A 56,261-nucleotide genomic window follows, 5' to 3' on the forward strand; every position below is an offset into this window, starting at 1 on the left:
CAGGGCAGCGACGATCGCCACCACCGACATGGCAAGCCCCAGGGCGTACGGCTCGTGCACCTCGGGATGGTGGTGCGGCACGTTGCTGGTGGCCACATCGAGCGCCTCGTAGTCTCGCGGCTGGCGATAGCTGACGAAGAGCGCCACCAGCAGGCCCAGTGCCATGCCCCCCACCGGCACGCCCATGGCCAGGGGCACCATGCCGCGAGTGATCTCGAGACCCAGCGCCTCCCCGGCCTGGTTGATGTTGGCCAGCAGGATGTCATTGAGAAAGATCGCCCCGAAGCCCACCGGCAGCAGCATGTAGGGGGCAGTGAGGCCGAAGGTCAGGGCACAGGCCACGGCACGCCGGTCCAGGCGCAGCTGGTTCATCACCTTGAGCAGCGGCGGGATGAGGATCGGGATGAAGGCGATGTGCACCGGGATCAGGTTCTGGGAAGAGATCGAGACCAGCAGCACCGCGCCGAGCAGCAGGTACTTCACGGTGGCCTGGCGACTCGCCGAGGCCTCCTGGCCGAGCAGCCGGATCAAGCGGCGAGCCAGCAGGTCCGGCAGCCCGGAGCGCGAGATGGCCACCGCAAAGGCCCCGAGGGTCGCGTAGGCCAGCGCCACCTTGGCGCCCCCGCCCACGCCGTCATTGAAGGCCGCCAGGGTCGCCTCGATGGAGAGCCCGCCGACCAGCCCGCCGACCAGCGCACCGACCACCAGCGCAAAGACCACCGAGACCCGTGACAGCGACAGGCCCACCATCACCAGCACCGCAATGATTACTGCATTCATGACAGCTTTCCCGAAAAAGGAGTTGGGTTGAGACGAAACGGCGCAGGATTCTACCAGAAGCAGCCCCGACCTGCCGGCACGGCTTGCCCCCGGTTGTCACGCAACCGTCATCCGGCCATCACGGCGCTGTCACGGGGATCGGCGATAACATCGGGGACGGGCAAGGGACACTGCCGGGAATGTCGCCAGGGACGCGAGGGGGCAGGACGCCCCCCAGGGAGAACGGCATCGGGAGGATGCCCAGGGAGTAGGGACATGCCGCCACGACGCCCGCGTCGTGGCGTTTTTCATGGGCGGAGGTCCGGCGACGCCCAACCGGGAACCCCCTCGCGTATCCGGCGGGAGAAGTCGGGGGCGTCATGGGCCTGCCGGGCGCGCTCGGTGATGTCCCCCAGGCGGCGCAGCTCGTGCAGGGAGTAGCCGTCCACCAGGCCGCCATGGTCATGGATGTAGCCCGGCAGCAGGCCACTGAGCAGCAGGCGATGGTCCAGCGGCAGTCCCTCGATGATCTGGCGCATCATGGCGAACACCAGCGTGGTGCAGTTGGCGGTGATGGTGTGGTAGAAGCGCGGTTCGCGCTCCAGGTCGTTGGCCGCCGCCACCAGGGCCAGCAGCAGATCGCGACGGGCCTCGGGCGGAAGGGTGACATGGTAGAGGGTGACCCGCTCGCCCCGCACGTTGCTGCGCAGGCGCACGGCGTCGCGTTCGTCGGCCGCGATGATCGCCAGCTCGTACTGCTTGAAGAAGCCGCCGATCTCCGAGAAGCGCTCGTGGCGCACGCGGCGCACCTCCACCGAGAAGGCCACGAACTCCTCCTCGGCCGCCCCCTCAGCGGAAAAGCCGAAGGAGACCAGCACGTGGGCGATACCCGGCCGGCCCCAGCTCGAGACGAACAGGTCGACCGAGTTCAGCCGACGCAGATCAAAGACGCGCCGCTCCCAGCCTCCACGGGCATCGTTCGGCGTCTGCCAGTCAAAGTGGCGCACCCGGTGCAGGATCAACCGCTGCCCCTCGACGTCCCCCGTCGCCAGGTGGGCGACATCCTCGGCCCAGGCCAGGTCCTTCGCCGGCATCAGGCGCCGCCACCAGGCCAGCAGCGCGGTCATCTGCACCACCATGGCGGCAACCGGCCCCAGCCGCGCGCCCTGCCAGGCCAGCCACAGCCAGATACCGCCCGCCAGTAGCCAGAGCGCCATCACCAGCCACCGCCAGGCCCACGGAAGCACCAGGCGATGGCCCAGGGCCAGCGCTCCCCAGAGGGTGGCGAGCAGCAACGCCAGGCACAGGATGCCGTCCAGCAGGGCCATGATCATCGTCGTCCTTGCGAGCGTGGTAGCGCGAGGCTACCACGGCCGGCAGGGCCGGATGTCAACGTGGGTGGCCGGCGGCTCAGGCGTCGGTCAGCCAGCCGGCGAAGCCCTGCAGGTCATCGCCCAGATCGCCACGGGTGACCCGGTGATAGAGCCGCTGCAGCCGGGCGGTCAGCGACGCCTCGGCGATGGGCTTGTCCGGCGGCGGCGCCCCGGCCCGGGCGCCGATATGCCGGCCATCGAGCTCGCGTAACGGTAGCAGCTCGGCCGCGGTCCCGGTGACGAAGGCCTCGTCGGCGGTATAGAGCTCGTCGCGGGTGATGCGTCGCTCGCGCACCTCGATGCCCAGCACCTCCCGGGCCAGGCGGATCACGCTGTCGCGCGTGATGCCCTGCAGGCAGGAGGTCACCTCCGGGGTATGCAGCACGCCGTCGCGGAGCAGGAAGACATTGGCCGCCGAGGCCTCGGCGACATACCCCTCCGGGTCGAGCATGATCGTCTCGTCGAAGCCCGCCTTCACGGCGGTGTTGAGCGCCAGGATCGAGTTGACGTAGTGGCCGTTGGTCTTGGCCCGGCACAGGCTGATGTTGACATGGTGGCGTGCCCAGGAGGAGGTCAGCGCGCGCAGGCCGATGGCAGCGGCCTCGGGCGAGATGTAGTCGCCCAGGTCCCAGGCGGCGATCATCACATGCGTGGTGAGCCCCTTCGCCCTGAGCCCCAGCCCCTCGGCGCCGAGGAAGACCGTCGGCTTGAGATAGGCATTGGTCAGGCCATTGCGTGCCAGGCACTGACGCTGGGCCTCGATCAGCGACTCGTCATCGAAGGATAACGGTATATCTAGGGCGTGGGCGCTATCCAGCAGTCGCCGGGTGTGCTCCGCCACCCGGAACAGGTGCGTGCCCCGCGGGCCGTCATAGGCGCGCACGCCCTCGAAGCAGCCCATGCCGTAGTGCAGGCTATGGGTCAGCATATGGGTGCGGGCATCGCGCCACGGCAGCCACTCGCCGTCATGCCAGATCCAGCCGTCGCGATCATAGAGCGGTGTCATGGGCGTGGGCTCCTGACGTGAAAGAGTCGGTCATCGAAAACGGGCTCAGAGCCGGCCGGCCGCGGCCCAGGCCGCGCGCCAGCCGTCGATCAGCTCGCGCTGGTGGGGCTGCACGGCCTGGTAGGGCCAGGCGGCGATCTCCTCGTCCTGGGGGTCGGGCACCGTGATGTCGCTGTCGGCCAGGGCCTGGACGACCGCGTGGCCGCACAGCGGGACATAGCCCTCCGAATAGCCGCCCTCGTGGACCATCACCAGCCGCCCTTCGCAGAGGCGATCGGCCAGCTCGCGGACCTGGCGAGTCATGCGCGCGAAGGCCGTGCTGTTGAGCAGCATCTTGCCCAGCGGATCCTTGGCGCAGGCGTCATAGCCGCAGGCCACCACGATCAGCTCGGGCGCGAAGGCCTCGATCGCCGGCAGCACCAGCTCGGTCATGGCGTGGTCGTAGGCCCCGAGACCGCAGCCGGGCGGCAGCGGCAGGTTGAGGCAGGCACCCTCGCCGGCCCCCTCCCCCTGCTCCTCGAAGGTGCCGGTATCCAGCGGATAGTTGCCCGCCTGGTGGATCGAGACCGTGAACACCTCGGGGTCCGAGTAGAACGCTGCCTGCTGGCCGTTGCCGTGGTGCACGTCCCAGTCGAGGATCGCCACCCGCCCCGCCTGGCCCAGGGCACGCGCCCGCATCACCGCCACCGGGATGTTGCCCAGCAGGCAGAAGCCCCGTCCGCGGTCGGCCTCGGCATGGTGGCCGGGGGGTCGACAGAGCGCATAGGCGTGTGTCAGTTCCCCGGTTGCCACGGCCTCGACCGCGGCGATGGCCAGCCCCGCCGACTGGCAGGCGGCAGCCAGGCTGCCGGGCGTGAAGGGGGCGCAGTCGCCGCCATCGCCGCCGCGGCCCCGGTCGCCGGCCTCCAGCGTCGCCAGGTAGCGGGGCGTATGGAAGCGCTCGAGATCCTCGCGGCGAGCCGGCGGCGGCTTGCGCACCGCCAGCGCGTCGATCAACCCGGAGACCTCCATCAGGTTCTTCAGCCGCCGCTTGCTCTCCGGGCTCTCCGAGGCCGGCTGCGGCTGCAGGAACTCGCCGGGAGCCGAGAAGACCCCGATGGCCCCCGGGTCGTGCCAGAAGCAGCGCTCGTGCCAGAAGAAGCCTGCGGCCGGCGTTGCGGCGGCCGGTGCTCCGGTGCGTGCCACCGTCATTCATGGCCCTCCTGACGTTCCCACACTTCGATGGCCGCGGCCAGATCCTCCAGCGAGGCGCCCACCGACTTGAACAGGGTGATGGCGTCGGCCGAGGAGCGTCCCGCCCGCTCGCCGCGCAGCAGCTCGGCGAGCTCGCCGCGGATGGCGTCGAAGGTGAAGCCCCCCTCGTCGATGGCCTGCAGGATGTCGCCCGCCTCACCCCGGGCCCCGGCATAGGTGTCGACGAACACCTCGCTGCGGGACAGGCACTCGGCATCGGTCTCGCGCATGGTCGGCCGGAAGGCCCCGATCAGGTCGAGGTGGGTGCCGGGCGCAAGCCAGGCGCCACGGATCAGCGGCGCGGTGGAGAGCGTCACGCAGCTGACGATGTCCGCCTCGCCGGTCGCCGCCTCGAGGTCGGTGACCGCGGCGCTGTCGAAGCGGTCGGCATAGTCGGCGGCCACTTGCTCGGCCTTGGCGGGGTTGCGCCCCCAGACCCGAACCCGGGTGATGGGCCGCACCGCGGCATGCGCCTCGATCACCATGGGGGCCAGCTTGCCGGTGCCCACCACCAGCAGGGTCGCGGCATCGTCCCGGGCCAGTTCCCGGGCCGCCAGGGCCGAGGCTGCCGCGGTGCGCCGCCGGGTCAGCTCGCCGCCGTCGATGCAGGCCAGGGGGCGCCCGTGGGAGCCCTCGCTGAGCAGGTAGACGCCGGCGATGGCCGGGAGCCCGTGGTCGGCATTCTGCGGGAAGACGTTGACCATCTTCACGCCGATGTAGCCGGCCCGCTCCCAGGCCGGCATCAGCAGCATGGTGGCCTCACCATCGGGGCGGTGCATGGCGTGGTGGTGTCGCGGCGGCGACTCCACCCCCTCACGGAAGGTGGTGGCCAGCCGCTCGACCAGTGCCGGCCAGGCCAGCGAGGCCGACACCTCCTCGGCAGTGATGATGCGCATCTCAGGCCTCCGGCAGCGCCGCGGTGACCATGATCTCCACCTTCCACTCGGGCTTGGCGAGCTTGGCCTCGACGGCGGCGCGCACCGGCGGGCGTCCCGGCACCACCCAGCCATCCCAGGCGGCATTCATCTGGTCGAACTCGGCCATGCTGGTGACCCAGATCTGGGCGGCGACCAGGTGCTCCTTGGAGGTGCCGGCCTTGGCCAGCAGGCTGTCGATGCGGGAGAGCACCTGCTCGGTCTGGCCACGCATGTCGGCGGAGGGGTCGGTCGGCACCTGGCCGGCCAGGTAGACGGTGCCGTTGTGCACGGTGATCTGGCTCATGCGGGCATTGCTGTCGTGATAGGTGACGGTCATGGCGTGGTCTCTCGTCGGGATGGCAGTCAGGCTGCGGTATAGCCGCCCAGGAAGGCGGCCAGGTTATCGCCCAGGTGCGCGGTGGGGTAGCCCCCCTCCTGCACCAGCACGGTGGGCAGGTCGATGGCGGCCAGGCGCCGCCCGATCTCGGTGAAGTCCTCGGTCTCCAGGGCCAGGCCGGCCAGCGGGTCGTCCTTGTGGGCATCGAGCCCCAGGGCTACCACCAGCGCCTGGGGACGGAAGCCGCCCAGGTGCTCGATCAGGCGGTCCAGCGTCGCCAGGAAGGTCGCGCCGTCGCTGCCCAGGGGCAACGGCAGGTTGACGTTGGCGCCCTGCCCGTCGCCGTCGCCGTGTTCGCCGGCACCCCCCCAGAAGAAGGGATAGAAGTCGGCGGGATCGGCATGCAGGGAACCGGTCCAGACATCGCCGCGGTCGTAGAAGATGTCCTGGGTGCCGTTGCCGTGGTGGAGGTCCACGTCGAGGATCGCCACGCGATCGTGATGCTCGCGCAGCACCGTGGCGGCCAGCGCCGAGTTGTTGAGAAAGCAGAAGCCCCCGGCCCGCTCGGGGCCGGCATGGTGGCCAGGCGGCCGGCACAGGGCATAGGCCGAGGGCTCGCCGGTCAGCACGGCGTCGGCGGCGGCCTCGGCGCTGGCGGCACTGGCCAGGATGCCGGCAAAGCTGTCGGCGGTCATCGGGCAGGCCATGTCATGCATGTGCCAGCCCACCAGCCCCACCGGATGCCGAGGATAGTGGTGCCCGCCCCCACAGGGGTGGACATTGGGCGCCACGATCTCGGCCGCATCCGGCAGCGCCCGCCAGCGGGCATGGATGGTCTCGAGGAAGTCGAGATAGCGCGGGGCATGGATCCTGGCCAGGCGGTCTCTCAGCCGCGCGCTGTCGACCTCGGTGGGTGGTGTCATGGAGAGGCCCATGGAGGCCAGCCCCCGGGTCAGCAGCTCGGCCCGCACCGGCCCTTCCGGAGAGTCCACCGGCCGGCCGCGCAGCAGGAAGGTCGGCGGCGCGTGGCGTTCCTGGTCGGGGTGATAGAAGAGCTTCATGAGGGAATTCCTTAGCCCAGCAGCGAGGGGATCCAGGTGGAGAGCGACGGGAAGATGACCAGCAGCAGGATCACCGCGATGAAGGCCACGTAGAACGGCAGCGAGGCGATGATCGCCCGTTCGAAGGGCACGTTGGCGATCCTCGCCGCCGTCATCAGTGTCATCCCTACCGGTGGCGTGACGTTGGAGATGTTGAGCACCACGATCATCAGGATGGCGAAGTGCAGCGGGTCCACCCCCAGCTGGATCATCGCCGGCACCAGTACCGGCGCCACCACCACCAGCGCCGGCAGCACGTCCATGACCGTGCCGACCAGGATCAGCAGGCCGCAGACCAGCAGCAGCTGCAGGAAGGTCGAGTCGCTGAAGGTGGTGATCAGGCCCGCCGCGTCCCGGGCGATGCCGGAGCGGGTGACGAACCAGCCAAGCACCGCCGAGGTCGCCAGCAGGAAGAACACCACCCCCGAGAAGCGCACCGTCACCACCAGCGCGTGCCAGATCTTGCGCCAGGTGAGGTTGCGGTAGAAGACGACCCCGATGGTGATGGCATAGACGGCGGCGAAGCCCGAGGCCTCGGTGATGGTGGTCAGCCCCGAGAGGATGCCGCCGAGGATGATCAGCGGCACGATCATCGCCGGCAGCGCCACCAGGAAGGCCACGGCCGCCACCTTGAGCGGCGTGGGCGGCTGCTTGGGGTAGCCCCGCTTCCAGGCCAGGAAGAAGCTCACCGCGAGCAGCGCCACGGCCATCAGCAGGCCGGGGATGATCCCGCCAGCGAAGAGGTCGATCACCGAGATGTCACGCAGCAGGGTGGCATAGACCACCATCACCACACTGGGCGGGATGATGGGTCCGATGATCGACGAGCAGGCGGTGATGGCCGCAGCATACTCGGCGTCATAGCCCTGCTTCTTCATCTCCGGGATCATGATCTTGCCGATCGCCACGGTATCGGTGATCGCCGCCCCGGTCAGGCCGGCGAAGAACACCGACACCGAGACGTTGACGTGGGAGAGTGCCCCGCGCACCCGGCCGAAGAGGGCATTGTTGAAGGCGATCAGCTTCTGGGTCAGGCCGCCCTGGTTCATCAGCTCGGCGGTGAAGATGAAGTAGGGAACGGCGATCAGCAGGAAGCCCGAGACGCCCGAGAACATGCGGTCGGCGATGATGCCGAGCATGCGCTCGCCGCCCATGGCGAAGCCGCCGGCCAGCCCCGACATGGCCATCACCACGGCCACCGGAGCGCCGATCAGCAGAAGCACGACGAAGGCGATGATCGCGGGCGTCATGAGCGCTCCTCCCCATCAGTGGCGTCAATGAGGCCCTCGATCACGGCCTCGTCATCGATGAAGTGTTCCAGCAGGTCGAAGCCCTGCACCAGGTGCAGCAGGATGATGACTCCGCTGATCGGCACCACGATGGCAGTGAACTTGCCGGAGATCTGGATCTGGTCGGAGACCATGTAGACCTGGGAGGCCCCCTGGAAGAAGATCCAGCCGTACCAGACCAGCATCAGGGCGAACAGCGCGATGACGGCGAGGCAGAGCCCCGCCGCCACCTTGAGCAGCACGCGTGGCAGGCTGCGTACCAGCAGCGTCATGGCCACGTGCTCGCCGTAGCGCAGCGAGATGGTCATGGAGAGAAAGCCGATCCAGGGCAGGAAGAGCCGCGCCAGGGAGTAGGTCCAGCTCAGCGTGCTGCCCGTGGCCAGCTTGTAGAGAAAGGCCGTGAAGGAGATGCCGAGCATGATCAGCACGCAGGCCACACACGTCACGATCGCCACCTGATTGACCACGTCACTCAGGCGGCGCAGGGGCTGAAGTCGATCCATCGGGTCACCTCGAGGGCCGCGTCGACCGGCCGGCGAGTCGGGCCGGTCGACGGGGCGGTTCAGGGTCGAGCATCAGCGGCCATAGACGGCCACATCGGATTCGCTCACCTCCTCGCCGACCCGAGCCACCTCGGCGAGGAAGGCATCGACCTTGTCGGCCTCGATGCCGAAGTCGTTGACGATCCAGTCCCGCCATGCCGGCGTGGCGACCTCCGACATGCGCGCCCGCTCCTCGGGGGGCATGATGTAGCACTCCTCAAAGCGCTCGCAGGACTCTTGCCAGCTGGCCGTGGCCAGCGCCCCGGACATGCCGTGGCCGATGGCGACGGCCTCGCGGGCGGAGGTGACGATGGCTTCCTGCTGGGCCTCGGTCAGGCTCTGGAACCACTCCTCGCTGACCAGCCAGGCGGCGCTGTTGTAGACGTGGCCGGTCAGGGTGGTGTAGTCCGTCACCTCGTCGAAGTTGTAGGTGGTATTGAGTACCGGGGCGTTGAACTGGCCGTCGGCCAGGCCAGTCTCCAGGGCGGTGATGACCTCGCCCCAGGGCAGCGGCGTCGCCGAGGCGCCCAGCGACTTCATGATGGCGACGTGTCCCGGGTTCTCCTCGGTGCGGATATTGAGCCCCTCGAGGTCCTCCACGGTCTTGATCAGGCGCTCGTTGTTGGTGAAGGCCACGAAACCGCCGCCGTCATCGAAGGTGCCGAGATAGCGCATGTTGGCTTCCTCGATGGTCCCCGACATGAAGTCAGCGAACCACTCGCTGTCGAAGAAGGTCCAGGCCTGGCGCCAGTTGTCGAAGAGGAAGGGCGCGGTCATCAGCTGATAGTCATCATAGAAGGACGACATGGCCCCGGTGGTGATGATCGTGGATTGCAGGGTTCGGCCACCCTGGACCTCGGAGGCGGTCTCCACCTCGGAACCCAGCTGACTGTTGCCGAAGATCGACACGGTGATCTCGCCATCGGTCCGGGTCTCGACCAGGTTCTTGAAGTGCACCAGCGCCGGGTAGACCTCGTTGTTGCTCATGTTCTCCGGAAGGATGGTGGAGATGGCCATCTCCGTGGATTGGGCCTGCACCTGGGTGCTGGCGATGGCCAGGGGGAGCGCGGCCAGTGCCAGGGCGCCGGGGAGTGTCTTCGCTTTCATGGTCAACCTCGCGTCGTCTTGTCATTGTCTTGTCTTTGTCCCGAGTCTGTCTCGCCCTCCCTGCAGAGGGCACAACGAGACAGCTGACCTTCAGACTAGGTCGACTCTGGCCCGCCTGCTTGCCCGCAACTGCGATGCTCTTGCCCGAGACTCGGGAATGCCCGGCCCTCACGGCGCGCCCGGGAGGGCGAGATGGCGAAGCGCCGGCGGTAGGCGCGGGAGAAGCTACCCTGGTCGCGAAAGCCTACCAGGGAGGCAATATGGCCGAGACTCAGGCCGCTGTGCGTGACCAGGGCACGGGCGTGATCCAGGCGCCGACGCTGGACATAGGCGAGCGGGGTAACGCCGGTCAGCTCCCGGAAACAGGCATGGAAGTGCCCGGCGCTCAGGGCGCAGAGCGCGGCCAGCTGCTCGACCCGGATCTCGTCCGCCAGGTGACGGTCGATCCAGGCATCCAGGCGCGCCAGATCGAGGCGTTCGCTGAACCCCGGCGTGGCGGGCACGGCGACGTCCGCCGTCAGGGGCTCGGCCTCGAGGTGCAGGTAGAGGGCCCGCAGCAGCAGGGCGGCGATCTCGCTGTGCAGGGCCGGACAGCTCTCGAGCTGCTGCATCAGGCTGGCCGCCAGGCGGTTGAGGCGTGGCGGCACGGCGAAGAAGCGCGGCCGCTCGAAGAGGCGCCCGATCGCCTCGCCATCGCGCAGTGCCGGCAGGCTCGTGGCAGGAATGTCGAGCACGAAGGTGCGGTTGCGACCATCGCCCCGGTAATCATGGTGGCGCCCGCAGGGAATCAGGCAGCCCCGGCTACCGGTGATGCGATCCCCCCGCCCCTCGATGGAGAGCTCGGTGGCCCCGCGGGTGGCGAGGATAAGCTGGTGGTGGTCATGGGCATGGGCCACGTGACCGGCATCCAGGTTCTTGGCGCAGAGCTCCAGGTGAGGCATGGCAACACCCCTGATCGGCTGTAGGCCTTTACCTTCTCCCGCGGTTCGGGGAATCTCAAGGCCGCCGCCGGGCGGGGTTTCAACGCCGAGAGAGGAGGTCGGCCGAGCCAACACCGGCCTGTTGCCGGTCGGCCGGGTCCAGCTCGCGAGCGAAGCTGCCCAGGGCCACTTCGTAGGAGCGCTGGATATGGTCATCCATCAGCGTCCTCGCCCCCTTGACGTCCCTGGCCAGGGCGAGCTCCACCAGCTCGCCATGCTGAGCATCAAGAACGCGCCGGACTTCCGGTTCCCCGGGCGCCAGGCGCCGGTAGCGGTCGAACTGGTCGTGCAGCTGCTCGATGAAGCGCAGCAGCCACGCGGAACCACAGGGAGCCACCAGTGTGCGATGGAACCGCATGTGCAACCGCTCCCACTCCTCTTCCATCTCCGGCGCCTCGTCGGCACGTTTCAAGCGATGTGCCGCCGCCAGCAGCTCTGATTCCCACTCGGCGTCGCCTCGCTGTATGGCTCGCTCCAGCGCCATGCCCTCCAGCTCACGCCGCATGTCGGCGATATCATCGAGCTCGTCGCGCGCCAGACGCGGCACCCGGAAGCCGCGCTGGTTCTCCTGGATCAGCAGACCGTAAGCCGCGAGGCGATTGAGGGCTTCGCGCAGCGGGCTCAGGCCCACCCCGTAGCGCTCCTTGAGGGCACTGATCGCCAGCTTCTCGCCGGCAGTGAAGCGTCCATTCACCAGGTCCTGCCGCAGGGTGTCGTAGATCCAGCTGGACGCCGTCACCCCCTCCTTGCGTTCGAAGATACCCATTCTGCCTCCCCGTGGCCTCCACACATTGAAGGTTGACGCTGCTTTCTGTTGCAAACTATATTCTAGACCAAATAATCGATTTTTTATCCAAAAGAAAACGCCAATGATAAAATCAATTCCAAGCATTGGGATCGACCCTTGGGAGCCGCACACATGACCGACCCGTCTCCCGCTTCGCTGAGCCAGGTCTTCTGGGCCTTCACCCGCATCGGCCTGCTCGGCTTCGGTGGCGGGCCGGCCATGATTCCCCTGGTCCGCGAAGAGGTCGTCACCCGTCATCACTGGCTGGATGACGATGCCTTCGCCGATGTGCTCGCGATCGCCAACACCCTACCCGGCCCCATCGCCACCAAGATGCCGGGCTACATCGGCTATCGCGTCGGGGGCATCGCCGGCTGCGTCATCGCGGTTGCGGCCGTCATCGTCCCCATGATGCTCGCCATGATCCTGCTGCTGGGCCTGTTCAGCCGCTATCGCGACGTCGCCTGGATCCGCGGGATGGGCTATGCCGTCGTGCCTGTGGTCATGGTCATGATGGGCCAGCTGACGCTGGACTTCTGGAACAAGTCGCGTCTCTCCCTGGGCCCCTGGACGAGCCTTGTCATGGGAGCGGGGGCAGGCGTGCTCATCTATCTGCTCGGCCTCCATCCCGGCTGGATCATCGGTGCCCTGCTGGTGACGGCGATGGTCGCCCCGGAGCCCCGCCAGAAGGAGGCCCGTGAATGATCCACTGGGAGCTGTTCCTCGCTTTCTTCATCCCCAACATCATCGGGTACGGCGGAGGCCCGGCGATCATTCCGCTGATCGAGGCGGAGGTCGTCGGACGCTACGGCTGGATGACGGCCCAGGAATTTGCCGAGACCCTGGCCCTGGGCAACGCCCTGCCAAGTCCCATCGCCACCAAGATGGCCGGCCAGATCGGCTTTGACGTCGCCGGAGCCAGTGGCGCCCTCGTGGCGGTGCTGGCCACGGTGGTGCCTTCCCTGCTGTTGATGCTGGGCGCCCTGGGACTTCTCTATCGATTCCGTGACTCGCCGCGCGTCAAGCGCATGAGTCAGTGGGTGCGTCCGGTCATCGCCATGATGATGGCCTGGCTGACCTGGAGCTTCTTCAGCGAAGGGCTGGAGACGGCAGGACTCGTCCACACCCTGCTGATCGGTTCACTGGCGGCCCTGGCACTGCTGCGGCTGCGAATCCACCCGGCCTTCATCGTGATGGCTGCCCTATCTTATGGAGGTTTATTTCTAGGCTGAACAGTCATTAACTTTAACAATAAATGGATAACGCCCTCACACCCAGCAAGATTCAACCAGAATCTTACTAAAAATAGTCACAAAACATGAGGTTAACAGCCATGAAACTCAAAAAAATCACTCCAATTATTGCAACTCTTGCATTTGCTATTACCAGCAATGCCCAGGCTGAATATCCAGAAAAGGATATCAGGGTCATCATTCCTTACAGCCCCGGAGGAGCCACAGACGTAATTTTTCGGTTGACAGGGCAAGAAGCGGAAAAACACTTAGAGACATCAATCGTCCCCGTAAACATGGCTGGAGCAGGCGCTACTTTAGGTTCACGTCATGTGAAAGACGCTAAGCCAGATGGTTATACCATACTAGGCAGCCACGACACGATTGCCACTTCTTATCTTTCAGGGGCAGTTGATTACTCATACGACGCCTTCGAACCAATCGCACTCTTAACCCAGACCATTAACATGGCTGGCACGTACGCGGACCATCCAGTCGACAGCGCTAGTGAAATTGCAGATTACGTAGCAGAAAACCCAGGAGAAGTGACTTTTGGAATGACGCCCAGCTCAACAGACCATTTCTTCTGGGCTCAATTCTTAAATACTGCTGGTATAAGCATGGACGACGTGCGCCTTGTTGGGTATCCGGGAACAAGTGACCAAGTATCAGCACTTATTGCCAAAGAAATTGATTTCGCAATGCTCGACATGCCAACAGCTAGATCATTCTTTGAATCTTCTGAACTAAAATCCCTTGGTGTAGCACATGACGAAAGAATGGAAAACCTGCCTGAAGTACCCACACTAATAGAGCAGGGCATCGACATGAGGCACTATACTAACCGTGGACTTTTTGCACCGAAAGGGACTGATGAGTCAGCACTCAGTACTCTGGAAGAAGCATTCAAGAAAGCACTTGACAACCAAGAGTTAAAAAATAGAATCAATAATGAACTTGGCTCTATTGTTAACTTTACACCTCGGAATGAATACATAGAGTATCTCGAGGAAAGTGAGGCCAACCTATCAACTGCGGCTGATAGCATTGGATTCAATGAATAATTAGATCCAAGCCAGCTAGTCGCATTTTTCATTAAATGCGACTAGCTATAATGCAGATATTAAATCTCGCGAGAAACTGGCTATGGCGACCAAAGATAGATATTTATCGACAATAATACTAATATTTGTGGCAATCTTGCTATTAGAGTCAGCCAACATATCGGGAAAAACCAGTTGGCAACCTTATGGATCAGCCCTTTTTCCAAGATTACTGCTAATCACAATTGGGGCACTATCGCTCCTGCTATTAATAAAATCATTTATAAAACCGTCAAACGACTTCTATAAACTATCAATTTACTCAATCAAGATAAACCTGAAAGAAAAGAAGAAAATTATCGCCATATTCGTGCTCTGCGGATTGTATGTATATGCGTTACCGCATGCAGGCTATTTATCCTCAACAATCAGCTTCATGCTAATCTCCCAGGCCGTGCTTATGGGGGTAAATACTAAAGCAAAATTAATTACGATCTTGGCCACATCCTTCTCCCTAACACCTGGCATATACTTCATATTTCAGCATGGCTTGAATATTTGGCTGCCATGATCTAAAGGAGATAACCATGATCGATTTTTTTTTACAATCATTAATAGAAATAACCGATCTACATACCCTAGCTCTCATCATAATTGGGGTTCTTTTTGGAATCATTGGCGGAAGCATTCCAGGATTCACCATAACAATGGCCATCCTTGTTGCTTTTCCATTCACATTTGCAATGCAACCTATAGATGCTGTGGCACTAATGACAGCAATTCTAGTCGGTGGATATTCCGGTGGAATAGTCTCAGGCATCATGCTAGGAATACCAGGCACACCTTCTTCAATAACCACTGTCTATGATGGCTACCCCATGGCAAAAAAAGGAGAACCGGGCCGAGCACTCGGCATCGGAATGGTTGCCTCTTTTTTTGGATCAATAATTGGCAGCATTATACTGGTATTTTTTGGGCCTTTAATTGCAAAATACAGCATGAACTTTAGGCCATGGGAAATTACTGGACTAATAGTCTTTGCCTTGACATTAGTTTCAGGTCTGTCAAACAGAGCGATCCTTAAAGGTCTTTTGGCGGCAGCAATCGGCCTTTTCATTACTACTGTCGGTTACGATCGAAACAGTAATATACGATTTGATTTTGGGTTTACGTCCCTATCTACTGGTTTCGAGATGCTACCAGTAATGATCGGCGTATTTGCCTTCACACAATTAATGACCAATATAGAAGAAGAAGATTCAAAAAAATCAAAAAGCCAACATGTAAAACAATATTCAAACTTTTCAATCCCTTTGCGCACAATACTCGGCGATATTAGTAAGCAAAAAATTAATACAGTGCGCTCATCAATACTTGGGAGCCTCATTGGTGCTCTGCCAGGAACAGGCGGCACTGTTGCCAACTTTATAAGTTACGACCAGGCAAAAAAAGCCTCTAAAAAACCCGAACTCTTCGGAACTGGAATCCCCGACGGAATCGTTGCGTCAGAGTCATCGAATAGCGCTTCACCAGGAGGCGCTTTCATCCCAACACTTGCACTTGGGATTCCGGGTGATCTCACTATGGCAATAATGATGGGTATTTTCATTCTGCATGGTCTTCAACCAGGCCCTATGATGTTTGAACAAAACCCGATATTGGTCGGATCCATCTATGCAACGCTTATTATAGGTTCAATTATAATGGTGATAAGCCAGCTCATCATGTGTCGCTGGTTTGCAAAAATTTCTTCTATCCCACAGCCTATTCTAGTTCCGAGCGTACTTACGCTATGTGCAGTTGGTGCATATGCACTCAATAACAATATTTTTGATATCTGGGTGCTAGTAATATTTGGTCTCGTGGGTTACTTACTCTCTAAAGCTGATGTGCCACTCCCTCCCTTAATCCTCGGGGTTGTATTAGGCGAGAATTTAGAAAACCAGCTATTCCGCGCACTAGAGCTTGATAGCAGCTGGCTAACATTTTTCACTCGGCCATTATCTGCTCTTTTCTTCTTGCTCGCAGCTGCTTCTATTATTTTTTCGATAATGCAAAGCAGAAAAATTTTGAGGGTCGAAAGAAGATGAAAAATCATCTTACCCCATCGCAACAAACTTCATGCTAGCTTGAATAGTATAAACTAATCAAGCATGGCATATAAAAACTAAGAGACACTATTAGCAGAAAAGCAGATTCTCAACCATAAAATAAGCTGTTATTTTTCAGCTAAAAACCACCGATAAGGATGCTAACAATGAAAAAATCACCAACCTCAATTAAAAACATTACCCTAGCATTACAGGAAGGGAGGGAGAGCTGTGTTGATATTATTGAGCAACACATTGAAAAAATAAATTATCAGGATGATGGGAAAATTTACACGAAGGTATTTTCTGAGAAATCACGAGCTCAAGCTGAAAACATTGACCGACTTAAGCATTCTGGTATTCCGAGTGGCGAATTAGGTGGAGTTCCAATTGCTGTAAAATCACTGTTTGACATAGATGGTGAAGTAACACATGCCGGGTCAAAGCTTCTTGCTAATGCGCTACCAGCTGTAAAAGACTCAACTGCCATAGTACGCCTACGCAAAGCCGGGGCATTATTTACTGGTCATACCAATATGACCGAATTCGCCTACTCAGGCTTAGGAGTGAACCCTCATTATGGGACACCACCTAACCCTTTTTCTTCAGATCGTATTCCTGGAGGTTCTTCCTCTGGCTCGGCAGTTGCGGTAGCGAAAGGTATGGCCGCTGCTGCGCTCGGGACCGACACAGGAGGATCCGTCCGCATACCAGCAGCTTTCTGTGGTTTAGTCGGATTTAAACCATCACAACAACGCATTCCACTAGATGGGGTATTGCCATTATCCTACTCACTCGACTCAATTGGGCCAATAGCACATAATGTAGAGGATTGCGCTTTACTTGACAACATTCTCTCCAACCAATTCGACAAAAGCTTTTCTCCTGCATCTGTACGGGGTCTACGACTAGCAGTTCCTGACCAGTACCTGCTAAATGGACTTGACTCAATAGTAACGCGTGCTTTCGAGAGAGCTGTTTCCAAACTTCTTGATGCAGGCGCAGTAGTCGAACATGTACCCATGCAAGAGCTCAACGAAATTAAAAATTTACTTCATGGTGGAGGGTTGACGGCTGCTGAAAGCTATCATATCCATAGGAACTGGATAACTTCGCAAGAAAAAAATTACGACAGTAGAGTGCTTAGCCGAATCGTTAAAGGCTCAGAAATCACTGCTGATGAGTATCTTGAGCTTCAGAAAGAGCGTCACCATCAAATTTCGCGCATGAATGAAATGCTTATGAATCATGATGCACTTATTTGTCCGACCGTTCCAATAGTCCCTCCCAGATTCAACGAAATAGAAAATGATCAAGACTACTACAAAACCAACTCTCTCGTACTGCGGAATGCACTTGTCGGCAACTTGCTTGATCTTTGTGGAATTAGCATTCCGTGTCACTTAGAAAGTGAATTTCCTGTAGGATTTATGATGCTTTCGAAAAACGGTGAAGACCGAAAGTTATTGCGCCAAGCAGCAGGTGTCGAGGCAACCTTCTCTGAGATGAGAGCAACAAGTTAAAAATTTAACATTAAATAAATGCGATAATTTTATAATAAAGGAAAAGCTGAATGACTTTCGACGCACGTTACTACCCAAGTCCGTCACGCCGAATGACCACCTTCGGGCGCCGCGGCATGGTCGCTACCTCACAGGCCCTCGGTGCCGAGGCGGGCATGCAGATCCTGCGCCAGGGGGGCAATGCCGTGGATGCGGCCATCGCCACCGCCGCGGCGCTCACCGTGGTCGAGCCAACCTCCAACGGGCTGGGCAGCGACGCCTTCGCCATCGTCTGGATGAATGGCGAGCTGCATGGCCTGAACGCCAGTGGCCCCGCACGGTTCCCCGTCTCACCCCTGGTCAATCAGTTGTGGGAAGAGGCCTTCGATACCTACCGCCGCTACGATGACGAGGCCTTCCAGCCCTGGTTCGAGACCTTCGCGCCACGAGGCCATGCGCCGCGCCCCGGCGAGATGTGGTCCTCCCCCGATCATGCGCACAGCCTGCGCCTGATCGCGGAAACCCGCGCCAGGGCCTTCTATGACGGCGAGCTGGCCGACCGTATCGATGCCTTCTTCCGCGAACACGGTGGACTGCTGCGTCGCGAGGATCTCGCCGCCTTCACACCGGAGTGGGTGGAGCCGATCAGCACCCGCTATCGCGATCACGAGATCTGGGAGATCCCGCCCAACGGCTGCGGCCTGATCGCCCTTCAGGCGCTCGGCATGCTGGAGCAGCTCGGTGAAGAAGCACGCGACCCGGTCGAGACCCTCCACCGGCGCATCGAAGCCACCAAGCTGGCCTATGTGGATGGCCTGCACCACATCACCGACCGCGATGCGATGCGGCCGAGCGTCGAGCAGATGCTGGCCGACCCGTATCTCAAGGGGCGTGCCGCCATGATCGGCGAGCAGGCGCTGGATCCGGTGCATGGCAACCCCATCACCGGCGGCACCGTCTATCTCGCCACGGCGGATGCCGAAGGCAACATGGTCTCCTTCATCCAGAGCAACTTCAAAGGCTTCGGCTCCGGCATCGTGATCCCCGGCACGGGCATCAGCCTCCAGAACCGCGGCTGGTCGTTCAAGCTGGATGAGGGTCACGCCAACGCCCTGGCTCCCGGCAAGCGCACCTATCACACCATCATTCCCGGCTTCATCACCTGCAACGGCCAGGCGGTGGGTCCGTTCGGTGTCATGGGGGGCTTCATGCAACCCCAGGGCCATGTCCAGGTGATCACCGGCATGCTCGAGGACGCCCTGAACCCGCAGGCCGCGCTGGACATGCCACGCTGGAAGTGGACGAAGGGACGCACCGTCGAAGTCGAGCCCCACTTCCCCGACCACCTGGCCCAGGCGCTCGCGCGCCGAGGTCATCACATCGTCAAGATGGCGGATTCCGTGAGCTTCGGTCGTGGGCAGATCATTCTGCGCGACGCCGAAACCGGGGTGCTCTGCGGCGGCACTGAGCCCCGCACTGACTCAGCGGTACTGCCCTGGTAAGTTCCCGGGCGATCAGCCGGCCGAAAGGCGCGTCCCGGCCGGCAAAGTAATCACAATGACAAGGAGAGTACTACCGGCATTCAGCGGCCTGTTTGTCACTCCACGTAACGGCGTTCCTTCAAGAGGATTCGAGGAAATGTGATGCGTGAAGATCACGACGAGCGTGAACAGGAGCATGACATCGTGGGTATCAGGGCTTCGACTTCACAAGATGACCAACAGTGTTCAACAGTTCTCCGATATCCCCCTGACGACGTAGTCCTTGGCCACGCCAATGTGGTAATCGATGGCTTCGCGACATAGGGGAGCGTCACCGCTGGCCAGTGCATCGAGCAGCAGGTGATGGCTCTCGGCGATGGAGTCCGGCGCCTCGTGGGTCTTGGTGATCAGGGTGATGCACAGCCGCAACTCGTGGGCTAGGTCATCGAAGGTCCTGAGCAGACGACGGTTTCCCGCCGAAGCGATCAGCAGGCGATGGAAGGCCAGGTCCTCCTCGATCCGACGGCTCTCGTCGCCGCTTCCCGACGCCTCGCACAGGACCTCGACCTGACGGCGCAGCGCCGCCAGGGCCTCGGACGGACAGGACCCGGCGAGTTGCTCCATGGCATGGCGTTCCAGGCAGAGTCGGAGGTCGAAGATATCAGCGAGTTCCCGGGCATCCAGGGCACGCACGAAAAAACCTCGCCTGGGCTGGGAGACCAGCAGGCCGCGACTCTCCAGCAGCCGTGCTGCCTCACGGACCGGCGCGCGGCTGACACCGAGGTCGCGGGCCAACTGTACCTCTGACAACCGCTCGCCGGGGGCGAACCGCTGGCCGATGATGGCCTGGGTCAGGTAGTCGGCCACCTGATCCACAAGGTTTCGCTGCTGGATGAACGCGGCGGTCGTGCCAATGGATGATGCAGGCATGCGGCTGGGACTCGTGTCGCAGGATTTCCTTACCAGTATGGCCAAGGAACATTGCTTGTCGACCGTCGATTGACGACTGTCGACAGCTTGAGCAGTGCCTGCTAGCTTCATCCAAGTGACTGCCCATTGCCAACAACAATCGCCACAACGGGGACAGCATCATGAAGACACCACTGGCCATCGCCATTACCGCCACGGCCATCAGCGCCTCCTCCGCCTTCGCCCAGGAACCCAAGCAAGGCGGCATCATCGACACCATCATCCAGCCAGAGCCACCGGGCCTGGTGCTGGGCATGATCCAGAATGCCCCGACCCGCACGGTCGCCGGCAACATCTACGAGGGCCTGCTGCGCTACAGCACCGACCTGGAACCGATGCCGCAGCTCGCCGAATCCTGGGAAGTCAGCGACGACGGTCGCACCTGGACCTTTCACCTGCGCGAGGATGTCAGCTGGCACGACGGCGAGCCCTTCACTGCCGAGGACGTGGTGTTCTCCGCCGATGTCTTCCACCGCGAGCTCAACCCCAGCGCCCGTGCCGTGCTGCAGCATGTGGAATCCATCGAGGCCACAGACGACCACACCGTGGTCTTCACCCTCGAGAAGCCCTTCGGCCCCTTCCTGATCTCCTTCGAGGCCGGCACCTTCACCATGGTGCCCAAGCACATCTACGAGGGCACCGAGTTCCGCGACAACGAGGCGAACAACCACCCCATCGGCACCGGCCCCTTCAAGTTCGAGAACTGGGACCGTGGCACGGTGATCCAGCTGGTGAAGAACGAGGACTACTACGAGGAAGACCTGCCCTACCTCGACGGCATCAACTGGCACATCATCCCCGATGGCGCCTCCCGCGCGGTCGCCTACGAGAACGGCACCGTGGACGTCCTGCCCTACGGCACCGTGGAGAACTTCGACATCCCGCGCCTGACCGAGCTGGACAACACCTGCGTGACGGAGGCAGGGCACGAATACTTCAGCCCCTTCGCCATGCTGTGGATGAACAACCGCGAGGGCCCCACGGCCGACAAGCGCTTCCGCCAGGCGGTGATGTATGCCATGGACCGCGAGTTCGCCCGCAACGTGCTGTGGAATGGTCTCGGCAAGGTTCCGCTTGGGGCGTTCGGCTCCAACGCCAGGTTCCAGAACGAGGAGCTCGCGCCCTACGACCACGACCCGGAACGTGCCCGCGAACTGCTCGACGAGATGGGCTACGACGGCGAGGAGGTCCGCCTGCTCCCCCTCCCCTATGGCGAGACCTGGACACGCTGGGCCGAGGCCGTGCAGCAGAACCTCAAGGAAGTCGGCATCAACGTGCGCACCGAGGCCACCGACGTAGGCGGCTGGAACCAGCGCCTCGGCGACTGGGACTACGACCTCGCCTTCACCTACCTCTACCAGTATGGCGACCCGGCGCTAGGCATCTCGCGTACCTACCTCTCCAGCAATATCCAGAAGGGCTCGCCCTGGAACAACGTCGAGGGCTACGAGAACGAGAAGGTCGACGAGCTGTTCAATCAGGCCGCAACCGCCTATCCGGACGAGGAGCGCGAGGCGCTCTACCACGAGGTCCAGGAGATCCTCCAGGAGGACGTGCCGGTGGGCTGGCTGCTGGAGCTCGGCTTCCCGACCATCTATCGCTGCGATGTCAAGAACCTGGTGACGTCGGGCGTGGGCGTCAACGACGGCTTCAAGGACGCCTGGCTCGACAGGTAAACCCGGTGGGGCGGCCCTGCCGGCCGCCCCTGCACCCTTCCACCGCATCCCAGGTCGCCAGGGGGGAATGGCATGCTCTATGCCAGGCTGATCGCGTCACGCCTGATCAAGGCCGTGATCGTGCTGTTCATGATCATCATCTTCAACTTCTTCCTCATCCAGATGGCGCCGGGCGACCCGGCCGCCATCCTGGCCGGTGAGGCCGGTGCCACCGATGCCGAGTTCCTGCGCCAGCTGACCGAGCGCTTCGGACTCGACCAGCCGCTCCACGTGCAGCTGTGGCGCTATGTCTCCGGCGTGGCCATGCTCGACTTCGGCTTCTCCTACCGCCAGCAGGTGCCGGTGCTCGACCTGATACTGGCCCGCCTGCCGGCCACCCTGCTGCTCACCGGCACGGCCTTCGTGCTGTCGCTGGTGCTGGGCATCGTCGCCGGTTCGCTGGCCGCCGCCCGCGTCAAGAAACCCTCGGGCTCGATCATCATGGCCCTGGCGCTGGTCTTCTATGCCACCCCACTGTTCTGGGTCGCCCTGATGGCCGTGGTGCTGTTCTCGGTCTATCTCGACTGGCTCCCGGCCTACGGCATGTACACCGTGGGGGCGGGACTTGAGGGGTTCGCCTTCGCCCTGGACGTCGGCAAGCACCTGATCCTGCCGGCCACCACGCTCGCGCTGTTCTTCATGGCCATTTACACCCGCATGACGCGCGCCTCGATGCTCGAGGCCGCCCAGCAGGACTTCGTCAAGACGGCACGCGCCAAGGGGCTGAAGAACAGCGTGATCCAGCGACGCCACATCCTGCGCAATGCCTTGCTGCCGATCATCACCCTGGCCGGCCTGCAGGCGGGCCAGATGGTCGGCGGGGCCATCCTCACCGAGACGGTCTTCGCCTGGCCCGGCATCGGCCGGCTGATGTTCGAGGCACTGCAGCAACGCGACTACAACCTGCTGCTGGGCATCTTCTTCTTCTCGGCGGCCCTGGTGATCGTCTTCAACATCATCACCGACCTCGTCTACCGCCTGGCCGACCCGCGCATCAAGGAGGCGTCATGAGCTTCTTCGCCCGCTTCGCCCAGAACCGCGGCGCCCTGGTGGGCCTGATCATCCTGATGGCGATCATCCTGATGGCCATCCTGGCCCCGCTGCTCTTTCCCGAATCGCCCTGGCGCATGGTGCAGCGCCCCTTCCTGCCGCCGCTCGAGACAGAAGGCTTCCCGCTGGGTACCGACACCATGGGCCGCAACGTCGCGGCCGGCCTGATGCACGGCGCCTGGGTCTCGCTGCTCATCGGCCTGGTCTCGACCACGGTGGCCCTGGCCATTGGCGTGCCACTGGGCGCCATCGCCGGCTACTACGGGGGCCTCGTCGACGACGCCCTGATGCGCTTCACCGAGTTCTTCCAGACCATCCCCAACTTCGCCCTGGCCATCGTGCTGGTGGCGATCATGCAGCCCAGTATCACGTCCATCGTGCTGGCCATCGCCATCGTCAGCTGGCCGCCGGTGGCGCGCCTGGTGCGCGCCGAGTTCCTGTCGTTACGACACCGCGAGTACGTGGAGGCGGCTCGCCTGGTCGGTCAGACCAACGCCACCATCATCCTGCGCCAGATACTGCCCAATACCCTTTCGCCGATCATCGTGCTGGCCTCGCTGATGGTCGCCACGGCCATCCTGCTGGAGTCCGCCCTTTCCTTCCTCGGCCTGGGCGACCCCAACGTGATGTCCTGGGGGTACATGATCGGGGCGGCACGCACGGTCATACGTCAGGCCTGGTGGCTGAGCTTCTTTCCCGGTGTGGCGATCCTGCTCACCGTGCTGGCACTCAACCTGGTGGGCGAAGGCCTCGACGACGCCCTCAACCCCAAGCTCGCCCGCGAGCGCTCATGAACGGCGTCCAAGGAGAACTCCATGCGTGACACCCTGTTGAGCATTCGCCACCTGAGCATTTCCCTGCCGCAGGGGGCCGATCGCGACTTCGCCGTGGAGGACGTCAGCTATGACTTGGCACGTGGCGAGATCATGTGCGTGGTCGGCGAGTCCGGCTCCGGCAAGTCGATGGCGGCCAATGCCCTCATGGGCCTGCTGCCCAAGGGGGTTCGGGCCACCGCCGGCGAGGTGGTGTTCGATGGCCAGGATCTGCTGCAGCTCACCGAGAAGCAGCATCGCGCCCTGCGCGGGCTGCGCATCGGCATGATCTTCCAGGAGCCGATGACCGCCCTGAACCCGCTGATGCGGGTCGGCGCCCAGATCGGCGAGGTGTTCGAGGCCCACAATAGGCTGACTCCGAGCGAGCGACAGATCCGTGCCCTGGAGCTGCTGACGGAAGTGGGCATCCCCCAGCCCGAGAAGGCCATCCGCGCCTATCCCTTCGAGCTCTCCGGCGGCCAGCGCCAGCGGGTGATGATCGCCATGGCCCTGGCGCTCGAGCCGGAGCTGCTGATCGCCGATGAGCCCACCACGGCGCTGGACGTCACCACCCAGGCACAGATCCTCGACCTGATCGGCGACCTGCAGCGGCGCCACGGCATGGCCGTGATGTTCATCACCCACGATTTCGGCGTGGTGGCCGAGATCGCCACCCGAGTCTGCGTGATGCGCGAAGGGCGCATCGTGGAACTCGGCGAGGCCCGGGAGGTACTGGAGCACCCCCAGCATGACTATACCCGGGCGCTGATCGAGGCGATTCCCAGCAACGCCATGCCCGCCGCCCGCGAGGCCGATCAGACGGCTCCGCTTCTCGAGGTCCGTCACCTTCAGAAGGTCTTCCGCTCCCGCGGAGGCCTCTTCAAGCCCTCGCGGGAGGTCCATGCCCTGGACGACGTCAGCTTCACCATGGCACGCGGCGAGACAGTGGGTATCGTCGGCGAGTCGGGCTCCGGCAAGTCGACCCTTGGACGCTGCGTGGTGCGCCTGGAGCGGCCCGACAGCGGTGAGCTGCTGCTCGACGGCGTCGACCTTACCAGCCTCAAGGGCGAGAGCCTGCGCCGCGAACGGCGGCGGGTGCAGATGATCTTTCAGGACCCCTATGCCTCGCTCAACCCGCGCACCCGCGTCGGCATGGCCATCGCCCAGGGGCCCATCGCCAACGGCGTGGACAGGCAACAGGCACTCAAGGAGGCCGGTGACCTGCTCGACCTGGTCGGACTGGGCGCGGCCTCGGCCGAGCGCTTTCCCCATGAATTCTCCGGGGGCCAGCGCCAGCGCATCGGCATTGCCCGGGCGCTGGCCCTCAACCCCGAACTGATCGTCGCCGACGAGGCCGTCTCGGCGCTTGACGTCTCCATTCAGGCGCAGATCCTCGAGCTGCTCGAGGATCTGAAGCAGAAACTCTCGCTATCGCTGCTCTTCATCACCCACGACCTGCGCGTCGCCGCCCAGATCTGTGACCACATCATCGTCATGCAGCACGGACGCATCGTCGAGCATGGCACCGCGGAAGCGGTCTTCCTCTCGCCGCAGGAGGCCTATACCCGCGAACTGCTCGAGGCCATCCCCGGCAGGGCACACGTCCTGGCCACTGCCTGACCCACCCGGAGCCTGAACCTGTCATGGACGCACTCTTGAAGGAGATCACCCGTATCGTCGGCGCCGCCAACGTTCTCACCGGCGAGGATGTCAGTGCCCGACGCGTCGACTGGCTGACCGGCGCCCCCTGCCGCGCGAGGGCCATCGTGCGACCGGGATCGACCAGGGAAGTCGCCGAGGTGATGCGTGCCTGCCACGCCGCCCGCCAGCCGGTGGTCACCCACGGCGGCCTCACCGGACTCGTGCATGGCACCGAGGCGGGCCCCGACGAGTTGGCCGTCTCGCTCGAGCGCATGACCGCCATCGAAGCCGTCGACCCGGTCAGCGCCACGCTCACCGTGCAGGCGGGTGCGCCACTGCAGAGCGTCCAGCAGGCCGCCGAGGCGGAGGGCCTCCAGTTCGCCCTGGACCTGGGCGCCCGAGGCAGCTGCACCATCGGCGGCAACATCGCCACCAATGCCGGCGGCATCCGGGTCATCCGCTACGGCATGATGCGCCAGCAGGTGCTGGGACTCGAGGCGGTGCTGGCCGATGGCACCGTCGTCAGCTCGATGAACCGCATGCTCAAGAACAATGCAGGCTTCGACCTCAAGCAGCTGTTCATCGGCAGCGAGGGCGTGCTGGGCATCGTCACCCGGGCAGTATTGCATCTGCAGCCACCTACTCCGGACGTGCAGACGGCGCTGGTCGCCTGTCCTTCCTTCGAGCACCTGACTGGCCTGCTGGGCCATCTGGGCCGCTATCTCGGCGGTAGTCTGGCGGCCTTCGAGGCGATGTGGCAGAGCCACTATCGGCTGCTCACCCAGGAGAGCGGCCGACACACGCCACCGCTGCCCCCCGACGCCCCCTTCTACGTGCTCCTCGAATCGCTGGGCAGCGAGCCCCAGAGCCATGGCGCCCAGTTCGCCCTCGCCCTGGAGCGCGCCCTGGAAGACGAGCTGATCAGTGATGCGGTCATCGCCCAGTCCGACACTCAGCGCCAGTCCCTCTGGGCGATACGCGAGGACATCGAAGGGCTGATCCAGGCCCTCTCGCCGCTGTTCACCTTCGATGTCAGCCTTCCGATCCCCGAGATGGATCGCTATGTCACCAGGCTGGAAGAGGCCCTGGCGCGCGACTGGCCTCGGGGACGCATGGTCACCTTCGGCCACCTGGGTGACGGCAACCTGCATATTTCCATTACCGTCGGCAGTTCCGAACCGGCGGCCCGTCTCGCCGTCGAACGCCTCGTCTACACGCCGCTGGCCGAGCTTGGCGGCTCGGTCTCGGCCGAGCACGGCATTGGCCTGGAAAAGCGCCACTACCTTGCCCTCTCGCGGACCCCGGAGGAGATCACGCTGATGCATACCCTCAAGCGAGCCCTCGACCCACACGGGTTGCTCAATCGCCACAAGGTGCTCGTGCTGGACGATGGCTGACCGTTCGATGGCACGCTTACTCCCTGATCGGCTGACCCGCTCGCTTACCGCCCGACCGGTGCTCGGCTCGTTGGCACTGATCCTCGCCATCGGGCTCTTCTGGGGCGGCAACTGGCCGGCAGTGCGCTTTATCCTTCGCGACCTGCCACCCTTCACCCTGCGCGCCATCGGCTTTACCGCTGGCGCACTGGTATTGCTGGGCTGGGCCCGCTGGCGGGGCCTTCCGCTTCGCGTGGGGGACGGGGAGTGGCCTTGGCTCGCGGTCACCGGACTGTTCACCATCCTTGGCTTCAACCTGGCGACCGCCTTTGGCCAGCTGCGCATGCCGACCTCCCAGGCGGCGATCATCGCCTTCACCATGCCATGCTGGGCATTGCTGATGGCCTGGGGGCTGCTCGATCAACGCATCACTCGGCGTCAGTGGTCAGGACTCGCATGCGGGCAGGCCGGCCTGCTGGTTCTCCTGGGCCCGGCCGCCCTGGCCGGCGGCAGCCAGGGCCTGCTGGGCCCCTTGATCATGCTGGTGGCAGCGATTTCCTGGGCCCTGGGCACCGTACTGATCAAGCGACGCGGCACGTGGCAAAGCCATGCGGTCGTGGTCACCGGCTGGCAGTTCGCCATTTGCGCGGTCCCCATGATCGTGATGATGGTCGCCCTGGAGCCGATGCCTCGCCCTGGCGACTGGCACACGACGACCTGGCTGGCACTGGCTTACCACCTGCTGTTCTCGATCACCATCGCGCAGATGCTGTGGTTCATGAACGTCAACCGCTTGTCCGTCGCCCAGGCCACCATCTCGACCCTGATCATCCCGACCGTTGGCGTTTCAAGCTCCATCCTGTTGCTCGGCGAGCCATTGAGCGCCAAGGTATTCATCGCCCTGATGCTGACGCTGGCAGCCGTGGCGATCGTCATGCTGCAAAGGAGGCCCTCCACATGACACTGACAATCAGCATTCCGGGCGATACCGATCACGACGACTGGCGGCGCCTCTACCGCGGCTACGCCGAGTACTATGGCATGCCCATGGACGAGTCGACACTGGCCACCGTCTGGGACTGGATCCAGGACGGCACACGACTGCAGGGGCTTCTGGCACGCGATGCGAACGGCCAGGCGGTGGGCCTGATGCACTTTCGTGCCATGCCCTCTCCGCTGCGCGGGGCCATCGTCGGCTTCCTGGATGACCTCTTTGTCGACCCGGCACATCGCGGCACGGGTGCCGTCGATGAGATGATGGAGGCGCTGCGCCAAGAGGCCCGCCGGCAGGGCTGGCCCTTCGTGCGCTGGATCACCCGCGAGAACAACTATCGTGCACGGGGCGTCTATGACCGCTGCGCCAAGCGTACCGATTGGGTGACCTACCAACTGGATCCTTGAGCAACCCCACTATCCTTGACCAGTCAGGAGGATTCGATGCCGACCTTTCCCAAGCCCCTCCGCGGAGAAGGCCCCAGCAACCCCTTCCCCGGGATCCGCGTGCTGGAGCGGCGCCTGGGCCGTGAGATCCCCCACCGCCTGGGCTCCAACGAGGGGCTCGACATGCCCCACCGCGCCCTGCGCGCGCACTTCGGCGACGCCATGGTCGAGCATGCCTACTGCTACGGGGATTCGGAGGCGCTGGGCGTCCGCCAGCGGCTCGCCGAGCAGCAGGGCATCCCCCTCGAGGCCCTGCTGGTCGACGCCGGGGCCGACAGCCTGATCGCCCTCGCCCTGCGCACCGTGGCCGAGCCCGGCACCGCCGTGGTGGCCACCGCCGGCACCTACCCCACCTTCGGCTACTTCGCCCGGGGCCAGGGCTGCCGGCTGGTCGAGGTGCCCTACGAGGAGGCCCCGGGCCGCCTGGCCCCTGACCTCGAGGCCCTGGCCGACACGGCCCGCCGTGAGGAGGCCCGGCTGGTCTATCTGGCCAATCCCGACAACCCCAGCGGCCACCTGCATGACGACGCGGCCGTTCGCCGCCTGCGCGAGGCGCTGCCCGACGACTGCTGGCTGCTGCTCGACGAGGCCTACCACGACTTTCGCGAGGATGCCGAGTCTCCCTTCGCCCGTGAGGTGCTGCCCGGCGTGATCCGCCTGCGCACCCTCTCCAAGGCCCACGGGATGGCGGGGCTGCGCATCGGCTATGCCATCGCCGAGCCCGAGACCCTGGCGATGATGATGAAGGTACGCATCCACTATGCGGTCTCGACCCTGACCCTGGCCGCCGCCGAGGTAGTGCTGGACCATCCCGACGAGACCCGCGAGCACATCGCCGCGGTGCTCAATCGCCGCGAGCGCCTGGCCGCGCACTTCCGCGCACTCGGCGCCGAGGTGCTGCCCAGCGCCACCAACTTCATCGGCATCCGGCTGCCCAGCGCCAAGCTCGCCGAGCGGGTCAATCGGGAACTGCTCGAGGCAGGGCGGCTGATTGCCCGCCCGGCTCATCCGGACCTCGGCCATGTGCTGCGTATCACCGCCGTGGAGGATGCCCTGGTGCCCGGGCGACTTCAGATCCTGGAGGACGCCCTGCGATAGCGGGGTTGCTCGCAGGGAACGATCGGCTCAGCAGCGACCCTGCATGCGCAAGCCCGGCGGGCAGAAGCCACCGCGGCGATAGTCGTCGTGGCGTCGCTCGGCATGGTGATAGCGATCGCGATCCCGATAGCGGCGATCCCGGTAATGGCGGTCTTCGTAGTGGCGCCACCGGTCGTCACGATCGCGGTAATGGCGATCATCACCGCGATAGTGGCGATGGCTGCCGTAGCCGTCGATCTCGACCAGAGGTTCGGACTTGATGCGTGCGGGCGTGTAGCTGCAGCCGGCCAGCGCCAGGGTCGAGGCCATCAGGGCAATCATCAACGGGCGCACGGGAATCCTCATGGCGGTGTCCTCGCAAGTGGAGTGAGGGAGTGGGCCACCCTTCGATCCCTGTCGGGGGCACCCATGCCGCCGGCATGGTGCGGCTGCCTCTTCGGGCCGGGTGCCATCAAACACCGTTTCCTATCAGGCTATGCCCTGCAAGCGCCGCCGCCAAGCGGGTAGCGAGGAAAGAGCGTGCAAGCCCGAGGGAAACACGGCACGCGCTCAGCAGCGCCCCTTCTTGGCCTGGCCCGGCGGACAGAAGTCGCCCCGGCGGTCGTAGTGGTCATGGCCGCGGTCGTCGTCGATGACGACCAGCGGTTCGGACTGGATGCGCGCGGGCGTATAGCTGCAGCCGGCCAGGAAGAGGCTGGCGCCGAGCAGGCAGATCAGCAGCGTAGCGTGTCGGGTCATGGAGAAACCTCCGTGTCAGGGTGCTGTGGGGTGGCATTCTAGCGAACCCTGGCCGCCCTACCCATGTGGCGCATCGGCGACGCAACTGTCGCCATATTGAGACAGTGGCCGTCGGGGAAAGGACGCGCGATAGTGGCGTGTCATTAGTCTGCAAACAGGTCGTTACGGAATGGATGCGCTGCGCCGCCACACCCTGCTGATCATCGTCCTGGGCAGCCTGGTCATCTCGCTGGCCATGGGCCTGCGCCATGGCTTCGGCCTCTTCCTGGAACCGATGAGCAGTGACCTTGGCTGGGGACGGGAGGTCTTCGCCTTCGCCCTGGCGCTGCAGAACCTGATCTGGGGACTCTCCCAGCCCTTCAGCGGGGCCCTGGCCGATCGCTTCGGGGCCGCGCGGATCGTGGTGGTGGGTGGCCTGCTCTATGCCCTGGGGCTGGCCATGATGGGGCTCTCCGACTCGGCCCTGGGCATGTCGATGAGTGCCGGCCTGCTGATCGGCCTGGGGCTCTCGGGCACTACCTTCTCGGTGATCCTCGGGGCCGTGGGCCGCGCCGTGCCTCCCGAGAAGCGCAGCCTGGCCATGGGCATCGTCAGTGCCGCCGGCTCCTTCGGCCAGTTCGCGATGCTGCCCGGCACCCTGGGGCTGCTGGAGTGGCTCGGCTGGTCCGCCGCCCTGCTGGTGATGGGCGCGCTGGCGGCCTTGATGGTGCCCCTGGGCGGGATGCTGCGCGACCGCCCCTCCCCCCGCCTGGCCAGCGACCTCTCGCTGGGCGCGGCGCTCGACGAGGCGGCCGGCCATCGTGGCTTCTGGCTGCTCTGCATGGGCTTCTTCGTCTGCGGCTTCCAGGTGGTGTTCATCGGCGTCCACCTGCCGGGCTACCTGGTCGACAGCGGCATCGCCGTGCAGGTGGGCAGCACCGTGCTGGCGCTGGTGGGCCTGTTCAACATCCTCGGCACCTACACCGCCGGATGGCTCGGCGGCTTTCTCTCCAAGCCGCGCCTGCTGACCTGGCTCTACCTGATCCGCGGCATGGTGATCACCGCCTTCCTCGTCGTGCCGCTGAGCCCGGCCAGCGCCTACCTGTTCGGTATCGCCATGGGCCTGCTGTGGCTCTCCACGGTGCCGCTGACCAACGGCATCGTTGCCTCGGTATTCGGCGTGCGTCACCTCTCGATGCTCGGCGGCATCGTATTCCTCTTCCACCAGCTGGGCTCCTTCATGGGCGTCTGGCTGGGCGGCTACTTCTACGACCTCAACGGCGACTACGACCTGGTGTGGCGACTCGCCATCCTGCTCTCCGTAGCGGCGGCGGCCCTGCACTGGTTCATCGACGAGGTGCCCGTGAAACGCCAGGCGAGTGCCGGGGCCGAGGCATGAGCCGCACGCGACGAGGGCTGCTCGCCCTGCTGGCCGTTGCGCCCCTGGCCCTGGCCTGGTGGGGCTGGCAGGCGCTGGATGCCAGCCTGCTGCTGCTCGGCAGCCGGTTGTGTTGAGGGCCACCTCGTCAAGCGACAACGGCCAGCGAGACGCTCAGCGCCTCCAGCAAGACGCTCCCACAGAACATGACCAGGGGAAGGATCGATGGTCGGTATCTCGGCGATCGCCATTGCGCTGCTGCTCTTGATGGTGCTGGCCTACCGCGGCCTCAGCCTGCTGATCCTGGCCCCGCTGCTGGCCGCACTGGTGGCTCTGGTCTCGGCCGACACGCCGCTTCTGGCCAGCTACACCCAGGTCTTCATGGGAGCCGCCGGCGACTTCATCGTTCGCTACTTCCCCCTGTTCCTGCTGGGGGCGGTGTTCGGCAAGCTGATGGAAGACTCGGGCAGCGCCGAGGTGCTGGCCGGCGCCATCGTCGAGCGCCTCGGCGATACCCGCGCCATCCTGTCGGTGGTGCTCTCCTGTGCGGTGATGACCTACGGCGGCGTCTCTCTGTTCGTGGTGGCCTTCGCGGTCTACCCCATTGCCGCGGAACTGTTCCGTCAGGCCGGCCTGCCCAAGCGGCTGATCCCCGGCACCATCGCCCTGGGCGCCTTCACCTTCACCATGACGGCGCTGCCGGGCACGCCGGCCATCCAGAATGCCATCCCCATGCCCTATTTCGGCACCTCGCCGTTTGCCGCGCCGGGGCTGGGCATCCTCACCGGCCTGGTCATGCTGGGGCTAGGGCAGGCCTGGCTGAACCACCGGGCACGCCGGGCACGGGCGACCGGCGAAGGCTACGGCAACCACCGGGAGACGGCACCCGCAGCCGTTCACCTCCGGGAACATGCGGCGGGGGAAGGCTTCGACCTGGCCGAGGTGACGGCAAGGCAGGCCCGCGACCTGCCTCCCCTGGTGCTGGCGCTGCTGCCGATCGTGCTGGTCATCGCCCTGAACCTGCTGTTCACGGCGGTGGTGATCCCCACCATGGACACCGGGTATCTTGCCGAGCCGACTTATGGCGCGACCAGCATCGACTCGGTGCGCGGCGTCTGGTCGGTGATCGCCGCCCTGGTGATCGCCATCGGGGTCATCATTGCCACCAACAGGAAACGGCTTGCGGACCTCACTACCACCCTGGACAGCGGTGCCAATGCCTCGCTGCTGCCGATCTTCAATACCGCCAGCCTGGTCGGCTTCGGCTCGGTGATCGCTTCCTTGGCGGCGTTCGAGACGATCAGCCTCTGGGTGACCTCGGTGGGCGGCGACAATCCGCTGATCTCGCTCGCCATTGCGGTCAACCTGCTGGCCGGCATGACCGGCTCGGCCTCCGGTGGCATGAGCATCGCCCTGGCCACGCTCGGCGACACCTACCTGGCAATGGGCCAGGGGGCCGATATCTCGCCCGACCTGCTGCACCGTGTCACGGCGGTGGCCACCGGCGGGCTGGATGCCCTGCCGCATAACGGCGCGGTGATCACGCTGCTCTCCATCTGTGGCCTGACGCACCGCCAGGCCTATCTCGATATCGCGGTGGTGGCCGTGGTGGTGCCCCTCATCTCGCTGGTGCTACTGATTATCCTCGGCAGCCTGGCAGGGTCGTTCTGAGACTGTAGGGGCATCGAGCCGCCGACCGGGTGGACGGGGAAAACGGCTCTGCCTGGGGGACCACCCGGCAATCGGCCCGCCCAGGGTGAGCGCCTCACCGGGTGCGACATCCGGGGTCGGCCGATGAACGTCGTGGCCAGCGTCCAGCAGGGTGGGGTGATGGTTGTCGGCCAAAGGCCTTCACCCGGCACGGCGGCACAGGTAATCTCGAGAGGCACCTTCGGCGCGTTTCCCACGACATCGGCCTCGGTTGACGCCGGTCAAGGTAGTCCATGCGGCCCTGGTGTGGAGTGAAGGGAAGGTTTCGTCCTCGAGGCTGGACAGGGAGACAGGTCCCATGCCGCTTGCGCTGATCATCCTGCTGCCGCTGACCGGCGCCTGCCTGCCCGCCCTGATGCGGGGGCGATCCTCACGCCTGCTCGCCTCGGTCTCCGCCCTTCCCGCCATCTTCACCCTGCTGCTGCTGCTGAGCTGGCTGCCCCACGTCATGGGCGGCGGCGAGGCCGAGGTTCAGCGGCTCAGCTGGCTGCCATCGCTGGGCCTCGACGTGGCCTTCCGCCTCGACGGCCTGGGGCTGCTGTTCGCCCTGCTGATCACCGGGATCGGCTGCCTGATCCTGCTCTACGCGCGCTACTACTTCGAGGGCAAGGACACCTCGGCGCGCTTCTTCACCCTGGTCCTGCTGTTCATGGCGGCCATGCTGGGCATCGTGCTCTCCGAGAACCTGCTGTTCCTGCTCGTTTTCTGGGAACTGACCAGCCTGGTCTCCTTCCTGCTGATCGGCTACCACACCCACGACCATGCGGCCCGACTCGGGGCCCGCATGTCGCTGGTGATCACCGGCGGCGGCGGGCTGGCGCTGCTCGGCGGCGTGGTGCTGCTGGGCCAGGCCGCCGGCAGCTATGAGCTCTCCACGGTGCTGGCGGCCGGCGACCGGATCCGCACCCACGAGCACTACGGTCTGATGCTCAACCTGATCCTGCTGGGCGCCTTCACCAAGTCGGCCCAGTTCCCCTTCCACCTCTGGCTGCCCCACGCCATGACGGCGCCCACGCCGGTCTCCGCTTACCTGCACAGCGCCACCATGGTCAAGGCGGGCCTGTTCCTGGTGGCCCGGCTGCACCCAGCGCTGGGCGATACCTCGCTGTGGTTCCACCTGGTCACCCTGACCGGCATGATGACGCTGATGCTCGGCGCCTTCGTGGCGATGTTCATGCACGACATGAAGGGGCTGCTGGCCTACTCCACGGTCTCCCACCTGGGACTGGTCATGCTGCTGCTGGGGCTGGGCACCCCCATGGCCGTGGCGGCGGCGCTCTTTCACCTGCTCTGCCATGCGCTGTTCAAGGCGCCGCTGTTCATGATGGCGGGCTATGTGGATCGCGCCACCGGCACCCGTGACATGCGCAAGATCAACGGCATGTGGCGCTTCATGCCGGCACTGATGGGGCTCTCGGCCATCTCCGCCGCCGCCATGGCCGGCCTGCCGCTGATGAGCGGCTACCTGAGCAAGAAGATGCTCTTCGGCGAGAGCCTGCAGGTCACGGCGCCCGACTGGGCGGTGGTGGTCATCCCCCTCTGGGTGACCCTGGCCGGACTCTTTTCGGTGGCCTACTCGATCCGCATCTTCCACAACGTCTTCTTCAACGGCCGACCGATCGACCTGCCGATCTGGCCCCCTGCCTCGCCGCGAGCGGCGGCGCTGTCGCCCATCGCGCTGCTGGCCTTCGCCACCCTGCTGGTGGGGCTGGCCCCGGAGGCCTTCTACGCCGGCCTGATCCACCCCGCCTTCGCCGCGGCGCGCCAGGCCATGGTGACGCCCTTCGATTTCACCACCCTCGGGGGCCGGGTGCCGATGCTGATGAGCCTGTTCGCCCTGGCCGGCGGCGCGCTCTTCTACCACTGGCGCGACCCCCTCTTCCGCCTCCATGCCCGGCTGCCCGAGGTCGATGCCAAGGAGATCTTCGACTGGCTGATGCGCAGCGCCATCGCCCTCTCCCAGCGCCGCGTCTTCCAGCTCGAGAACGGCTCGCTGCAGCGCTACCTGACCTTCATCATGGCCACCGTGGTGGTCCTGGTGGGCCTGGAGCTCGGCGACGTGACCCGCTGGCACGGTGGCGCGGCGCTCGCCCCGATCGATCCGCTGACCCTGCTGGCAGCCGTGCTGCTCTGCCTGGCCGCCATCGGCGTGGTGGCCTTCCACCACTACCGCCTGCCGGCCCTGCTGCTGCTGGGCGTCACCGGGCTCTTCGTCACCGTCACCTTCGCCCGCTTCTCGGCCCCCGACCTCGCCCTGACCCAGCTGATGGTGGAGGTGATGGCGGTGGTGATCATGATGCTGGCGCTCTCCTTCCTGCCGCAGACCTCGCCCAGGGGCTCGACCGGCTTCCGGATGGGGCGCGACCTGGCCATCGCCGTGCTGATGGGCGTCGGCGTGGCGGCCTTCAGCTTCGCCATCCTGACCCGCCCCCACCGGACGATCTCCGACTTCTTCCTCGCCAACAGCGTGCCCGGGGGCGGCGGCACCAACGTGGTCAACGTGATCCTGGTCGACTTCCGCGGCTTCGACACCCTGGGCGAGATCACCGTGCTCGGCATCGCCGCGCTGGCGGTATTCGCCTTCACCCGCGACCTGCACCTCAAGGAGCGGGTGGTCGAGACCAATCCCATGCACTGGGTCGCCGAGCCCCACCCGATCATGCTCAGCACCGTGGCCCGGCTGGTGCTGCCCATCGCCCTGCTGGTCTCGGCCTACATCTTCCTGCGCGGCCACAACCTCCCCGGCGGCGGCTTCATCGCCGGGCTGATCACCGCGGTGGCGCTGACGCTGCAGTACATGGCGGGCGGCCTGGTGTGGGCCCAGTCGCGCATGCTCACCGCCTTCCGGCCGCTGATCGGCGCCGGCGTGCTGATCGCAACCGCAACCGGCCTGGGCAGCTGGCTGTTCGGCTTCCCCTTCCTCACCTCGGCCCACGGCCACCTGCACCTGCCGCTGGTCGGCGAGTTCGAGCTGGCCACCGCCATGCTCTTCGACCTCGGCGTCTATGCCACCGTGGTCGGCTCGACGCTGCTGATACTGGCCAACCTCGGCAAGCTGATGACCGTGGCCGGCCCCGGCAAGGAGATCGGCTGATGGAACTGCTCTACGCGATCATGCTCGGCGTGCTGACCAGCTGCGGCGTCTACCTGCTGCTGCGCGCACGCACCTTCACGGTGATCCTCGGGCTGACGCTGCTCTCCCACGCCGTCAACCTCTACCTGTTCGCCTCGGGGCGCCTGGTCGCCGGCGCGCCGGCCATCGTCGGCCTCTCGGAGCGCTCCGCGGATCCGTTGCCCCAGGCGCTGGTGCTCACCGCCATCGTCATCGGCTTCGCCATGACCGCCTTCGTGGTGGTGCTGGCCCTCAAGGCCGCGGTGGAGCTGCGCAACGACCACGTGGATGGCGAGAACCCCGACGAGGATCGCGCATGAACCATGCCCTGATCCTGCCCATCCTGCTGCCGCTCCTCACCGGCGCCGGCCAGCTGCTGTTCTACCAGGCGCCCTTCCCCCTGCAGCGCCTGCTGGGCTTCGCCAGCACCGCCTGGCTGGTGCTGCTGGGAATCTGGTGCCTGCTGGTCGCCGGCGGCGGCGAGCACCTCATCTACCATGCCGGCGACTGGCCCGCCCCCTTCGGCATCGTGCTGGTGCTCGACCGCCTCTCCGCCGTGATGCTGGCACTGACCGCCGTGCTGGGCCTGTGCTGCCTGATCTACGCCAGCGGCGGCACCGACCAGCGTGGCGCCCACTTCCACGCCCTCTTCCAGTTCCAGCTGGCCGGCCTCAACGGCGCCTTCCTGACCGGCGACCTCTTCAACCTCTTCGTGTTCTTCGAGATCCTGCTGATCGCCTCCTACGCCCTGCTGCTGCACGGCGGCGGCCGCGCCCGCAGCCGCGCCGGGCTGCACTACGTGATCATCAACCTGGCGGGCTCGGCGCTGTTCCTGATCGCACTCGGCACCCTCTATGGCCTCACCGGCACCCTCAACATGGCCGACCTGGCGCTGCGCGTGGCCGAGGCGCCGCCGGAGGATGCCCCCCTGCTCGCCGCCGCCAGCCTGATCCTGCTGGTGGTGTTCGGCATCAAGGCGGCGATCCTGCCACTGCTGTTCTGGCTGCCGCGGGCCTACTCGGCCGCCAGCGCCCCGGTGGCCGCGCTCTTCGCCATCATGACCAAGGTCGGGGTCTACGCCATCCTGCGGGTCTTCCTGCTGGTCTTCGCGCTGGGCGAGTCCCCGGTCGCCGCGACCGCCTGGGGCTGGCTGTGGCCGCTGGCGCTGCTGACCCTGGCGCTGGGCGGCGTTGGCGTGCTGGGCTCGGACAGCCTGCGCACCCTGACCGCCTACCTGGTGATCCTCTCGGTGGGCACCCTGCTGGCGACCATCAGCCTGGTGACCCCGGCCGCCCTGGGCGCCGCGCTCTTCTACCTGATCCACAGCACCGGCATGGCCGCCGTGTTCTTCCTGCTCGCCGACCTGCTGGGCCAGCAGCGCGAGGAGGGCTACGACCGCTTCTCGGCGACCGGCCCCATCGGGCATCGCTGGGTGCTGGGCACGCTGTTCTTCATCGCCGGCATCGCCATGGCGGGGCTGCCCCCCTTCAGCGGCTTCGTCAGCAAGGCGTGGATCCTCCAGGCCAGCGCCAGCCAGCCCCAGGGGCTGTGGCTGTGGGGGATACTGCTGGCCTCGGCCCTGCTGGTGGTCATCGCCATCAGCCGCACCGGCAGCAGCTGGTTCTGGCGCCCGGGCGAGATGGCCAGGCCGTATCCGCTGCGCCCCGGGCTGCTCACCCTGGTGGCCACCATGGTCGGCCTCAACGGTGCCCTGGCGGCGTTCGGCGAACCGGTAATGGGCTACCTCGAGCTGACCGCCGCGCAGCTGCTCGACCCGCACGCCTATATCGACGCCGTGCTGCCGGACGCCCGCGCCGCCGGCCAGGAGGTCTCGCCATGACGCCCGCGTTCCGTTCCCGGCAGTTCTGGCTGCCGCGCCCGCTGTTCTCGCTGTTCCTGGCGCTGCTGTGGCTGCTGATGGTCAACGAGGTCAGCGTGGCCCATGCCCTGCTGGGGCTGGCCCTGGGCGTGGCCATTCCCTTCGTGACCCACGGCTTCTGGCCCGAGGAGGCGAAGATCCGGCGTCCCCTGCCGCTGCTGAGCTACCTGCTGGTGCTGCTGGTGGACATCCTGCGCTCCAACCTGGTGGTGGCCCTGCGCATCCTGCGCCCCGCCCGCCACCTGCGGCCGGGCTTCTTCACCTACCCGCTCGCCCTGGAAGACGACTTCGCCATCACCATCCTGGCCAGCACCATCTCGCTGACGCCGGGCACCGTGTCGATCCACTACGACGCCGAGGCCAACACCCTGCTGGTGCACGCCCTGCACCTGGAGGACGAGGCCGAGGCCATCGCCGACATACGCGAACGCTACGAGAAGCCGCTCGAGGAGATCTTCCGATGATCGCTTTCGTGATACCGGTCGCCATGGCGCTCTTCGCCGTCGCCGCCCTGCTCAACCTCTACCGGCTGGCCGTGGGCCCCGATATCGTCGACCGCATCCTGGCGCTGGATACCCTGATGATCAACAGCATCGCGCTGATCGTGCTGGCCGACATGCGGATGGGGCTCGGCGTGCTGTTCGAGCTGGCCCTGCTGATCGCGCTGATGGGCTTCGTCGGCACCGTGGCCATGAGCAAGTACCTGCTGAGGGGGGACGTCATCGAATGACCAGCATCGACATGCCGTGGCCCCTGCAGCTCGTCGTCGCCGCCTTCCTGCTGTTCGGCGCCCTGGTGGCGCTGATCGGCTCCTGGGGGCTGGCCAAGCTGCCCGACTTCTACACCCGCCTGCATGGCCCCACCAAGGCCAGCACCCTGGGGGTCGGCTGTACGCTGATCGGCTCGCTACTCTACTTCAGCCACCAGCAGGACGGCGTCTCGGTGCAGGAGGCGCTGGTGACGATCTTCCTCTTCGCCACCGCCCCGGTCAGCGCCCACATGATGGGCAAGGCCGCCCTGCGCCGGCGCCTGCCGGGCGTGCCGGGCACCCGCAACCTGCCCGACCGGTAGCCCCTCGTTACGGCTCGGCCACCGGCTGGGCCGAGGGCATCTCCCGCCGCTCGTCGCTGCCGGCGATGGGGCGCCCCACAGTGAGCGCCTCGCGCAGCTCGGGCGCCATCTCCCGGTAGGCGACATCGGCCTGGGCACCGAGGCCGTCCAGCACCTTGGTGAAGAAGGCCCGCGCGGCGGCCACGGCCACGATGTCGAAGATCTCGTCATCGACGAACCCGTGTGCCCGCAGGCGGTCGATGTCGGCCTGGGTCACGCCGGCGGCGTCATCGGCCACCTTCGCGGCCAGGGCCATCATCTCCCGCTCGGCCGCGTCGAGCGTGTCCCGGCCCTCGAGGAGCGCCTGCAGCTGCGGCGTGCCCACCAGCCCCGCCAGCGCCTGGCCGTGGGCCAGCGCGCAGTAGGAGTTGCCCAGCGCCCGGGCCGCGGCCAGGGTCACGAGCTCGAAGCGGCGCGGGTCGACGTGACGCCGGATGCTCGCCAGCAGGGCCGCCCAGTTCGCCATCACCTCGGGGCGATGGCAGAACACCCGGGCATAGTTGGGCAGGTAGCCGAAGTGGGCCTGCTGCCGCCGATACATCGCCTGCACCTCGCCCGAGGCCTGCTCGAGTGCAATCGTGTCGATGAAGCTCATCTCGTCGTGCCTCCCGGTCATGCCGCGCTGGTGCGGGGGTGCAGCCACCGCGGCAGCAGCTCATAGGGGTCGAGCTCCACATCGCGGCGATAGGCGATGCCGCGCGCCTCCATCAGCCGGCCCAGCGAGCCGTCCCGCCAGGCATCGAAGAGCTCGGTGCAGCCGCCGATCGCCTCGCCGCCGACGAAGATCCGCGGGATGGTGGTGGCCCCGGTGCGCTCGGCCAGTACCGCGCGGATCCTGCCGCCCAGGTCCTCTGCCTGGTAGGCCACCGCGTCGAGGTCGACGCTGCGGTAGTCGATCCCCAGGCGCGCGAAGAGCTTGCGCACCGACCAGCAGAACTCGCACCACTCCAGGGCGAACATCACCACCGGCTCGGTGGCCACGGTCTCGTCGACGAAGCGTTCGGCCTCGGGGTCCAGCGCCACCGGCGCCGCGGGCGTCGCCTCCGCCGGGCGGGGTGGCGCCGCGGGGGCATCGAAGCGGTAGCCCGGCGTGGAGCGCGACAGGGCAAGCTCCTCGTCGCTCATCGCCTCGCCGATGCCGTCGAACAACGGGGTGGAGAGGTAGCGCTCGCCGGTGTCCGGCAGCATGCAGACGATGTTGCTGCCGGGCGGTGAACGGCGTGCCACGTCCAGCGCGGCGGCCAGGGTGGCCCCGCTGGAGATGCCGACGAAGATGCCCTCGCGGCGGGCCAGTTCGCGGGACAGCCGCAGCGCCTCGTCGCCCGCCACCGGCACCACCTCGTCGACATGCTGCGCCGCCAGAGCGTCCTCGGTGAGCCGCGAGATGAAATCCGGGCTCCAGCCCTGCATCAGGTGGGGACGGAAGCGCGGATGGCTGGCCGAGGGGCCACCGCGGGCATCCCGCGGCTGCGCGATGCCGCTGCCCAGCAGGGCGGCGTTGTCGGGCTCGGCGACGACCACGCGAGTCGCCGGATCCGCGTGCTTGAGCACCCTGGCCACCCCCTTGAGGGTGCCCCCCGTGCCGAAGCCGGTCACCCAGGCGTGCAGGGAGTCCCCGCGGAAGTCGTCGAGGATCTCCCGGGCCGTGGTCCGCGAGTGCACCTCGGCGTTGGCCTCGTTCTCGAACTGCCGGCAGAGGAAATAGCCATGGCGCTCGGCCAGCTCCACCGCCTTGTTGAGCATGCCGGTGCCCTTCTCGGCCGCCGGGGTAAGCACCACCCTGGCCCCCAGGAAGCGCAGCAGCTTGCGCCGCTCCACGCTGAAGCTCTCCGCCATGGTCACCACCAGCGGATAGCCCTTGCGCGCGCAGACCATGGCAAGCCCGATGCCGGTGTTGCCGCTGGTCGCCTCGATCACCGTCTGGCCGGGGCGCAGCGCGCCGTCACGCTCCGCCTGCTCGATGACGGCCAGGGCCATGCGGTCCTTGACGGAGCCCATGGGATTGAACGCCTCGAGCTTCACGTAGAGGTTCACCCCGTCGGGGGCGAGACGGTCGAGCCGCACCAGCGGCGTGCGGCCGATGGTGTCCAGGATACTGTCGTAGCGAGCCATGTCGCTCCTCCTCGGTGGGGATCTGTGCCTTGCAGGGTCAGCCTGTGCCGGCGTCGAGGGAGCGGGCGTGGTAGCCAGCGTGGTATTTTCCGGTCGCGCCCCACGGGCGCAGCCGCCAGGCGCGCTATACTCAAGAGTGGTCTCTCTCCTGGGAGGGGGCAGGCGATGAACGCACTGACCCTCAACGTGCTCGGCGATCTCGAGGTGGTTCGGGATGGTCGGGTGCTGACCCTCCCGCCGTCGAGGAAGACCCGCGCCCTGCTGGCCTACCTGGCAGTGAATGGCCGCCCCCTCTGTCGCGAGCACCTCTGCGACCTGCTGTGGGAGATTCCCGACGACCCCCGCGGCTCGCTGCGCTGGAGCCTGTCGAAACTGCGCCGACTAGTGGACGAGCCGGGCCGGACGCGCATCATCGCCGACCGCCTCGGCGCGGCGCTCGATACCGGCGACCTGGATGTCGACCTCCTGGCCCTGCACGGCGTCCAGGGGGAGGGTCTCGAGCAGGAGGAGATCGCCCACCTGGAGCGCATCGCCGCCCGCTATCGCGGCCCCTTCCTGCAGGGGCTCGAGCTATCGAACTTCAACGACTTCCACAGCTGGTGCCTGGCCGAGCGGGAACGCGCCCTGCGGGCCCAGATCGCGCTGCTCTCGACGCTGGTCAATCGCCTGGCCGACGTCCCCGAGCGGGCCCTGATCCATGCCCATGCGCTGGTCCGGCTGGCGCCCTTCGACGAGGAGGCCCGCGCCCGCCTGATCCGGCTGCTGATGGCCCTCAACCGCCCCCGGGAAGCGGAGCAGCACTACCGGCTTGGTCTGCGACTGCTCAGCGAGGCCGGCATTCCCTCGAGCGGCGCCCTGCTGCGCGCCCGGCGGGTGCCGGCCGTCCATCCCGCCACCGCCTCCCCGCTGCCCTCTCAGGACAACGAGGCGCCGTCGCCGGCGGCGGCCTCCTCGCCGGCGACTCCCCTGGACATGGCACCGACTTCACTGGAGGCAAAGCCTCTCGAAGGCGAGCCGCTGGAGGTGTTGCGCTGGGCCGCGCTGCTGGGCGCCTGCCCGAATGTCGCCGTCCTGGCCCGACTCAGCGGACTCGAAGCCCCGCGCATCGGTGCGGCCCTCGAGGTCGCCGAGCGACGCGGCCTGCTGCAGGCCACCGAGCACGGGCTGTGCTTCGCCGATGACGACCTGCCGCGCCGCCTCTATGAGGCGATCTCCCCGGCGCGGCGCCAGCTGATGCACCGCCATGTCGCCGAGCAGCGGCTCGGTGATGCCCACCTCGACCTCGACAGCGCCGCCGAGCTGGCCCACCACGCCCGACGCAGCGGTGACCCGGCGCTGGCCGCCGAGGCCCTGGTCGCGGCAGGACGCGCCTGCCTGCGCTTCTTCGCCAACGACGAGGCCCTGAACCTCGCCCGCCACGGCGTCGAGATGGCCGAGCGACTCACCGGCGCCCGCCGGGTCTGCCTGCTGCTCGAGCTGCGCGACGTGATGCTGCATGCCGCCCCCCTGGCGGACTGGCAGGACACGGCCAGGGAACTGGTGACCCTCGCCGAACAGGCCCTGGAACATGGTGCCCTCGCCCATGCGCGGCTCGGCTACCAACTCGCCAGCCAGCTCCGCTGGTCCCATGGCCAGTGGCGGGATGCCCACGCGGAGGCGCTGCAGGCCGAGCGGGTCACCCACAGTGCCGACGACCGGGACCAGGTCGTCGCCATGGCGGAGACGGCGAAGTGCCTGGCGATGCTGGAGCGTGACCTGGACCGGGCCGCTGCCATGCTCGACGACGCCCGCGCGCTGGCCGACCGGCAGCGGCTGAGTCACCCCGCCATCCCCATGGCGCTGGCCCTGATGCGCTTCCACGACAACCTGCTGGACGAGGCGGAGGGACACTTCAAGGAGGCGCGGACCCTGTGCAAGGCCAGCGGCGATCGGCTCGGCGAGTTCCAGGCCAACGAGGGCCTGCTGATGCTGGAGCTCGAGCGCAGCCACTTCCCCGAGGCCCTGGAACGCGCGGGTATCCTGGCCGCGATCGGTGCAAAGCTGCGCGAGGGCAGCGAGGCCCCCTTTGCCTGTGCCGCCCTGGCGCTCTGCCGCTATGCAATTGAGGACCAGGCCCTGGAGGACCAGTCGCCCACCCTGGAAGCCGCCCTGGCGAACCTGCGTGATGCCGACGCCAGGCACCGGCTCTGCTGCCTGCTGATCCATGCCGCCCGGCTCGACCTAGAACGCGGGCGAGCCCTCGACGCCATCGCCCGGGCCGGGGAGGCCCTGACCCACGCCCGGACCCTGGAGCGTACCACCGAGCAGCTGCTCGCCCATGGCGTGCTGGCCGAGGCCCACCGAGCCATCGGGGAGATCGACGCGCACCGGCACCACGCCCAGGCGGCGGCCGAGTTCGCCCGGCGGCCGGTCGCCCGCTGGGCACGGCTCAGGTCGGCGACCCTGCTGGCCGACACCCGGCCGGAGGACACCGCATGATCGAGCTCTTCCTGGAGCGTCTCTTCGCGACACCGCTCAGCGCCGAGCTGGTCATGACGCTGTCGGAGGCAGCGGAGAGCTGCTTCGTCCTTCACCGGGTCGCCTGGCAAGGCAGCCTGCTGGCGCGGGACGGCCGACGCATGGTCTGCCGCTTCCGTGCCCCCGATGTCGAGTCCGCGCGCCTTGCCCTGCGCCAGGCCGGTGCCGAGGTCACAATCCTCTGGCCCGGCACGGTCCACGACGCGCCGGGACTCGACGCCGGCAGGCTCGCCGCGGCCAACGTGCTGGTGGAGCGCGCCTTCGCCACGCCGGTCAGCCTCGACGCGATCCAGGCCCGCGAGGATGCCGGCGCGGCCTGCCTGCAGAACCACCGGGTGCGCTTCGTGCGCACCTTCTTCTCACGGGACGCCCGACGCATGCTCTGCCTGTACAGGGCCCCCGATGCCGAGTCGGTGCGCCTCGCCCAGCACCAGGCCGGCATGCCGCTGGAGCGCGTCTGGGCCTTCCAGGCGATCCTCCCCGGCCTCCCCGCCGATTCCACGCCCGCCGCCTGAAAAACCACGGCCTCTCCCACGCCGGCTCCCACGTGCCGGTCGCACATTCGTGCCTGACGGGTGAGCCCACCCGTCATACAACGACAACCCCGAGGAGAGACCACCATGCAGACCGCCATCCGCGAGATCGACAACGGCGTCAACGTCACCGCCCTGCTGGGCGCCCGCGAGGCCCTGTCCCAGGCCCCCGAGGCCGCCCGCTTCACCTGGCGCGCCAGCTGCGACTGGGTGATGGGTACCCACAGCCGCGCCACCGTCGAGGGCTTCCACGGCCTCGGCGAGGAGCAGCAGCACAAGACCCGCTTCGCCTTTGATACCGACCACCCCGAGGTCTTCGCCTCCGAGGACCATGGCCCCACCCCCGTGGAGTACGTGCTGGTGGGCCTTGCCGGCTGCCTGAGCGCCGGTGTTGCCGCCGTCGCCCAGCACCGCGGCATCCAGCTCAACTCGGTGCGCGCCCGCCTGGAGGGCGACATGGACATCCAGGGGATCCTCGGCATGGACCGCGACGTGCGCAACGGCTTCGACGACGTCCGCGTCACCTTCGAGATCGATGCCGACGCCACCCGCGAGGAGGTCGAGGCCCTGGTCGCCCAGTCGCAGAAGCGCTCGGCGGTCTACGACATCCTCACCAATCCCACCCACGTCTCGGTGCAGGTGAAATGAGCGACGCTCGTCCCGGACGGCGGCCCCGCCCGACCCGCGCCGTGACCGTGGTGGTCATCGGCGCGGGGCAGGCCGGGCTCGCCATGAGCCACTACCTCGGCCGGGCCGGCATCGAGCATGTGCTGCTGGAACGTGGCGAGGTAGGCAACGCGTGGCGCCATGAGCGATGGGAGTCGCTCAGGCTGCTGACCCCCAACTGGCAATGCCGGCTACCCGGGCTCCGCTATGCGGGGCCCGACCCGGACGGCTTCATGACCATGCCCCAGGTGGTCGACTTCCTGCGCGACTATGCGCGGCGACTCTCGGCCCCGGTGCAGGCCGGCACCACGGTGCGCTCGGTGCGGCAGGCCGACGACGGCTACCGGGTCATCACCGAACGGAGCGAGTGGCGCTGCCGGGCGGTGGTGATCGCCAGCGGCGCCTTCAACCTGCCCGTGGTCCCTCCCCTGGCCAAGGCACTACCGGCATCGGTGGACCAGCTGACGGCGCGGGACTATCGCCACCCGGGCCAGCTGGCACCGGGCGGCGTGCTGGTGGTGGGAGCCTCGGCCAGCGGACTGCAGCTCGCCGACGAGCTCCAGCGCGCCGGCCATGCGGTGACCCTCTCGGTGGGCGAGCACGTGCGCCTGCCGCGCCGCTACCGGGGCCGGGACATCCAGTGGTGGCTGGACGCGGCCGGCATCCACGACCAGCGCTTCGACGAGGTGGACGACATCGGGCGGGCCCGCCGCCTGCCCTCGCCACAGCTGGCCGGCGGCGACGCCCCTGCCACCCTGGACCTGAATGCCCTGAGCGCGCGGGGCGTCAGGCTGGTCGGCCGGCTGGTGGGGCTGCATGAGACCCGGCTGCAGTTCTCCGGCTCGCTGTCGGCCCACTGCGCCGCGGCGGACCTCAAACTGGGACGACTGCTCGACACGCTCGATGCCTGGGCGCGGACCCGCGGGCTGGATGGCTGTCTCGAGCCGCCGCAGCGCTTCCCGCCGACCCGCCTGCCGGACGCCCCCTGCCTGGGGCTCGACCTCGCTGATGGCGGGATCCGCACCGTGCTGTGGGCCACCGGCTATCGCCCCGACTACCGCTGGCTGCAGGTGCCGGTGCTCGACCGCAAGGGGCAGCTGCGCCATCACGGCGGCGTGGTCGACGCCCCGGGGCTCTACGTGCTGGGCCTGCCGTTCCTGCGCCGGCGTAAGTCGAGCTTCATCCACGGGGTAGACGACGACGCCCGGGAGCTCTGCGACCACCTCGCCGCCTGGTTGGCCCGGGGACAGCGCCAGCGTGCCAGAGCGCGCCATGGCACGATCCTTGATGGGCCTTCCAACAAGGCCGAGGATAGTCCCATCGCACATTGCCATCTTGATGCGTAAGACAACGCGAATGGCACCGCACGAGGGGGCGCTCCCCCCCTTCACTCGCCTGCCAGTACCCGGCCTGTGCTGGCAGGACACCTCCCAGCTGACGAAGCGTCATTAAAGGGACGACGTGGCCGGTCTTTCCTTCCGCGATTAACTTATTCCCGGCGAATCCATCAGGCCTGTCAATGGCCAGATGGCCAGCCGTCTTTTACATCCGGAGTCCATCCAGGTGCCCCATACAATGAATAAAAATCTCACATCGAAACGATAAGGTTTACCCGCCATGAGCTACAATTAAAAAGCCCAAGCCAGACCTCCCCTGACGGCGATCACAAGACCCTGCTCACAGGCGGTGAACTTCTCCTTCTGATGTACCCGCATGTCCTGCAGGGACACTTTCCTTGCCCCCCTCGAGATCCACCTGGCCGACGGCACGGTGCTTACCGGCAAGGCATGGCGCCGTAGGATTCACCCCGGTATCGGGGCGTCACTCGGCACCCAGGATCGGCGACCGATGACCGTTACTGCCTCGATACCTTGACGAGGCAATGACCATGAAACTCATGGCATTCAGCTCGGCCCTGATCATCGCACTGCTATCCATCCCTCCCGTCATGGCGGCAGACTCGGTGTATCTGGAAGAGCGCATGAAACGCCTTGATGAAAAGGCGAATACATCCACCGTGGTACCCACGACAATGCAGCAAAAGATGGGAACGCGCACCACGGGCGCGAGAGCGGAACCCGTGTCCGTCATGTCCCCCGAGCCCTGGTGGCACTGATACCCAGCGATGGATATCAATCGCCATCCCGATAAGGACCATGATAGAAAAGCAGCACCTCATTTCACCGCCACGGCTCGCCATCGAGTCGTGGCGTCTTCCTGTGGCGTTGGGCATGCGCGTTTCAGGTGTTGTAGGCCGCCCGACCCATGGGCGTCGGCTGCGGGCAGCACCGTCCCGGTCCGCCAGATGTTCTACGCTGAGAGACCCGGCCTGCCCGACACGCGGATGTCACCCTGTGGTCACACCTCATCGGGCATGCTGGACAGGTGAGCCCCCTCCTTTCCATCAAAGAAGAAGCGCGAGGTGACCATGAAACCACGCCCCTCTATCCTCATCCTCGTCAGCCTGATACTGCTGCTGCTCGCCCCCGCGACCGTCGCCGCCGAGGACGAGGTCACCGCCGCCAGCCACGTCACCCTCGGTCCTCGTCCGCTCTTTCTGGTTCAGGACATGGACGAAGAGACCCAGCGCTCAAGTGATCTCAAGGCCGAGCTCATGCGCTGCGCCGCCAGCACCGAAGACTGGCAGCGCAGCGACTTCAGCATCGGCCACCGCGGCGCGCCCATGCAGTTCCCCGAACACACTCGCGAATCCTACCTGGCCGGCGCCCAGATGGGGGCCGGCATCCTCGAGTGTGACGTCACCTTTACCGCCGACCAGGCGCTCGTCTGCCGCCACTCCCAGTGCGACCTCCACTCCACCACCAATATCGTCGCCACCGACCTGGCACAGAAGTGCAGCGTGCCACCGGCCTTCAACGAGGCGGGTGAGCTGACCAATGCAGCGGACATCCAGTGCTGCACCAGCGATATCAGCCTGGCGGAATTCCGCACGCTCGAGGGCAAGATGGAAGGCGTCAACACCGAGGCGAGCAGCATCGAGGCCTACCTCGCCGGCACCCCCGGCTGGCGTACGGACCTCTACGACTCTCGCGGCACCTTGATGACCCACGCGGAAAGCATCGAGCTGTTCAAGGGGCTGGGCGTGAAGATGACCCCGGAACTCAAGGCACCGAGCGTCGAGATGCCCTTCCACGGCATGAGCCAGGCCGACTACGCCCGGAAGATGATCGACGAGTACCGAGCGGCTGACATACCGGCGAGCGACGTCTACGTCCAGTCGTTCAATCTGGACGACGTGCGCTACTGGGTCGACAACGCGCCCGAGTTCGGCAATCAGGCCGTCTACCTCGACGACCGCTACAGCCAGGACGACTTCGATCACACCGACCCCGCCACCTGGTCACCGAGCATGGAGGAGCTGGCCGAGCAAGGCGTGAAGATCCTCGCCCCGCCGATGTGGATGCTGCTGGCCTCCAACCCCGAAGCGAGTGACGTCGAGAGCCGCATTGTCCCCTCTGTCTATGCCGAGCGCGCCAAGGCGGCCGGGCTCGACCTCATCGCCTGGACCTTCGAGCGCTCCGGGCCGCTGGCCAAGGACGGCGAGTGGTATCACAGCACCACGGATGACGTGATCGACAACGACGGTGACAAGCTGCTCACCCTCGACGTGCTCGCCCGCGACGTCGGCATCATCGGCCTGTTCAGCGACTGGCCCGCCACCGTCACCTTCTACGACAACTGCATGAACGCCAGGGGCTGAGCTCAACCACCGGGCCGCGTCCAGCGCGGGCCTTGCTCAGGCGTTGTAGACCACCCACCCGAGTTCGCCGATGTCGTAGCCGCCCAGCGCCTCGGCCCGTTCGGCGAAGCGCGCCTCCCGGGCGAAGGCGAGCAGCCGCTGGATCGGCGGCTCGAAGTAACTGCGCCGCCGCAGGGCCAGGTCGAAGGCCTCCTCATGCAGCGGCACGAAGGCCAGCCCCTGCCGGCGGGCCGCCGCCTCGACCCCGAGCCCGGCGTCCGCCTCGCCCTGGCGGATCGCCAGTGCCAGGTCGTCCTCGTTGAGCGACGGGTGAGGGGTGAAACGCAGCCGTCTGGCCTCGATCCCCGCCCGGGCCAGCAGCCAGGTCAGCAGCCGCTGGGCCCCGGCATCAGGCTGTCGATGGGCCAGCCACACCGCCTCCCCGGCCAGGTCCTCCAGGCCGGTGATGCCCAGAGGATTGTCCGGCGCCAGCAGCAACCCCTGGCGCCGCGTCGCCCAGCGCACCGTCACCAGGTCGCGCATGCCGGAGAGCCCCAGCGCCTCGGGCCGGTTGTAGCCACCGCTTTGTTCGTCCAGCAGGTGCAGCCCGGCCACCATCGCCTCGCCGGCCAGCAGCCGCCGAACCCCGTCGCCGCTGCCGTGGCAGAGCAGCGCCAGCCCCGCCCCGCTCTCGCGCACCGCCCACTCCAGCAGCGGATCCTGGCTGCCCGCCAGCACCACGGGCACCGGTCGACTGCTGGCCCGGTCGCCCTCCAGGTGGTTCATCAGCCAGAGGTCGATGCTCTGGCGCGGGAAGAGCAGCTTGCCGGTAACCCGCACGCAGGGCATCGCCCCCTGGCGCACCAGGTCGTAGACCTTGCGCTCCTTGAGGCGCAGGTAGTCGGCCACCTCGGCGGTGGTCAGGTAGGTACGGGCTGCACTCCCCCGGTCGGTCTCCATGCGGCAAGGCCCTCGTGGCGCTGCTAGAACTGTCATTATCCTGCATAACACTGCATGAATTACTGCGTTGGATGCGTCTGTGCGTATTAACGCACATGATGCAGGGAGACCGCAGGAGCACACGATGTCCGACGATGCCAACGCCTTCCAGACCGCCCTGGCCCTGATCCTCGGGCGCGACCCCGACCTCATCGGGATCGTGGCGCTGTCGCTGCAGGTCTCGCTATCCGCCGTGCTGATCGCCGCGCTGATCGCCCTGCCGCTGGGCGCGGCCCTGGCGCTGTGGCGCTTTCCCGGCCGCGGGGCGGTGATCGTGATCCTCAATGCGCTGATGGGGCTGCCGCCGGTGGTCGCCGGGCTGGCGGTCTACCTGCTGCTCTCCCGGGCCGGGCCGCTGGGCGAGTTCGGCCTGCTCTTCACCCCCGGCGCCATGGTGATCGCCCAGGTGATCCTGGTGCTGCCGATCATCGCCGCCCTGACCCGCCAGCAGGTCGAGGAGCTCCATGGCGACTACCGCGAGCAGCTCACCTCCATGGGCGTGACGCTGGCGCGCCGCATCCCGACCCTGCTGTGGGATGCCCGCTTCGGCCTGACGACCGTGATGCTTGCCGGCTTCGGTCGGGCCAGCGCCGAGGTCGGGGCGGTGATGATCGTCGGCGGCAACATCGACGGCGTCACCCGGGTGATGACCACCGCCATCGTGCTGGAGACCAGCAAGGGCAACCTGCCCCTGGCGCTGGGGCTGGGCATCGTGCTGCTCGGGCTGGTCGCGCTGGTCAACGCTGCCGCCCACCTGGTGGGCGAGACGGCGCGGAGGCGGCTGGGATGAACGACCTCAGGCGGCTCCCGGTGACAGTTATCCCCCCGCTCGCGCTCGAGGGCGTCGGCTTCACTCATCGCGGCCAGACCCTGCTGCACCCCCTCGACCTGCGCCTTGAAGGCTGCCATCGCACCCTGGTGATGGGCCCCAATGGCGCCGGCAAGAGCCTGCTGATGCGCCTCGCCCACGGGCTGCTGGCGCCCACCCGTGGCCGCGTGAGCTGGGAGGGCCGACCGCCCCGCCAGGCGATGGTCTTCCAGCGCCCGGTACTGCTCAAGCGCTCGGCACTCGCCAACCTCACCTATGCCCTGGCGATCAACGGCACGCCCCGCCGTCGACGCAAGGCGCTGGCCCGCGAGGCGCTGGAGCGCTTCGGCCTGGCGGCCCTCGAGAAGCGCCCGGCCCGGGTGCTCTCGGGGGGCGAGCAGCAGCGCCTGGCGCTGGCCCGCGCCTGGCTGGCTGAGCCCGAAGTGCTGTTCCTCGACGAGCCCACCGCCGCCCTCGACCCCGCCGCCATCCAGGCGGTGGAAGCCGCGGTGCGAGACTTCCACCGCCGCGGCACGCGCATCCTGATGACCACCCACAACCTTCAGCAGGCCCATCGCCTGGCCGACGACATCGTGCTGCTCTTCGGCGGCCGGCTGGTCGAGCACAGCCCGGCCGAGCGCTTCTTCGCCGACCCGCAGACGCCGGAAGGCAGGGCCTTCATCCGCGGCGAGCTGGTCTGGTAGACCGCTGACGCCAACCACGCATCGCTCACTGCCACCACGCACCACTCGCGAAAGAAGGAAAGGCACCATGAAGACAGCAGGACTCACCCTCGTTGCCATCGGTTTGACAGGCCTCTCGCTGGGCGCCTCGGCCCAGGACGAGACTCCCTTCATCACCCTGGCCTCGACCACCTCCACCGAGGCCTCGGGCCTGTTCGACGCCATCATCCCGCAATTCACTGAAGACACCGGCATCGACGTTCGCGTCGTCGCCGTGGGCACCGGCCAGGCCTTCGAGATCGCCCGTCGCGGCGACGCAGACAGCCTGCTGGTGCACGATACCGTCGGCGAGGAGCGCTTCGTGGAAGCGGGCTATGGCACCGAGCGCGCCGACGTGATGGTCAACGACTTCGTGCTCATCGGCCCGGGGGGCGACCCGGCCGGCATCAGTGAGGCCGAGAGCGTGGCCGAGGCCCTGTCGCGGATCGCCGAGGCCGAGGCCCCCTTCGCCTCCCGCGGTGACGACAGCGGCACCAACCGCGCCGAGCTGCGCCTGTGGGATGCCGCCGGCGTGGAGCCGGGCGGCGAGTGGTACCGGGAGCTCGGCAGCGGCATGGGCCCGACGCTCAACACCGCCGCCGGCATGGACGCCTACGTGATGAGCGACCGCGCCACCTGGGTCGCCTTCGACAACCGCCAGGACCTGGCACTGCTCTTCGAGGGCGACGAGGCACTGTTCAACCAGTACGGCAGTATCCTGATCTCCGAGGAGCGCCACCCCCACCTCAAGCACGACCTGGCCGAGCAGTGGCACGCGTGGCTGCTCTCCGAGGAGGGCCAGCAGGCCATCGCCGACTTCACCGTCAAAGGCCAGCAGCTGTTCTTCCCCAACGCCCGCTCCGACTGATCCGGCGCTGACATCGCCTCACCCGCAAACCCGCAAGGGCCCGGCCACATCCAGCCGGGCCATCAACGCCCTGCTCTTCGCCGTCGAGCCTAACGGGTATACCGCTTGAGCTCATCGGCAAATTCACTGCGCAATCGCGCCCACTCCATCTTGAACCAGGGCGTATAGTCTTCCGGGCGAGAGGCCAGCTCGGCATCGAGCGCTGCGGGTGATATCCAGCACCAGTCGGCGATCTCCTGTCGGTTGGGGCGTGGCGCATTGTCAGTGACCCCCAGATATACCCAGCAAAGCTCGTGCTCGGCGCCGCTTGAACCGTACTGGACCTGATAGCGGAACTTGTAGAGGAAGGCCAGTTGCGCCTCGATGCCGACCTCCTGCCATAGTCGCCGGTGAATCGCCGCTTCCATGGGCTCGCCTCGGCGTGGGTGACTGCAACAGCTGTTGGACCAGCACAGCGACCAGAGGCGCTTGCCTTCCGCCCGCTGCTGCAGAAGAAGCTCCCCGTCATGATTGAACACGAACAGCGAGAAAGCGCGATGCAGCACACCGCTTCCTTCGTGGCACTTGGCCTTGCTCAAATGCCCCAGCTCCCTGTCCTCGTCATCGACCAGGATCAGTTCCTCGTCATCGAAGGAAACGGTCTCGTCGCGCTCGCTTGAGCCAGTGCTAACCAATGGTCACCTCCTTGGCCATGCTATCTATCTACTCCTTGTCATTGCCTAGCCGAAGGCCATGACGTGAAGCTTCCAAGCCACCACCATCGGAAGGCTCAAAAGCCCATGCGCTAAGCGCCGGGTGTGAGCCCGCGAGCGGCCCGAGTGGCAACCCCCTGGTCACACCGCTGAACAGCAGCTTGAGCATCCCATCATGACGTGCCGCCAGGCGGGTACTCGCGATGGCGGCCTTGACCGTGCGGCGTGGCACCTTGACCTGCCGACCCGTGCAATAGGTCGGCCGAGCATCTATCTGCCTGAGTGTGAGCACGGCCAGGCCGATGGCCCATAGGCAGAAACGCCTGATGCCGGTTTCTTTCGCTGGAACCATCAGGGTGTAGCGAAAGGCATTACGCAAATGGGCATGCGCAATACCGACCATATAACGCAGTGCGGTGGCAAACGCCGGATCCCTGCGTCCCGGCGCCAGGCTCGCGACGTCCACACCAAATTCCTGAAATTCCTGGCGGGGCAGCCAGCAGACGCCACGTTGCCGATCATCCCAAAGGTCCTTGAGGATATTGGTGAGCTGCAGGCCTTGTCCGAACGACGGTGCCAGGGCCAGCATCTCGGCACGCTTCTCATGCATGTCGCCTGAATGCTGACAGAACAGTTCGGTGAGCATTTCCCCCACGACGCCTGCCACGTGATAGCAATAGCGGTCCACCTCGCCCAGGTCTGCCAGGCCCTCCAGGCTGGCATTGTCCTGGTAATGGCCCATGCCCCGGCACATGATGCTCACACACTTGACCAGCGCCTGCTGCTGGGGCGCGGCGAGGCTATGGGTGCAGCGGACGACCAATGGCGTGTTCGCCATCAACTCTCGCTCAGCCGTTGAGGTGGCCGGCGAGAGCAGCGGCGTGACCTGCCGGGCGAAACGCTGGGCCTTCTCCTCTCCTCTCAGCACCGCCAGAAACCGTTCATGCAGGAGGGTCTTCTGAACCGCGGAAAGCGCCGGTTCATCCTCCAGGGTGTCGGCGATACGGCAGAGCAGGTAGGCATTGGTCACGACCTTGCGCAGATCGGCCGGGAGCTGAGGGATGGTGAAGGCAAAGGTGCGTGACACCCCGCCAAGGACCTTGCCCTGATAGGCTTCTGCCTCTGCAATTCCGGAAGCCGTCGCAAGGACCTGGGCCATGGCAGTACACCCATTCATGTGTGGTCATTGACCGAGGACGGTCATCTTTCCAGCGTGATGTACAAACATCGAGACAGGCTGGTCAGGCAGGCTATCACGCTGGCCTCGGGAGGGTAACGACGCTCAGCCAACGTCAAGGCCCCTGTCCCGGCAGCTTTGTCGTGACCATGGCGCGTAGGCCCGCGCGGCAGGCCCGGCGACGGGGTCACGCCATCAGCACGAAGCCGTTGAACTGCCAGACCGTCAACAGCGTCAGCACCAGCAGCACGACTACCCCGACATGGCGCAGGCGCCGGCTCCGGGACCAGCCCTCCTCACCCAGCACGGGCACCAGCAGGGCCAGCGCCCCCAGGCTGGCCGCGCCCGCCAGCATGGCGACGCCCTGGGCGGCGACGAAGGCCGGCGGCGGGAAGTCGAAGAAAGCGAGCCCCACGTCCTGCGTGATGGGCAGCACGCCGGCCAGGGCCAGCCCCATGCTCACCAGCCACAGACCGGCGGCCAGCAACGTCAGCCGTGCGGCCCAGCGCACCACGGCGCGGTGTGCCGGCGGCCGCTCCCGGCCGACCAGCGCCACCACCAGGGTGACGACGAACACGCCGCCGGCCAGGCCCAGAAACGCCAGACGCCAGCGCGGGTTGGCCAGCGGCCCGACCCGCTCCATCACCATGATCGGCTCCGGCACGGCCAGGTGCGTCACGGCGCCGCTGTCGTCCGCCAGGAAACGCAGCGACTCGTGGCTGTCGGCCTGGCGGAAGTGCCCCTCGCCCGGCGCCGGCACCAGGCGCACCTGCCGCCCCCGGCGGCTCAGCACCAGCCGGCCGTCCCGGTCCAGGTGGACGCTGGCCATGTCGTGGTTGAGCAGCGCCTCGACGGTGGTATAGGGCCGCCGCGTGGAGAGGTAATCCCCCGCATAGCGCGCCGGGTCGTCGGGCGCCGTGGCCGCAGCGGGGGCTTCGGTCGGGAAGTAGCGTCGCACCAGCTGCTCGACGAGCCCCCGGATCAGCGCCTGGCCGCCGTTGCTGTTGGTGGAGATGAACACCCCCAGCTCGAGTTCGGGGATCAGCTGCAGGTCGGAGACGAAGTGCACGGTCCCGCCGCCATGGCCGATGGCCCGGTAGCCGGCGATCTCGCTCTCGATGAAGCCGTGGGCCATGCCGGGCTGCCCCGGGGCCACTCGGTAGTGGGTACGCTGCATCTCGCGGGCCGTATCCGGCGAGAGCAGCTGCACGTCGCCGAGGCGCCCCTCGTTGAGATGGGCGCGCATGAAGCGCGCCATGTCGGTCGCCGTGGTGGAGAGGCTGCCGGCCGGCCCGATACCGCCGACGAAGGTGAAGCCGCCCGGCCGGAAGGCGCCCTCGACCCATTGATAGCCCTCGCTGACCCGCTCGCGCAGGGCCGGCGCCATGGGGGCCTGCTTGCGCTGCGGCCCCCAGGGCTCGCGGAAGGTGCTGTCCCGCATGCCCAGCGGTGCCAGCAGGTGACGCTCGGCGTAGGCTTCCCAGGACATGCCGCTGACCTCGGCGACCACCAGGCCAGCCAGCGCCACCCCGTAGTTGGAGTAGGCCGGCCAGGTGCCCGGTTCTCGCACCTGGGCCGGGGCATGGCGGCGCAGGTAGTCGCGCAGCGCGAGCACGGCGTCAGGGTCGTCCTCGAAGAGATGGCCCATGGCCGTGTCCTCGAAGCCCGGGGTGTGGGCCATCAGCTGGCGCAGGGTGATCGGCGCCGGATAGCGGGTCGCCAGGGGGAAGTCGGTCAGGATGTCACGGATATCGGCGTCCAGATCGAGCCGTCCCTGCTCCACCAGCTGCATCACCGCTGTCCAGGTAAAGAGCTTGGAGATCGAGCCCGGCCGGAACAGGGTCTGATCGGCCACCACCGGGCGCCCGGCCTCGAGGTCGGCCGACCCGAAGCCCTTGGCCAGCAGCAGTTCGTCGTCCTTGACCACCGCCACCGTCACGCCGGCCACGCGGTGGGCCTCCATGCGCGCCGTCACGAAGCCGTCGACGAAGGCCTCCAGGTCCTGCCTGTCGATGGCCGCCCCCATGGCCACTCCCGCCCACAGCCATACCAGCAGGCCGCACAGGGCGCCTCGCATGAGAGTCATGATCGCGTGCCGCCTCGCATCGCTGCCCTTCGCAGGGTCAAGCATCGGTCATCTCCAGCCCCGCCAACAGGTCGGGGATCTCGTTGCACAGGAAACGGGCCTCCACGCACTCGCCCAGGTGCCCCTCGGCGAAGCGCAGCAGCCCCAGCGCCGCATGCGGCAGCCGCCGGTCGCGGCGCACGATGAACTGCCAGTGGCTCTCGATGGGCAGCCCCGCTACCGGCAGGATCACCAGGTCCGGATGCTCAGGCGGCAGCACGTGCTCGGAGAGCACGGCAAGCCCCATCCCCGAGGCCACCCCGACACGGATCGCCTCGTTGCTGGCCATCTGGAGCGTCGCCCCCAGGGTCAGCCCCTGTTCCTGCAGCCAGCTCTCGAACAGCATCCGCGTGGCCGAGCCGGGTTCGCGCAGCAGGAAGCGCTCGCCCAGCAGCTCGCTCATCGCCACCTCCTCGCGTCCCGCCAGGGGGTGGCCCCAGGGCGCCACGGCCACCAGGGGGTTGCGCAGGAAGCGCCCCGCCCGGGCATGGGCCAGTGAAGGGGGGTGGCTGAACACGTAGAGATCGTCGTCCTGGCGCTCGAAGCGGGTCAGCACC

The 56,261-nt window shown here is 66.1% G+C and carries 54 protein-coding genes (2 of these 54 only partly in view); 32 read left to right on the top strand and 22 right to left on the bottom strand.

Annotated features, from left to right (window positions below):
• The 12 genes from DFP85_RS03755 to DFP85_RS03810 form a co-directional block, all read right to left on the bottom strand.
• A protein-coding gene (locus DFP85_RS03755; protein ID WP_133634980.1) for a Na+/H+ antiporter family protein crosses the window boundary here: on the bottom strand, positions 1 to 780 show its 5' portion. 570 nt of this gene lie to the left of the window's left edge; only the first 780 of its 1,350 coding nucleotides appear in the window; the start codon lies at positions 778 to 780; the stop codon falls past the left edge of the window.
• A 287-nt stretch (positions 781 to 1,067) separates the two neighbouring features.
• Positions 1,068 to 2,087: an Lnb N-terminal periplasmic domain-containing protein gene (locus DFP85_RS03760; RefSeq protein ID WP_243737192.1), complete on the bottom strand. Its 1,020-nt coding sequence runs from the start codon at positions 2,085 to 2,087 to the stop codon at positions 1,068 to 1,070.
• 82 nt (positions 2,088 to 2,169) lie between these two features.
• Entirely contained in the window at positions 2,170 to 3,138 is a 969-nt protein-coding gene (locus tag DFP85_RS03765; protein ID WP_133634982.1) for a branched-chain amino acid transaminase, read from the bottom strand.
• A 45-nt stretch (positions 3,139 to 3,183) separates the two neighbouring features.
• Positions 3,184 to 4,329 (bottom strand): class II histone deacetylase, encoded by a 1,146-nt coding sequence (locus tag DFP85_RS03770; RefSeq protein ID WP_133634983.1) that lies wholly within the window; start codon positions 4,327 to 4,329, stop codon positions 3,184 to 3,186.
• Positions 4,326 to 5,267 carry a bifunctional Delta(1)-pyrroline-2-carboxylate/Delta(1)-piperideine-2-carboxylate reductase gene (gene lhpI / locus DFP85_RS03775; RefSeq protein WP_133634984.1) on the bottom strand — a complete coding sequence of 314 codons (942 nt, stop codon included), beginning with the start codon at positions 5,265 to 5,267 and terminating at the stop codon, positions 4,326 to 4,328. Before lhpI ends, DFP85_RS03770 begins: the two co-directional genes overlap by 4 nt.
• Position 5,268: 1 nt before the next feature.
• Positions 5,269 to 5,625: a RidA family protein gene (locus DFP85_RS03780; RefSeq protein WP_133634985.1), complete on the bottom strand. Its 357-nt coding sequence runs from the start codon at positions 5,623 to 5,625 to the stop codon at positions 5,269 to 5,271.
• 26 nt (positions 5,626 to 5,651) lie between these two features.
• On the bottom strand, positions 5,652 to 6,686 hold the full coding sequence (locus tag DFP85_RS03785; protein WP_133634986.1) for a histone deacetylase family protein: 1,035 nt from the start codon (positions 6,684 to 6,686) through the stop codon (positions 5,652 to 5,654).
• Between the two features lie 11 nt (positions 6,687 to 6,697).
• A complete protein-coding gene (locus tag DFP85_RS03790; protein WP_106231533.1) occupies positions 6,698 to 7,975 on the bottom strand; it encodes a TRAP transporter large permease in 1,278 nt (425 codons plus the stop codon).
• Positions 7,972 to 8,517: a TRAP transporter small permease gene (locus tag DFP85_RS03795; RefSeq protein ID WP_106231530.1), complete on the bottom strand. Its 546-nt coding sequence runs from the start codon at positions 8,515 to 8,517 to the stop codon at positions 7,972 to 7,974. The genes DFP85_RS03790 and DFP85_RS03795 overlap by 4 nt, the downstream gene beginning before the upstream one ends.
• A gap of 72 nt (positions 8,518 to 8,589) precedes the next feature.
• Complete coding sequence (gene dctP / locus DFP85_RS03800; protein WP_133634987.1) at positions 8,590 to 9,663, bottom strand: TRAP transporter substrate-binding protein DctP; 1,074 nt, start codon at positions 9,661 to 9,663, stop codon at positions 8,590 to 8,592.
• A gap of 95 nt (positions 9,664 to 9,758) precedes the next feature.
• Positions 9,759 to 10,604: a helix-turn-helix transcriptional regulator gene (locus DFP85_RS03805; protein ID WP_133634988.1), complete on the bottom strand. Its 846-nt coding sequence runs from the start codon at positions 10,602 to 10,604 to the stop codon at positions 9,759 to 9,761.
• Between the two features lie 79 nt (positions 10,605 to 10,683).
• Entirely contained in the window at positions 10,684 to 11,409 is a 726-nt protein-coding gene (locus tag DFP85_RS03810; protein ID WP_133634989.1) for a GntR family transcriptional regulator, read from the bottom strand.
• Positions 11,410 to 11,562: 153 nt separating this feature from the next.
• Between DFP85_RS03810 and DFP85_RS03815 the strand changes: the two genes are divergently transcribed.
• The 7 genes from DFP85_RS03815 (at position 11,563) to DFP85_RS03845 (ending at position 18,799) form a co-directional block, all read left to right on the top strand.
• Positions 11,563 to 12,135, top strand: coding sequence for a chromate transporter (locus DFP85_RS03815; RefSeq protein ID WP_133634990.1), 573 nt, complete (start codon positions 11,563 to 11,565; stop codon positions 12,133 to 12,135).
• The gene (locus DFP85_RS03820; RefSeq protein WP_133634991.1) at positions 12,132 to 12,662 is read left to right on the top strand and encodes a chromate transporter; all 531 of its coding nucleotides are present in this window, start codon (positions 12,132 to 12,134) and stop codon (positions 12,660 to 12,662) included. Before DFP85_RS03815 ends, DFP85_RS03820 begins: the two co-directional genes overlap by 4 nt.
• 101 nt (positions 12,663 to 12,763) lie before the next feature.
• A complete protein-coding gene (locus DFP85_RS03825; RefSeq protein WP_133634992.1) occupies positions 12,764 to 13,726 on the top strand; it encodes a Bug family tripartite tricarboxylate transporter substrate binding protein in 963 nt (320 codons plus the stop codon).
• A gap of 82 nt (positions 13,727 to 13,808) precedes the next feature.
• Positions 13,809 to 14,276, top strand: coding sequence for a tripartite tricarboxylate transporter TctB family protein (locus DFP85_RS19270; protein ID WP_133634993.1), 468 nt, complete (start codon positions 13,809 to 13,811; stop codon positions 14,274 to 14,276).
• 16 nt (positions 14,277 to 14,292) lie between these two features.
• Positions 14,293 to 15,795, top strand: a complete 1,503-nt coding sequence (locus DFP85_RS03835) for a tripartite tricarboxylate transporter permease (protein WP_133634994.1) — start codon at positions 14,293 to 14,295, stop codon at positions 15,793 to 15,795.
• A gap of 167 nt (positions 15,796 to 15,962) precedes the next feature.
• Entirely contained in the window at positions 15,963 to 17,318 is a 1,356-nt protein-coding gene (locus DFP85_RS03840; RefSeq protein ID WP_166644592.1) for an amidase, read from the top strand.
• A gap of 50 nt (positions 17,319 to 17,368) precedes the next feature.
• A complete protein-coding gene (locus tag DFP85_RS03845; RefSeq protein WP_133634996.1) occupies positions 17,369 to 18,799 on the top strand; it encodes a gamma-glutamyltransferase family protein in 1,431 nt (476 codons plus the stop codon).
• Between the two features lie 225 nt (positions 18,800 to 19,024).
• Here the strand turns inward: DFP85_RS03845 and DFP85_RS03850 are convergent, their stop codons facing one another.
• Complete coding sequence (locus DFP85_RS03850) at positions 19,025 to 19,708, bottom strand: GntR family transcriptional regulator (RefSeq protein ID WP_133634997.1); 684 nt, start codon at positions 19,706 to 19,708, stop codon at positions 19,025 to 19,027.
• Positions 19,709 to 19,869: 161 nt separating this feature from the next.
• On the opposite strand from DFP85_RS03850, the gene DFP85_RS03855 reads away from it, so the two are divergent.
• The 8 genes from DFP85_RS03855 to DFP85_RS03890 all read left to right on the top strand — a co-directional run bounded on the left by DFP85_RS03855 (position 19,870) and on the right by DFP85_RS03890 (position 28,879).
• Complete coding sequence (locus tag DFP85_RS03855; protein WP_133634998.1) at positions 19,870 to 21,423, top strand: ABC transporter substrate-binding protein; 1,554 nt, start codon at positions 19,870 to 19,872, stop codon at positions 21,421 to 21,423.
• Between the two features lie 72 nt (positions 21,424 to 21,495).
• Positions 21,496 to 22,473, top strand: coding sequence for an ABC transporter permease (locus DFP85_RS03860; protein WP_133634999.1), 978 nt, complete (start codon positions 21,496 to 21,498; stop codon positions 22,471 to 22,473).
• Complete coding sequence (locus tag DFP85_RS03865; RefSeq protein ID WP_133635000.1) at positions 22,470 to 23,306, top strand: ABC transporter permease; 837 nt, start codon at positions 22,470 to 22,472, stop codon at positions 23,304 to 23,306. Before DFP85_RS03860 ends, DFP85_RS03865 begins: the two co-directional genes overlap by 4 nt.
• 21 nt (positions 23,307 to 23,327) lie before the next feature.
• The gene (locus DFP85_RS03870) at positions 23,328 to 24,944 is read left to right on the top strand and encodes an ABC transporter ATP-binding protein (RefSeq protein WP_133635001.1); all 1,617 of its coding nucleotides are present in this window, start codon (positions 23,328 to 23,330) and stop codon (positions 24,942 to 24,944) included.
• Positions 24,945 to 24,967: 23 nt separating this feature from the next.
• Positions 24,968 to 26,362, top strand: coding sequence for an FAD-binding oxidoreductase (locus DFP85_RS03875; RefSeq protein WP_133635002.1), 1,395 nt, complete (start codon positions 24,968 to 24,970; stop codon positions 26,360 to 26,362).
• A complete protein-coding gene (locus DFP85_RS03880; protein WP_243737193.1) occupies positions 26,355 to 27,302 on the top strand; it encodes a DMT family transporter in 948 nt (315 codons plus the stop codon). The genes DFP85_RS03875 and DFP85_RS03880 overlap by 8 nt, the downstream gene beginning before the upstream one ends.
• Positions 27,299 to 27,742, top strand: coding sequence for a GNAT family N-acetyltransferase (locus tag DFP85_RS03885; protein ID WP_133635003.1), 444 nt, complete (start codon positions 27,299 to 27,301; stop codon positions 27,740 to 27,742). Before DFP85_RS03880 ends, DFP85_RS03885 begins: the two co-directional genes overlap by 4 nt.
• A gap of 36 nt (positions 27,743 to 27,778) precedes the next feature.
• Entirely contained in the window at positions 27,779 to 28,879 is a 1,101-nt protein-coding gene (locus DFP85_RS03890; RefSeq protein ID WP_133635004.1) for a pyridoxal phosphate-dependent aminotransferase, read from the top strand.
• 27 nt (positions 28,880 to 28,906) lie between these two features.
• Here the strand turns inward: DFP85_RS03890 and DFP85_RS18960 are convergent, their stop codons facing one another.
• Both DFP85_RS18960 and DFP85_RS03900 read right to left on the bottom strand, forming a co-directional pair.
• Positions 28,907 to 29,224 carry a hypothetical protein gene (locus DFP85_RS18960; protein WP_208108440.1) on the bottom strand — a complete coding sequence of 106 codons (318 nt, stop codon included), beginning with the start codon at positions 29,222 to 29,224 and terminating at the stop codon, positions 28,907 to 28,909.
• Between the two features lie 204 nt (positions 29,225 to 29,428).
• Positions 29,429 to 29,617, bottom strand: a complete 189-nt coding sequence (locus DFP85_RS03900; RefSeq protein ID WP_133635005.1) for a hypothetical protein — start codon at positions 29,615 to 29,617, stop codon at positions 29,429 to 29,431.
• Between the two features lie 169 nt (positions 29,618 to 29,786).
• Between DFP85_RS03900 and DFP85_RS03905 the strand changes: the two genes are divergently transcribed.
• The 8 genes from DFP85_RS03905 (at position 29,787) to DFP85_RS03940 (ending at position 38,746) form a co-directional block, all read left to right on the top strand.
• The gene (locus DFP85_RS03905) at positions 29,787 to 30,995 is read left to right on the top strand and encodes an MFS transporter (protein ID WP_133635006.1); all 1,209 of its coding nucleotides are present in this window, start codon (positions 29,787 to 29,789) and stop codon (positions 30,993 to 30,995) included.
• Positions 30,996 to 31,199: 204 nt separating this feature from the next.
• On the top strand, positions 31,200 to 32,645 hold the full coding sequence (locus DFP85_RS03910; protein WP_133635007.1) for a GntP family permease: 1,446 nt from the start codon (positions 31,200 to 31,202) through the stop codon (positions 32,643 to 32,645).
• Positions 32,646 to 32,982: 337 nt separating this feature from the next.
• The gene (locus DFP85_RS03915) at positions 32,983 to 35,778 is read left to right on the top strand and encodes a monovalent cation/H+ antiporter subunit A (RefSeq protein WP_133635008.1); all 2,796 of its coding nucleotides are present in this window, start codon (positions 32,983 to 32,985) and stop codon (positions 35,776 to 35,778) included.
• Positions 35,778 to 36,116 carry a Na+/H+ antiporter subunit C gene (locus tag DFP85_RS03920; protein ID WP_133635009.1) on the top strand — a complete coding sequence of 113 codons (339 nt, stop codon included), beginning with the start codon at positions 35,778 to 35,780 and terminating at the stop codon, positions 36,114 to 36,116. Before DFP85_RS03915 ends, DFP85_RS03920 begins: the two co-directional genes overlap by 1 nt.
• The gene (locus DFP85_RS03925) at positions 36,113 to 37,636 is read left to right on the top strand and encodes a monovalent cation/H+ antiporter subunit D (RefSeq protein ID WP_133635010.1); all 1,524 of its coding nucleotides are present in this window, start codon (positions 36,113 to 36,115) and stop codon (positions 37,634 to 37,636) included. Before DFP85_RS03920 ends, DFP85_RS03925 begins: the two co-directional genes overlap by 4 nt.
• Positions 37,633 to 38,139, top strand: coding sequence for a Na+/H+ antiporter subunit E (locus DFP85_RS03930; RefSeq protein WP_133635011.1), 507 nt, complete (start codon positions 37,633 to 37,635; stop codon positions 38,137 to 38,139). The genes DFP85_RS03925 and DFP85_RS03930 overlap by 4 nt, the downstream gene beginning before the upstream one ends.
• Entirely contained in the window at positions 38,136 to 38,405 is a 270-nt protein-coding gene (locus DFP85_RS03935) for a K+/H+ antiporter subunit F (protein WP_133635012.1), read from the top strand. Before DFP85_RS03930 ends, DFP85_RS03935 begins: the two co-directional genes overlap by 4 nt.
• A complete protein-coding gene (locus DFP85_RS03940) occupies positions 38,402 to 38,746 on the top strand; it encodes a Na+/H+ antiporter subunit G (protein ID WP_243737194.1) in 345 nt (114 codons plus the stop codon). The genes DFP85_RS03935 and DFP85_RS03940 overlap by 4 nt, the downstream gene beginning before the upstream one ends.
• Positions 38,747 to 38,753: 7 nt before the next feature.
• Here the strand turns inward: DFP85_RS03940 and DFP85_RS03945 are convergent, their stop codons facing one another.
• Positions 38,754 to 39,380 carry a carboxymuconolactone decarboxylase family protein gene (locus DFP85_RS03945; protein ID WP_133635013.1) on the bottom strand — a complete coding sequence of 209 codons (627 nt, stop codon included), beginning with the start codon at positions 39,378 to 39,380 and terminating at the stop codon, positions 38,754 to 38,756.
• Positions 39,381 to 39,397: 17 nt separating this feature from the next.
• Positions 39,398 to 40,897, bottom strand: coding sequence for a cysteine synthase A (gene cysK / locus DFP85_RS03950; protein WP_133635014.1), 1,500 nt, complete (start codon positions 40,895 to 40,897; stop codon positions 39,398 to 39,400).
• Positions 40,898 to 41,062: 165 nt separating this feature from the next.
• Here cysK and DFP85_RS03955 point away from each other — a divergent pair, with 165 nt between their 5' ends.
• The 6 genes from DFP85_RS03955 (at position 41,063) to DFP85_RS03980 (ending at position 48,334) form a co-directional block, all read left to right on the top strand.
• Entirely contained in the window at positions 41,063 to 43,375 is a 2,313-nt protein-coding gene (locus DFP85_RS03955; RefSeq protein ID WP_133635015.1) for an ATP-binding protein, read from the top strand.
• Positions 43,372 to 43,929 carry a DUF4242 domain-containing protein gene (locus DFP85_RS03960; RefSeq protein ID WP_133635016.1) on the top strand — a complete coding sequence of 186 codons (558 nt, stop codon included), beginning with the start codon at positions 43,372 to 43,374 and terminating at the stop codon, positions 43,927 to 43,929. Before DFP85_RS03955 ends, DFP85_RS03960 begins: the two co-directional genes overlap by 4 nt.
• A 105-nt stretch (positions 43,930 to 44,034) precedes the next feature.
• The gene (locus tag DFP85_RS03965; RefSeq protein ID WP_208108441.1) at positions 44,035 to 44,595 is read left to right on the top strand and encodes an OsmC family protein; all 561 of its coding nucleotides are present in this window, start codon (positions 44,035 to 44,037) and stop codon (positions 44,593 to 44,595) included.
• Positions 44,592 to 45,959, top strand: a complete 1,368-nt coding sequence (locus DFP85_RS03970; protein WP_133635017.1) for a flavin-containing monooxygenase — start codon at positions 44,592 to 44,594, stop codon at positions 45,957 to 45,959. The genes DFP85_RS03965 and DFP85_RS03970 overlap by 4 nt, the downstream gene beginning before the upstream one ends.
• A gap of 542 nt (positions 45,960 to 46,501) precedes the next feature.
• Positions 46,502 to 46,729 (top strand): hypothetical protein, encoded by a 228-nt coding sequence (locus tag DFP85_RS03975; RefSeq protein ID WP_133635018.1) that lies wholly within the window; start codon positions 46,502 to 46,504, stop codon positions 46,727 to 46,729.
• Positions 46,730 to 47,041: 312 nt separating this feature from the next.
• Complete coding sequence (locus DFP85_RS03980) at positions 47,042 to 48,334, top strand: glycerophosphodiester phosphodiesterase family protein (RefSeq protein WP_133635019.1); 1,293 nt, start codon at positions 47,042 to 47,044, stop codon at positions 48,332 to 48,334.
• A 36-nt stretch (positions 48,335 to 48,370) separates the two neighbouring features.
• Here the strand turns inward: DFP85_RS03980 and DFP85_RS03985 are convergent, their stop codons facing one another.
• Positions 48,371 to 49,273 (bottom strand): helix-turn-helix transcriptional regulator, encoded by a 903-nt coding sequence (locus DFP85_RS03985; RefSeq protein WP_133635020.1) that lies wholly within the window; start codon positions 49,271 to 49,273, stop codon positions 48,371 to 48,373.
• Positions 49,274 to 49,397: 124 nt separating this feature from the next.
• Here DFP85_RS03985 and DFP85_RS03990 point away from each other — a divergent pair, with 124 nt between their 5' ends.
• From DFP85_RS03990 to DFP85_RS04000, 3 genes are all read left to right on the top strand, one after another.
• The gene (locus DFP85_RS03990; RefSeq protein WP_133635021.1) at positions 49,398 to 50,102 is read left to right on the top strand and encodes an ABC transporter permease; all 705 of its coding nucleotides are present in this window, start codon (positions 49,398 to 49,400) and stop codon (positions 50,100 to 50,102) included.
• A gap of 20 nt (positions 50,103 to 50,122) precedes the next feature.
• Complete coding sequence (locus DFP85_RS03995) at positions 50,123 to 50,824, top strand: ATP-binding cassette domain-containing protein (protein ID WP_243737195.1); 702 nt, start codon at positions 50,123 to 50,125, stop codon at positions 50,822 to 50,824.
• Between the two features lie 67 nt (positions 50,825 to 50,891).
• Positions 50,892 to 51,710, top strand: coding sequence for an ABC transporter substrate-binding protein (locus tag DFP85_RS04000; RefSeq protein WP_133635023.1), 819 nt, complete (start codon positions 50,892 to 50,894; stop codon positions 51,708 to 51,710).
• An 89-nt stretch (positions 51,711 to 51,799) separates the two neighbouring features.
• Here the strand turns inward: DFP85_RS04000 and idi are convergent, their stop codons facing one another.
• From idi to DFP85_RS04020, 4 genes are all read right to left on the bottom strand, one after another.
• The gene (idi, locus tag DFP85_RS04005) at positions 51,800 to 52,384 is read right to left on the bottom strand and encodes an isopentenyl-diphosphate Delta-isomerase (protein ID WP_133635024.1); all 585 of its coding nucleotides are present in this window, start codon (positions 52,382 to 52,384) and stop codon (positions 51,800 to 51,802) included.
• Between the two features lie 28 nt (positions 52,385 to 52,412).
• Entirely contained in the window at positions 52,413 to 53,561 is a 1,149-nt protein-coding gene (locus DFP85_RS04010; protein WP_133635025.1) for a phytoene/squalene synthase family protein, read from the bottom strand.
• A gap of 205 nt (positions 53,562 to 53,766) precedes the next feature.
• Positions 53,767 to 55,665: a serine hydrolase domain-containing protein gene (locus DFP85_RS04015; RefSeq protein WP_166644593.1), complete on the bottom strand. Its 1,899-nt coding sequence runs from the start codon at positions 55,663 to 55,665 to the stop codon at positions 53,767 to 53,769.
• A gap of 37 nt (positions 55,666 to 55,702) precedes the next feature.
• Positions 55,703 to 56,261: the 3' portion of a LysR family transcriptional regulator gene (locus DFP85_RS04020; protein ID WP_133635027.1), read on the bottom strand. 404 nt of this gene lie beyond the right edge of the window; only the last 559 of its 963 coding nucleotides appear in the window; the start codon falls outside the window, past its right edge; it ends in the stop codon at positions 55,703 to 55,705.

The organism is Halomonas ventosae, assembly GCF_004363555.1.
GTDB classification, from domain to species: domain Bacteria; phylum Pseudomonadota; class Gammaproteobacteria; order Pseudomonadales; family Halomonadaceae; genus Halomonas; species Halomonas ventosae.

Coding starts and splice junctions, on each gene's coding strand:
- DFP85_RS03905 (WP_133635006.1), top strand. CDS start 29,787: ATGGATGCGCTGCGCCGCCACACCCTGCTGATCATCGTCCTGGGCAGC.
- DFP85_RS03825 (WP_133634992.1), top strand. CDS start 12,764: ATGAAACTCAAAAAAATCACTCCAATTATTGCAACTCTTGCATTTGCT.
- DFP85_RS03805 (WP_133634988.1), bottom strand. CDS start 10,604: ATGCCTCACCTGGAGCTCTGCGCCAAGAACCTGGATGCCGGTCACGTG.
- DFP85_RS03885 (WP_133635003.1), top strand. CDS start 27,299: ATGACACTGACAATCAGCATTCCGGGCGATACCGATCACGACGACTGG.
- lhpI (WP_133634984.1), bottom strand. CDS start 5,267: ATGCGCATCATCACTGCCGAGGAGGTGTCGGCCTCGCTGGCCTGGCCG.
- DFP85_RS03990 (WP_133635021.1), top strand. CDS start 49,398: ATGTCCGACGATGCCAACGCCTTCCAGACCGCCCTGGCCCTGATCCTC.
- DFP85_RS03795 (WP_106231530.1), bottom strand. CDS start 8,517: ATGGATCGACTTCAGCCCCTGCGCCGCCTGAGTGACGTGGTCAATCAG.
- DFP85_RS03810 (WP_133634989.1), bottom strand. CDS start 11,409: ATGGGTATCTTCGAACGCAAGGAGGGGGTGACGGCGTCCAGCTGGATC.
- DFP85_RS03770 (WP_133634983.1), bottom strand. CDS start 4,329: ATGACGGTGGCACGCACCGGAGCACCGGCCGCCGCAACGCCGGCCGCA.
- DFP85_RS04015 (WP_166644593.1), bottom strand. CDS start 55,665: ATGACTCTCATGCGAGGCGCCCTGTGCGGCCTGCTGGTATGGCTGTGG.
- DFP85_RS03820 (WP_133634991.1), top strand. CDS start 12,132: ATGATCCACTGGGAGCTGTTCCTCGCTTTCTTCATCCCCAACATCATC.
- DFP85_RS03900 (WP_133635005.1), bottom strand. CDS start 29,617: ATGACCCGACACGCTACGCTGCTGATCTGCCTGCTCGGCGCCAGCCTC.
- DFP85_RS03975 (WP_133635018.1), top strand. CDS start 46,502: ATGAAACTCATGGCATTCAGCTCGGCCCTGATCATCGCACTGCTATCC.
- DFP85_RS03790 (WP_106231533.1), bottom strand. CDS start 7,975: ATGACGCCCGCGATCATCGCCTTCGTCGTGCTTCTGCTGATCGGCGCT.
- DFP85_RS03970 (WP_133635017.1), top strand. CDS start 44,592: ATGAGCGACGCTCGTCCCGGACGGCGGCCCCGCCCGACCCGCGCCGTG.
- DFP85_RS03860 (WP_133634999.1), top strand. CDS start 21,496: ATGCTCTATGCCAGGCTGATCGCGTCACGCCTGATCAAGGCCGTGATC.
- DFP85_RS03925 (WP_133635010.1), top strand. CDS start 36,113: ATGAACCATGCCCTGATCCTGCCCATCCTGCTGCCGCTCCTCACCGGC.
- DFP85_RS03965 (WP_208108441.1), top strand. CDS start 44,035: ATGCAGACCGCCATCCGCGAGATCGACAACGGCGTCAACGTCACCGCC.
- DFP85_RS03875 (WP_133635002.1), top strand. CDS start 24,968: ATGGACGCACTCTTGAAGGAGATCACCCGTATCGTCGGCGCCGCCAAC.
- DFP85_RS18960 (WP_208108440.1), bottom strand. CDS start 29,224: ATGAGGATTCCCGTGCGCCCGTTGATGATTGCCCTGATGGCCTCGACC.
- cysK (WP_133635014.1), bottom strand. CDS start 40,897: ATGGCTCGCTACGACAGTATCCTGGACACCATCGGCCGCACGCCGCTG.
- dctP (WP_133634987.1), bottom strand. CDS start 9,663: ATGAAAGCGAAGACACTCCCCGGCGCCCTGGCACTGGCCGCGCTCCCC.
- DFP85_RS03760 (WP_243737192.1), bottom strand. CDS start 2,087: ATGGCCCTGCTGGACGGCATCCTGTGCCTGGCGTTGCTGCTCGCCACC.
- DFP85_RS03915 (WP_133635008.1), top strand. CDS start 32,983: ATGCCGCTTGCGCTGATCATCCTGCTGCCGCTGACCGGCGCCTGCCTG.
- DFP85_RS03890 (WP_133635004.1), top strand. CDS start 27,779: ATGCCGACCTTTCCCAAGCCCCTCCGCGGAGAAGGCCCCAGCAACCCC.
- DFP85_RS03785 (WP_133634986.1), bottom strand. CDS start 6,686: ATGAAGCTCTTCTATCACCCCGACCAGGAACGCCACGCGCCGCCGACC.
- DFP85_RS03985 (WP_133635020.1), bottom strand. CDS start 49,273: ATGGAGACCGACCGGGGGAGTGCAGCCCGTACCTACCTGACCACCGCC.
- DFP85_RS04010 (WP_133635025.1), bottom strand. CDS start 53,561: ATGGCCCAGGTCCTTGCGACGGCTTCCGGAATTGCAGAGGCAGAAGCC.
- DFP85_RS03940 (WP_243737194.1), top strand. CDS start 38,402: ATGACCAGCATCGACATGCCGTGGCCCCTGCAGCTCGTCGTCGCCGCC.
- DFP85_RS03930 (WP_133635011.1), top strand. CDS start 37,633: ATGACGCCCGCGTTCCGTTCCCGGCAGTTCTGGCTGCCGCGCCCGCTG.
- DFP85_RS03910 (WP_133635007.1), top strand. CDS start 31,200: ATGGTCGGTATCTCGGCGATCGCCATTGCGCTGCTGCTCTTGATGGTG.
- DFP85_RS03765 (WP_133634982.1), bottom strand. CDS start 3,138: ATGACACCGCTCTATGATCGCGACGGCTGGATCTGGCATGACGGCGAG.
- DFP85_RS03960 (WP_133635016.1), top strand. CDS start 43,372: ATGATCGAGCTCTTCCTGGAGCGTCTCTTCGCGACACCGCTCAGCGCC.
- DFP85_RS04000 (WP_133635023.1), top strand. CDS start 50,892: ATGAAGACAGCAGGACTCACCCTCGTTGCCATCGGTTTGACAGGCCTC.
- DFP85_RS03880 (WP_243737193.1), top strand. CDS start 26,355: ATGGCTGACCGTTCGATGGCACGCTTACTCCCTGATCGGCTGACCCGC.
- DFP85_RS03980 (WP_133635019.1), top strand. CDS start 47,042: ATGAAACCACGCCCCTCTATCCTCATCCTCGTCAGCCTGATACTGCTG.
- DFP85_RS03845 (WP_133634996.1), top strand. CDS start 17,369: ATGACTTTCGACGCACGTTACTACCCAAGTCCGTCACGCCGAATGACC.
- DFP85_RS03920 (WP_133635009.1), top strand. CDS start 35,778: ATGGAACTGCTCTACGCGATCATGCTCGGCGTGCTGACCAGCTGCGGC.
- DFP85_RS03835 (WP_133634994.1), top strand. CDS start 14,293: ATGATCGATTTTTTTTTACAATCATTAATAGAAATAACCGATCTACAT.
- DFP85_RS03850 (WP_133634997.1), bottom strand. CDS start 19,708: ATGCCTGCATCATCCATTGGCACGACCGCCGCGTTCATCCAGCAGCGA.
- DFP85_RS03780 (WP_133634985.1), bottom strand. CDS start 5,625: ATGACCGTCACCTATCACGACAGCAATGCCCGCATGAGCCAGATCACC.
- DFP85_RS03955 (WP_133635015.1), top strand. CDS start 41,063: ATGAACGCACTGACCCTCAACGTGCTCGGCGATCTCGAGGTGGTTCGG.
- DFP85_RS03935 (WP_133635012.1), top strand. CDS start 38,136: ATGATCGCTTTCGTGATACCGGTCGCCATGGCGCTCTTCGCCGTCGCC.
- DFP85_RS03865 (WP_133635000.1), top strand. CDS start 22,470: ATGAGCTTCTTCGCCCGCTTCGCCCAGAACCGCGGCGCCCTGGTGGGC.
- DFP85_RS03870 (WP_133635001.1), top strand. CDS start 23,328: ATGCGTGACACCCTGTTGAGCATTCGCCACCTGAGCATTTCCCTGCCG.
- DFP85_RS03840 (WP_166644592.1), top strand. CDS start 15,963: ATGAAAAAATCACCAACCTCAATTAAAAACATTACCCTAGCATTACAG.
- DFP85_RS03855 (WP_133634998.1), top strand. CDS start 19,870: ATGAAGACACCACTGGCCATCGCCATTACCGCCACGGCCATCAGCGCC.
- DFP85_RS19270 (WP_133634993.1), top strand. CDS start 13,809: ATGGCGACCAAAGATAGATATTTATCGACAATAATACTAATATTTGTG.
- DFP85_RS03815 (WP_133634990.1), top strand. CDS start 11,563: ATGACCGACCCGTCTCCCGCTTCGCTGAGCCAGGTCTTCTGGGCCTTC.
- DFP85_RS03945 (WP_133635013.1), bottom strand. CDS start 39,380: ATGAGCTTCATCGACACGATTGCACTCGAGCAGGCCTCGGGCGAGGTG.